This is a genomic window from Lysinibacillus sp. NPDC097868 (genome assembly GCF_044761135.1).
Lineage (GTDB): Bacteria > Bacillota > Bacilli > Bacillales_A > Planococcaceae > Lysinibacillus.
Genome location: NZ_JBIWBS010000005.1, coordinates 57,672 through 98,900, shown reverse-complemented (window position 1 = coordinate 98,900; position 41,229 = coordinate 57,672). Strand labels below are relative to the sequence as shown.

Below are 41,229 nucleotides of genomic sequence, written 5' to 3'. Positions count from 1 at the left end.
TGCAACAGGCGGCGCGTTAGCGACGGTTGCGGCTTACGCTGTGCCCACGGAAAGCGTAGTGGATTTTTACGATTTAGAATATCTTTTTGCATACTTAGAGCTACTGATAGGACAATACCTTTATGTATTTTCTCAAAGAGGTGATACGATGTACAAATTATTAGTGGTCGATGATGAAGCGATCATCATAAAAGGAATTCGCTCCTTTGTTAACTTTGAGGAGCTTTCCATTTCTGAAGTATTTGAGGCATCAAATGGAGAGACCGCACTTGAAATCTTTAAAAACCATAGTCCTGACCTCGTTTTAGCTGACATCAATATGCCGAAAATGAACGGCCTCGATTTCGCCATTACAGCAAAAACAATTAAACCAAATGTAAAAATCGCTATTATTACAGGCTATGATTATTTTGATTATGCCGTAACTGCATTAAAGGCAGGCATTGATGATTACGTCTTAAAACCCGTTTCTAAAAAAGACATTCAAGAAACGTTAAAAAATCTGATAGCAAAAATTCAAGCAACACAAAGTCAGCATGAGCTATCTCGGCTTGTGAAAGGAATTTTGAATGAAACAAACATAAATAATGACACAGGCTATAAAGCTAAAATTCAAAAAGAAATAGACCGTAACATTGCAAATGTCGATTTTTCTTTAAGCTATTTAGCAAAACAAATGGCACTCAGTAATTCCTATTTAAGTAGCTTGTTTAAGAGCCTATACGGTAAAAACTTTCAAGATTATATGCTATCCATCCGCTTAGATAGAGCGAAAATCTTTTTGCTCAGCACAGATATGAAAGTTTACGAAATTGCAGCTGCTGTAGGCTTTGACGATCCCAATTATTTCAGCGCTACATTCAAAAGGAAATTTGATATTTCTCCAAATCAATTTAGAGAAAAAATGAGAGAATAGCGGATGAAGAAATCAAATATATTGAAAACTTTACGCATGCAAATTGCCCTTCATTATTTAAAAGCGAGTGGGCTTATTTTATTATTAATGGGCGTTATTTTGTATTACAGTATTGCTTCTGTTGTGTTAAGTGAAGCAACATCTAGCACGAAAACGGCAGTTGAAAAGAGCGGTATGTATATTGACCTCTATATCGATCGTCTTAAAGCAGTATCAGGTTTACTCGCTGAAAACCCCCAGCTTGTAACGTATTTTTCAAGTGCAGCGCGAGACCCTACTATAAAGCATAATCTACTGTCTATGATTGAAACAACGATGGCAACGGATCGATTCATTCAATCGGTTGTAATTGTTAGTAAAGATGGACAAGTACTGTCCAATGAAAAGGGATTAATTATGAGTATGTCGAGCAATATGATGAAGGAACAATGGTATGTGGCAGCTGTTAATAATGGCAGCAAGCCTGTGCTGACATCTGCTCGTATGCAGCACTTTTCAATGGATAAAGATAACTGGGTAATCTCCATTAGCCGCGAAATAAAAAATGCTGAAGGTCAAAATATTGGTGTATTGCTTATCGATATCCAATATAAAGTTATCGAAGACTTTTTAGCTAACTTGGATTTAGGAAAGGATGGTTTTTCATTCATTATAAATGACAACGGGGAAGTCGTTTATCATAAGGATACCGCGTATTTCGAAAATTACTTAAAACAACAACAATTACAGCAAATTATCACCAATCAAGCGGGCTATGATAAAGAAAAAAATACGTTAACGCACACCTATAAGCTGAATAATGCCGACTGGACATTTGTTGGGGTCTCCTCACAAGACGGCCTTTTAATGATTAAAAGGCAGCTGCTCGAAATCTTTTTATTAGTAGGCATGATTCTTTTTATTATAGCTGCTGTTAGTGTTGCTTTATTTGCTGGACGAATCACGATACCATTCCAACGTTTGGAAAAAGCGATGCAAAATATCGAACATGGCTTAAAAGAAATACCAATCGATGAAAAAGGATGCTTTGAGGCACAAAGTTTAGCAAAATATTTCAATGGTATGATTGTGCAAATTGAAAAACTAATGCAGGAAATTACAGAAAAGGAAAAACACTTAAGAGCAACAGAAATTTGTGCGCTCCACAGTCAAATTAATCCTCATTTCTTATACAATACATTAGATACAATTGTTTGGATGGCGGAGTTTAATGACAGTGAGAAGGTAATCGAAATAACAAAAGCACTTGCTCAATTTTTCCGCTTATCGCTTAGTGGTGGGAATGAAATGATAACCGTAGAAAATGAATTAGATCATGTTCGTCAATATTTGTTTATTCAAAAAGAACGTTACGGCGATAAATTACATTACAAGATTGTCTGTGATCAATCGATACGAAACGTACGAATGCCAAAAATTCTTCTACAACCAATTGTTGAAAATGCTTTATATCACGGTATTCGAAGTACCCCTGGTAATGGTCATATTCATATTAGTGCGATACCTATTGGAGATGATGTGGAGCTTATAGTTCGAGACAATGGACAAGGCTTTGACGTTAAACAACTAAATAGAGAATCTACAGAGAAGCCAACAAAGCTTGGTGGCGTTGGCATTCAAAATGTAGATCAACGTATTAAATTATACTATGGCCCTAACTATGGAATCACAATCAATTCAAGCTTAGCAATTGGTACGACAGTCACAATTAAAATTCCACAAGAAATGAATTAAAGAAAAGCATTATAGATGAATCGTTTAATTCTACAACAATAATAGGCATCAAGCATGATTTGATGCCTTTTATCAGTCATCCACTCCTGCAGAAAATCTCAAAAGCAGCAGCTATCTTTATTCATTTTAAATAAAAAAGAACTAAGGCTTATACCTTAGTCCTTAACTCAATGAATTGAATAGTTGTCAAATAAAAACTAGTGCCATGCAGTCCGCTCACTTACCGGTTGCTGGTTATTTTTTTTCCCTTGTGCTTCAGGAAAGTTATTTGCTTGAGCTGAAGCTGCATCAAAATCGAAATCAGAGCCAAACTCCTCTTTATAGAGCTTTTTGCCATTTTGATTTACTTCTCGTTTTTTCGCACTATGCTTGTCCCTAATGTTTGCATCGTTACAATTTGTGTTTATATTTGACATAGCCATCCCCCATTGATTTTATTGAAAAGTAATAAAACAGATAATCTGTTCAAATACTTTTCATTTTAAAGTTTGGCCAAGCTAATGAGTTTTTATTTATAAAAAGATTGCATATAAGATGAAACGTTATTAAAACATGTTAGCTAAATAAGATTGCAAAGATTTAGGTAACATTTGAAAGAATAGTCCCTCATATTTAATATCGAGCAGACCCGCAATAATTATGATAATAACGATGAATGCTAAAAAGGGTTTCTTATTTTTAGAAATCCAATTCAAAAGGCTCCCCTCCTTAGAAAAATTACGTTTTAGTCCAAGTTAAGTATATAGTGATTTATGAAAAAAATATATTATTCCTTTTTAATAAATAATTAAGCGAAACATACCTTGTCACCCATAAACGGCTTGTGACATAAATTAAAATGATATGTATTAAAAGATGATTATTTTCGTATTTGTAGACAGAAAGTAATTGATTAAACTTTTTTCAAGAGAGGAATGGGTATGGTAAATTTTAATTTTTTTCAGGGTACCGTTACACAAATAAATGATTTTGCAGTCGGGCAAAACGGTGAAAGTGAAGGGTGTTATACGTTAATGACGGTAGAAAATGGTGCAGGGGGCATTGTTAATTTTGTTATTTCACCTTCTACTTATTTTGTAAATCACGAAGTTGTAAGCCGTGGTGATCGCATTGTTGGCTATTATGATGGGAATGCACCTGTACCTTTAATCTACCCTCCTCAATATCAAGCACTTATCATTGTTAAAGAAAACAGCTATCAAAATGTAAAAGTAGACTTTTTTAATTCTCAATTGTTGAGTAGTGATGGTCAATTACAATTAAATCTTGCACCATACACGCCTATTTTGCTTAGAAATGGGCAGCCTTTTTCAAAAAGCCCTGCAAATCGCACTCTCATTGTTGTTTATGGACCTACGACAAGAAGCATTCCTGCACAAACTACGCCTCATGAAGTCATTGTTTGGTGTTAAGCGCCCTAAAAATATTCAAAATTGTTTGAGTGCCTGGCACTAAATCCACTGTGCTGCATATGAGCACAGTGGATTTTAGCTATTTTAAACAGTTTGAAGTTTATACTTTTTCACTTCAGGAGGAATTGGGCATACATATTCCTCACCATTTCGCTGTTCAATTAATTCTAGCTTCGCTTTTTCAAGGACTTCGGGATTTTGTAGCACTTCAATAGCAGTTGCCGCCATAACTTTACCAGCATGTAGCATACCTTTATGTGCAATTGAAGTTTTTCCTGTTGAAACGACCTGCCAAGTATGAAGCGGTGTTCCAATTGGTTCACATGCTACCATGCATTGTACGGTTGGGACAACCCAGCTAACATCGCCAACATCGCTCGTACCTGGCAATATTCCGTTTGATGGAATAAATGGATCGATAACATGTGCTAAATCTTTGCCTTCTAGTTCTTTATTAGCCTTAATATCTTCTTTTTTATCAGCCTCAGATAAAGTTGCACGAATGTCCTTCGCGAATTGTTGTTCCTTTTCATCATACTGTGGAACACCTAAAGCAACAAAGTTATCATGCATTACTTTCTCTAATGTGTTATTCGGCAATATATCGGAAGCAGCGGAAGCAAAATCAATTTCCACGTGTGTACCAGTCATAAGAGCCGCTCCTCTTGCAACATCACAGATGCGTTGATAAATTTCTTCTGCTTGAGCTACGCGTGGTGCGCGAATAAAATACAATACATCTGCCTTTTCTTGTACAACATTTGGTGAAACACCACCTGTATTTGTTACAGCGTAATGAACCCTTGCTTCAGGAATAATATGTTCTCGTAAATAGTTAACACCTACATTCATTAGTTCAACTGCATCGAGTGCACTTCTACCAAGATGAGGCGTACTAGCAGCATGAGAACTTTTCCCTTTGAATCTAAAGGACACTTCGTAGCAAGCAAGAGATGACATGGACCAAACAGAATTTCGAGACCACGGATGCCAGCATACTGCAAAGTCTACATCATCAAATAGCCCCTCTCTTACCATAAAGGTTTTACCACTACCGATTTCCTCACCAGGGCATCCATAGTAACGAACAGTACCTTCAAGATTGTTTTCTTTCAAATATGCACGGATTGCGATGGCAGCAGCTAATGCTCCTGTACCAAGTAAATTATGTCCACAGCCGTGTCCGTTGCCATTCGTTACTTCTGGATTATACTGAATATCTCCACCCACTTGACTTAATCCAGTTAGTGCATCAAATTCACCTAAAACAGCAATAATCGGCTTCCCTATCCCATAACTACCAATAAAGGCAGTATCAATATTGCCTACTCCCTTCTCTACAGTAAAACCTTCTTCTTCTAAAGTGTTGCATAATAATTCTGCTGATTGGAACTCTTCAAATCCTGTTTCTGCATAACCCCAAATTTGATCACTTACAGAAATTAATTTTTGTCGTTTTTCTTCAATAACCTTTGATAATGTTTTACGATAATCCATTTCTTTCACCCCGTTAGAATAATATTTTTGCTAAAAATTTTTTAATCCAAAATCAAAGCAAATGCAATAAACTTCCCTATTAATTCGCCATCTCAGCTCAGTAAAATGGCGAATATAGAAAAGAGTGAATGCTACATACCGATTTATCTTTGCTATTAAAACGGTCCATAATTAATTGCCTGGGCAATAATTAAAAAAATCACAACAATAACAATTTGAATAGCAACATAAGGGAATACCCATTTAGCCCATTTTGAATAAGGAATGCCCATCATACCTAGAGCTGCTAACAATAAGCCACCTGTCGGAATAATTAAACTAGAAACACCGCCACCCATTACAGTAGCAAACGCAGCTGTTTGTCTTGTTACTCCCACTAGGTCTGCTAATGGTGCCATAATTGGCATTACTAATGATGCATGTCCACTTCCAGACGGCACTAAGAAATGGATAAAGAAATTGACAACTGCCATACCTACTGCTGTTACGCTTGGTGAAAGGCCATTCAGTAAATTAGAAGTAATATGTAATATCGTATCTAATAAGTTGCCTGACGTAAGTACGACAAGAATTGTATTAGCAATCCCAATAATCATCGCACCTGAAATCATTTCAGAGCATCCTTTTAAAAATGCATCCGTCATTTCATTGCCAGAAAGTCTTCCGATAAGTCCCATAATAATTGCACCTAATAAGAAAATCCCTACAATTTCACTGATGTACCAGCCAAGACTAATTACGCCATAAATCAACGCTATAAAGCAGCCTAAGAACACTAAAAGAGAAAGTGCATGTCTTTTACTTAACTTGAAATCGTCATCAAACGTAATTCTTTCATTCGGGTTAAACTTCCCGTATTCAGCTAGTTCAGGATTTTTCTCTATTTTATTTACGTGTCGTAAAATAAAGGCAACCGATAAAATGTAGAAGATAACATAAATAGCGATACGTAAGCCCATACCCGAGTACATTGGAAGCTCAGCAACTGTTTGAGCAACACCAATTGTAAAAGGATTCGTAATACCGGCAGTAAATCCAGCGCCTATCATGCCGAGAAATACTATCGCTACACCTGTGAGCGCATCAAAGCCTAAGGCAATGGTCATTGGAGCAACTATTGTAATATAGACTAACGAGTCTTCCGCCGCTCCAATAAGGGTACCGAGTAACGAGAACAGAAGTACCATCACTGGAATAATTAATTTTTTTCTTTTACCAAATTTTTGTGCAGTAAATCGAATTAAAGCATCAATGGATCCTGTAGCTTGCATAATTCCAAGAGCACCACCAATTAATAGAACAAATAATATAATTGGTGCACCTTTGACCATCCCTTGGTGAAATGCATTAAACATGTCTAGCAAACCTACAGGCGTATTTGTGATGTATTCAAATTTTGTAGGGTCAATAATCGTTCTACCATTTTCCTCATATCTAGCGTATTGACCAGCAGGTATAACATAGGTTAAGAGAGTAAGAACAACAATGATTAAAAACATTAGAACATAAGCATTCAAACCGCCCTTTTTCTTCTTCCTCTTTTCAGTACCTTCTTCTATCTTTATTGGTTTGGCAGTACTCAAACATAACACCCCTTTGTGATTTGTGTAAAAAGCAATCTGTCCTACTATGAATTAACTCAAAAAACAGTCGAGTTTTAATCATCCTCTCGGCTAAAAAATAAAATTAGAAAAATTTAGAAAATACCCAATATTGCTAACGCTTTCATAGGTTTCATTTTATAATGCATTTTAGGTCATTGATATTCTAATAGTGAATATTCAATATTACTATTTTAAATATTTAGGGTTATAATTATATTTCAAAAATTAAATCAGCAATATATAATCATTTTTATTTACTTTATAGCTTCAGAAATTAACAGGAAAGGTTGTTATGTAATTGGAAATTAGACACCTTCAGACTTTTCAAATCGTAGCAGAAGAAAAAAGACTAATTCAAGCAGCAATGCGCCTTAATTATTCACAACCTACTGTTACAAAGCATCTACAGCACTTAGAAGATGAGATTGGTTTACCTCTCTTTGAAAAAGTGGACAATAAAAGGAAACTAACTAAAGCTGGGGAAATTCTTTATGAGCATGCAAAAAATATCTTAAATGAAATGTTTACGATGCAAAGGAGAATCGAAGAATTTCAAGGAGAAAAGCAAGTTATTCGGGTTTGTGCATTAGATGAACATTGTGACCGTTTTTTTCTACCACATATAGTAAATTTCCAGAAAAGGAACCAAGATATTTTAATAGAAATTTACTCTGTAGATAGTAGCGATGAGGCTTTAAAAAAGATAATACAAAATGAGATGGACTTTGCTATTGTAAATGGTAGAACTTTAAACTCAGACATTTCCAATCAATGCATTGACTATGAAAGTTTAGTGCTCTTCGCTTCAAGTAAAGTTGCTAATGACACTTCTCAAATGGAGAGCAAATTAGAAAAATACCCTGTATTGGTTGACCTTAGAGCTCCCTTTATAAAATTCGAAATATTGAACAAAGGAATTCACTTTCCAAATACTATTCACTGCAATAGTGATGAGAGCATAAAAAATGCCGTCCTCAATCACCCCTATCTCGGAGTAATTGGGACAAGCAGAATAAGAAAGGAAATCGTGGATGGGTCGGCTACTATTTTAGAAACCTATACTTCAAACATTCCAGTCAAACTTATTGCCTTAACAAAAAACTTAAGCAATCCGATTTTACAAGACTTTTATAGTTCAATGAGTAAAATGTATCGTCCGCTAAGTAATAACTAGATCGTGAACAAAATCCTAATATTAGATGACCTTAAAGTTAGGTCATCTCTTTTAAACACATACGGAAATTAACTCTATTAAGCAATCGTTGAAAAGTATTCGAAAACAAATTGACGAAATTGGTTAGCCATAGGCGTGAAATAGCGTTTTTCTGACCACGCTAGGCCAATTGTGCGTTGACATGATGGATTAACAATTCGCAGTTTATGAGGAAACTCCTCTGATTTCGGAACCCAAGATAATTCAGAAACGAAAGCGACACCTAATCCTTGTCTAACTAAATCAGAAATAACTGAAGGCTCATCCCCCTCAAAGGCAATATTTTGAACAAACCCAGCCTCCCGGCAAAACTGATCTGTTAAGCTTCGGAAACCAAACCCTGTATTCATACTAATAAACGCTTCATCCTTCACCTCTGCAAGTTGAATACTCTCCCTATCGGCTAATCGATGATTAGGTGGCACAATTAAAAAAATTTCTTCAGTAATAAGTGGTTCCCACCTAATACCCTCGCCTTCAATAGGAACTGAGGAAATACAATAATCCAACTCCCCTTCCATCAACAATTTTTTCATAGATGTAACAGACTTTAGAAACTGTTGAAAACGAGCATCTGGATATTTCGATAAAAATGAACCTAATAAAGCAGGCAATACTCTTGGAATCGTTACTGCCAATGTAATACTCTTTTGATCTTGCTCAGTAAATTGAGCTAGCTCCCTTTGTCCCTCATTCAATTCCGCAAAAGCCCTTTCCACACGGTTTAAAAAAATTCTTCCAGCCTCATTTAAGCTAATTTTCCGATGTTCTCGATCAAACAATGCCACGCCTAAATCTTCCTCCAAGCGGGAAATCGTTTTACTAAGCGATGGCTGTGCAATTTGAAGTTGCTCTGCTGCCTTCGTCATATGTTCGAGACGGGCAACTGTTTGAAAATACTTTAACTGCAAAAGTTCCATATTGGTCCCCCTCTTGTATAGCTTTAAATCTATTATGTAATAACGATTTATGTATTATACAACATTAATATAATAGATTATTATGAAATAATCTTTTAAAAATAGGAAGGTAGGATTATTTTATGAAAGGATTTCAATTAATATTGCAAGACTTAGTAGCTATTTGGAAACATAAGCATGGGCGAACGGCCTTTATTTTTCTAATTCTTGTTCCTTTAATTTACGTTGGGTTCTTTTTAGCAGGATATTGGGATCCATACGGGCAATTGGACAAACTTCCCGTAGCTGTCGTTAATCTCGACGAGGGAGCTAATATAGATAATGAATCTTTACATGTTGGCGATGACTTTATTACCGAACTAAAGGAAGGTAAAGAATTAAACTTCCATTTCGTCTCTGCCAAGACCGCTCAAAAAGGGCTTAAGGCAGGCGACTATTATATGGTCATCACAATTCCAAAGGATTTCTCTAAAAACGTAACCACTTTAATGGAAGAAACTCCAAAAACAGCTAAACTTTCGTATGAAATTAATCCAGGGAAAAACTTTGTAGCTTCTCAAATTACTACAACAGCCGTGGAAAAAATGAAAACTAAAATTAACGCCAGCATAACGAAGTTTTATTCTGAATCTATTCTCACTAAATTCCAAGATGCTTCGACTGGTTTTGCAACAGCAGGAGCTGGGGCGGAAAAGCTTTCTAAGGGAGCGACTGATATACAGAGCGGAACCGACAAGCTAGCGGACGGCATTCAAAGTTTAGATGCAGGAGCTCAAAAGCTTAAAACAGGAAGTTCAAGCCTCTCAGCAGGGCAGGAAAGCTTATCTAATGGCGCACAAGGACTCATAAACGGTTCTGACTCCCTATATAGTGGACTACAGCAACTAACTGGAGCTGAACAAACCCTTCAATCAGGAATAGGGCAAATGAGCGAAAGTATGACAGAATGGTCCTCTAAAAATACAGAGCTAGTTCAAGGTCAACAACAAGCAGCAAAAGCAGCAAGTAATTTGAGCGGGCAATTAGCTCAATATATAAAAGATCATCCCGAAGTAAAGCAAGATTCGGAACTTCAACAATTGGTTGCTTTAGCAGAGACATTATCTGCAACTGAAACTACTTTAACAAATGGACAACAACAAGTAGGCGCAGCTGCTAAAAAAATCGCGGCAGGTCAAGCTACGCTTGAAACTAGCATGAAAACGTTTGGAACAAAGATGACTCAGGCTACTGTGGGGGCAAAACAACTTCAACAAGGTGCGACTGAATTTGCAAGTGGTTTTGCTAAATGGTCGACTGGCTTTACTACGCTTAATACTGGAATTACAGCTCTATCTAGTGGGATTAATGAGGTATCAGGCGGATTTCCAAAACTGCAGAATGGGCTATCCTCTTTAGTAGTGGGATCAAATGAATTAACAGCAAAACTAAATAGCGCGGCAGCAACAACATCTAATCTTCAATATGACGATGCAACAACATCGATGTTTGCCCAACCAATCGAATTGGTAGAATCCGATTTATCTGACGTTCCGAATTATGGTGTTGGTATTGCACCTTATTTCTTGTCACTTGCTTTATTTGTAGGAGGCATTATGGCATCTAATATTCTGCCACTAGGTCGCAGAGAGCTTCTAAAAGTGACTGGCACCGTTCACTTTATTAATAAATTAGGTTTAGTGTACGTAGTTGGTTTAATTCAATCAATTATTGTAGATATCGTTATATTGTTAGGATTTAAATTAGAAGTAGCTAGTGTACCGCTCTTTTTCCTTTCAAGTATGATCGTGTCACTTACTTTTATGACCCTTATCCTAATGCTCATAATTCTATTAGGCAATGTCGGTAAATTTATAGCTGTTACGTTATTAGTATTTCAATTAGCAACCTGTGGCGGAACGTTCCCTGGTGAGCTTGGAAACCCTATACTAGCTAAAATCGGCGGATTTTTGCCGATGGCGCATTCACTAAAAGGTTTCCAAGAAGTGATTACTCTTGGTGGCTGGTCAAACTTAGTTACTCAAGGATCACTTTTACTCATCTATCTTTTACTCGCTTTCATCATTGCTTGGATTTCAAGCCACATCCAGCATAAAGAACAACCTACTGTAGAAATCGCTAAATAAAGCGGTACCTCTTTAGTTATATAGAAAATAAAAGGAGCCTTCCTCAATAGAAAGGCTCCTTTATCTAATTGGCATACTTTATTTACTTGTGATACGGTTCTCCATATAACACCAAATCAAAATTATATCTCCCCCTACATCCAACTAACTGTCTACACAGTCTTATCCTAAAAGTTATAAACTGATTTTAAAATTTTATAAAATTAAATGAACGAATTATTTATTTGGTGCATCTAATCATTAAAGGAGGCATGGAGATGGACGAAATCGAACTTGCCAAACAAGCGATTAATGGAGATGAAGCGGCACAGCTACTGCTTTTACAAATATATAAAGAAGCTATGTATCGTGTTGCCTATAGCTATATGCAAAATGAACATGATGCAAATGATGCACTACAAGAAATGACGTATCAATGCTTAAAAAATATCCATAAAGTGCAGACGCCTCAGTATTTTAAAACATGGCTCGTACGCATTGTTATCAATACATGTTTAATGATGAAACGACAGCAAAAACGTATTGTTGTAACAGATGATATAGTGGAGCAGCCCGAGCAAATGGCGGAACTATTTGAACTCAATGATGTCATTACAAAGCTACCAATTGAGCAACAGGAGCTCATTCATTTGAAGTACTTTAAAGATTTAAAAAACAGCGAAATTGCCACGTTACAAAAAATACCTGAAGGCACGGTTAAATCAAGATTACATAAAACATTAAAGAAGCTTCGTCATTTATTAGGAGAGGGGGGCATTTCATGAGTCAGTTGGATAATGACCAACAACAAAGATATATAGAATTACTTGAATCAGTGCCTATGGAAACATTGCAGTCAAATAAACAGTTCATGGCATACAAGCAATTAAAAAAGAGAACTCGCCATAAACGACTTTTACAATTTGCGGTTACTGCTGCTATTATCATAATTGCCCTTATTAGTTCCATTAGGGTATCGCCCGCTCTTGCATATACGATGGCACAAATTCCAGTATTAAAACCACTTGTTGAAATGATTGCATTAGATAAAGGCATTAAAGATATTATTAACAACGAATATTATGAGCCTATTAATGTGAGTCAAACGATTAATGGTAAAACACTTACGATTACAAGTGTTGTGGCAGATGAATCAGGAATGATCATTTCCTATAAGCTTCAATCAGACGAAGACTTAGCGAATATCACTGGCGTCTCTACAGAGGTCAAACAGCAAGGTGAACAAATCTATGCATCTGTAGGAAGTAGTTGGTCAGCACAGCCAGAAGGAACGTTTGAAGTTGAAAATACAATTGAAGTGGCCGCAAGCCAAGGTATGGATTATTCATCGAAAAATTTTGAAATTATATTGTCTCTTCGAGAGCGTCCAGAAATAGTCTTTGACATACCATTTACATTAAAAAATGATATTAAAGCATCGAAAAAATACCCTATTAATAAACATTTAACTGTCGATGGGCAAAGCTTTACCATTCATGAGTTAATAATTTCTCCGATTAGATCAGAATTGAAAATGTCGATTGATTCATCGAATTCTAAGAAAATATTAAACTTTGATGATATTCGTATATATGATGAACATCAAGAGGAATGGGGCAAAATTCGAAATGGTTATTCTGGATTTGGTAATTATGAAGATAAACAATTTAGCATCATGCTGGAGAGCAATTATTTCCGTATCCCAAAAAGTATTACGATTGAATTTCGAGAAATCGAAGCCATTGATAAAGCTGATGAAATGGTAGTAATTGATTTTGATAAGAAGAATATTATTACTCAGACTAAGAATATTAATATCGAGCTTGAAATAAAGGATAACTTTGAAATTGAATATAAATTATTAACCTATAAAAAAAATGAATTTAAAGGCGTGTTTAATCATTTAATTGACGCAAATGGTGAAATTTATTATGCAAATAGCACGTGGATTTCAGAGAATGAAAACTATATGTTAATTGGACAGCGGTTTGATATGGAAAATGTCGAAAAGCTTCCTGTTAATCCTGTAAAACTTGAGATCGCGCGCTATGAGCAATATTTAAATGGCGTTGGACGTATCCAAGTGGAACTTAAATAAATAGTAATCCTAAAAAAAAGCCGATTCTATTATACACTAGAATCGGCTTTTCACATTATCCTCGTTCATTGCTCGTCATTTAAACGTTGATTTCATAATCCTGTAAGGCATTGCGCAGAAGTGGACTTGGTTCACCTACGCTGTATAGCTGTAAATTATGCATTGCTCTCGTACAGGCTGTGTAGAAAACTCGACGTAAACTTTCATCGCCATATATTTGCTCGGATGCATCATAGATAATGACAGCTTCAAATTCAATTCCTTTGGATAAATAAGAAGGTATGATGACAACCCCTTGCTCGTACTCGGGTGAGCCATTTTTTATAAGCTTAATACCCTCAATAGTAGACAAAGCTTCATAAGCATGCTTGCTCTCCTCGGCGGATTTACATATGATGGCGATACTGTTATAGCCATCACTTCGCAAAGCTTCGACTTTAGTCGTAATACAGTGATGCAGAGCTGTGCGATCAGCTAATTGTGTCAGTACAGGTAGCTCGCCTTCACGTTCAAAAGGAATAATCCGTTCGCCATTAGGTACTAGTCTGCGGGTAAATTCGACAATCTGTTTTGTAGAGCGATAACTACGAGTCATATTGATAACTTCTGTTTCATCCGGTCCATATAAGTTACTAAGAATATTAAAATCAATCATTTCACTCGCATGCGCGAAAATTGCCTGATTAAAATCTCCTAATACTGTCATTTTCGCAAAAGGAAACAATCGCTTTAAAAACTCAAATTGGAATGGCGAATAGTCCTGCGCCTCGTCAACGAGTATGTGCTTAATCGAGCTATTCGTTTGAAAACCTTGAATTAACTCTTTTATAAATAAAAACGGAGTTGCATCTTCGTAAAATAGTTTATCTTCGTCTAGCATTTCCAGCGTCGCATGGCAAATAGTCTCCCACTCCACTGGTGTTTCTCCCTCTATCCACTGTTTTATTTGCATAGGGTCTATAAACAACTGCTTGTAAATTTCCTTAATGTCGATAAACTGCAACGCCCGAATTCGTTTCCGCAATGTCTTCAATTTCTTGGATACAATTAATCGTGCAAGTTTAGCAGGCTCCATCTCATAATCGGCTACTGTCTCTCTTGAAAAGCCCTTTCTTTTAGCTAAATAAACACGTGCCTTATGGTATTCCTCGTTGCTAAGCAGCTCAATTTCTTCTTGTACCCATTCCTTCTTCCATTCGACTTTTTCTATTTCTTTTATTTCCTTTAGAATCCATTCCTTTAACTTTTCCAAGCGATTATGAAACTTAAGTGAAGCGTCACTACTATAAAATTGCTCAGCGATTTGTTGCGCGGTAATAATCGGCTGCCCTCTGAAGTTAATGCCCTTAAATATCATGCCGGAGTACTCCAGCGATTTTCTGTATGCTTTAATGACTTCAAAAAAACGAGTAGATGCTTTGAATCGGATGCTCGCTACTCTAGATTTATATGCTGGACTATTTGCTGCTGTTAAAACATATTCCAATTGCTCGTAAGGATTTTCAACATAAAACTCTTTACTTAATCGGTGATGTAAGTATTCCTGAAATGTAACTTGCTGCATATTTTCTTCACCAAGTTCAGGTAGCACATTGGATACATAGCTATTGAACATTGCATTAGGAGAAAATAAAATAATTTGATCCGCATTTAATCTATCCCGATATTTATAAAGCAAATAAGCTATTCGCTGTAAAGCTGCAGATGTCTTGCCACTACCAGCGGCACCATGAACTATAAGCAACCTCCCATGATCATGACGAATAATTCGGTTTTGCTCCTGTTGAATCGTCGCAACTATACTATGCATATGTTTGTTTGTACCTTGCCCCAAAACTTGCTGTAAAATCTCATCTCCGATAGTGAGACTTGTATCAAACATCGATTGAAGAACACCATCGCGAATAAGATATTGCCACTTTTTCTCCAACTCTCCTTGGATAATGCCTTCAGGTGTCGTGTACTGGGCAGGACCAGGCGAGTAATCGTAGTAAACACTTGAGATAGGAGATCGCCAGTCATAGATAAGGAAATCCTCCCCACTTTTATCCATAAGAGAAGAGATACCTATATAGACCTGTTCCTGAGCTGACGTACCTTCCTCTAAGAAATCAATCCGGCCAAAATAAGGAACCTTCTGCATACGGCGTAACGTAGACAATCTTTTAGACGCATGTTTGTGGGTGCTTTGACTAACAGACAGTGCTTGCGTTTCTTGTCTTAAGCCGATAATCGTCTCAAGATAATCGTCGAAGGTATCCATATTCACCTTTATTTCATCCCAAAAATGTTTGCGAATATTTACAACTTCGTTCTTACGCTGTAAAGTTTCTTTCTCCAACCTACTCAGTTGCTCTGAAATAGTCTCCATTACATTGTCTAATCGTTTTTGCTCCTGCTGAAACTCCGATTTCATCGCATTCACTCCTTAAAAATGTAAGTATAGGGGTTGACTTATAAAAAACAATGCTTTATAATTAAGATAGGGATAATATATCCTTTTTAATAATAAAGTGCCTATCTATATAAATTTAACACATGTTCATGTTTTTATCAATGGATTAAGCATGATTTCTATTTCTATATAAAAAAACATTTAAAATAGCGTAAAAACACTTTGAAATCGGCATCTAGGAGTGTTTTTTTATTTGCAAAAAAGCACCGATCTACAATCTAGAACGGTGCTTTTACTTATTGTATCGTTCACTGCAAGCAATCGATGTTTAGTTAGTTACTTACTTTTTTAGTTTTTGGCACAAACCAAACAACAACAAAAGCAATAATGGCTACAATAAGCATAGAGAAATAAGTCGTGTTAGCTGCGGTAGCATAACCTCCACTTGTGCTAGTTGAAACCTTTGTTAGTTGTATTGTATAAATTGTCACAATAACTGCTGTGCCGATTGCTCCTGCTAATTGACGAATCGTATTATTAACCGCTGAGCCATGTGAAGCTAATTCTTTTGGTAGTGCATTTAAGGCTGCAGTATTTAAAGGCATTGTAATAAAAGCTAACCCAATTCGTAAAATAATTGTGCGGACAAGTAAATACATATACGAAGTAGAAGCAGATAAATCAATTACTGCCCACATCGACAAAACGATTAAACTCATGCCCACTATAAATAATGGCTTTGCACCATATTTGTCATACATTTTCCCAGTTACCGGAGATAAACCTGCATTTATTAATGCCCCCGGTAACAATAAAAGACCAGCTTCAAAAGCAGTAAATCCACGACCATCTTGTAAATAAATTGGTAGTAAAATTAAATCCGCATACATTAATATAGTAATGGCTATATTAACAAGCGTTGTCATTGAAAACATTTTATATTTAAATACCGTCAAATTTAATAATGGGTCAGCTGAAGACATTTGGCGCTGACAAAATAAAAACGTCACAATAATCCCTAAAAGAAGGGATGTAATAACAAGCCAATCGGCCCATCCTCTACTTCCCGCAATACTGAACCCAAAAAGTAAAAATCCAAATCCGATTGTTGAATACCCAACACTTAATCCATCTAATTTTACTTTTGACCCCTCAACTACATTAAATAAATATTTATAGGCAAACAAAATAATTAGCAAAACAAATGGTATCAAGCCAATAAATAGCCATCTCCAAGACAAATATTCAACAAAAAAGCCTGAAACAGTTGGCGCAATTGCTGGAGCGAATATAATGGCAAATCCAACTTTCCCCATAACGGCTCCACGTTCTTCCATAGGATACAAAAAAACAATGACTGTCATCATTAATGGAATAATGATTCCTGCCCCAACTGCCTGGATCATACGTCCTGTCAGTAACATTCCGAAGTTCATTGCACTTGCTGCAACAATAGAACCTATTAATAAAAAAAGCATAGAACTGATAAATAACTGGCGAGTTGAATATCGTTTCATTAAAAAGGCAGTGATTGGGACTAGCACGCCATTCACTAACATAAAGCCTGTCGCTAACCACTGAATGGTTGTAGGGGTTACATCAAAAATAATCATTAAATCACTAAGTGCCACATTTAGTAATGTTTGATTTAATGTAGAAAAGAAGCAACCTGCAATCATTACAAAAAGCAAAAGTTTTTTCGTTCGCGCAGATATTTCATTTTGCATAATAGAACTCCTAACGCTATCATAATTTTATCGACACATTGTCTAAAAAATATCTTAACAAGAAATTTACTAAGTTGACCATGAACAATATCGTATTTACTGTCGACTACTAGACAATTTGAATCAAACTGTATATAAAATCTACTATGATAGACAGGAATGAGAAAAATGACTAAAAAAGAGGATCCACGTGCCATAAGAACACAGGAAATGCTTAAAAGTGCTGCCTTAACCCTCTTAAATGATGGACTATCCATTAATCAATTAACTGTGCTAAAGGTGACACAAAAGGCATTATTAAATCGAACAACATTTTATTTACATTATCAAGATATCGATGCCCTACTTACGGAATTAACACAGGAAATTTTACAGGAGCTAACTGAAAAAATTGAAGCGCTTATTCAAGTTCAGGGCATCGACGAAAAAAAACAATTGATACAATTACTAGATTATCTTTATACACAAAGACATCATTTACTCATTCTTTTTCAACTCGAACAATTTGAAAATCATCTATTCCAATTATTAAAAAAGTTAATCGAAATTCGCAGAAATAAAAATAATAAATCAACTAAAAAAGTCTATGTCGATTCTCAAATCAAAACAGCTTCGATAGTTGGCGTTATAATGTGGTGGTTAAAAAATGGGCTACATTTAAGTTCTGATTATATAGCAGAACAAATTCATCTTATGTATAAATCTTAATAAACATACAAAAATATCAATAAATATGAATACAATTTGGTATGTGTTAAGCATGCTACAATTAATGTATGAAGAACAGTTGGAGTGACGAAAATGAGTAAACGAGAACAACAAAAACAACAACGCCGTCAACATATTATCCAAATTGCAAAAGATTTATTTTTGGAACATGGCGTTCAAAATATACAAATGCAAGATGTCGCGGACGCTTCTGGTGTTGGGATTGCGACAATATTTCGTTATTTCCCTAAAAAAGAGTATTTAGTGATTGCAGCCTCAAATACTATTACTAATGATATGGCGACGCATATAGAGCAGATTGTTGAGCAAACAATACCTGCGTATGAAAAAATCAAACAAATTTTGGATTATTATATAAGTGGAACAAAGGACCCTAAGCTACGGCTAGCAAAGTTTTTTGAGTCCTTTGATTTACATGAAAAAATTGCTACAGAATCATCTGAGCAATATGCAGAATATTTTTTTGCACGAAACAAATTGGCAGGTATTTTATTCACATTGGCTGACCAGGGAAAACAAGACAGCTCATTAAGACATGATGTTGATTTAGATTTATTTATCATGACGATGGTGCAAAATTTTAGTTTATTTACATTTAAATCAAGCCTAACAACCCACGATCCAAACCTCTCCAAGTTGTTATCTACAGACAAGCAACTGGAGTTGATGAAGGATGTATTTTTATCTTTTATTCGACCACAATAAATGACGAACGTTTTGAATTGACATTCGAACGCGAAAGTTGTTAACTAGGAAGTAGAAAAGTGATAGTTAACTATCAAATTTTAATTTTAGGGGGCTTTCTAAATGAGTCGTTTAGCAGGTAAAGTAGCAATAATTACAGGTGCTGCACAAGGTATGGGTGCTGCACACGCAAAATTATTCGTAGAAAACGGTGCAAAAGTTATTTTAACAGATTTAAATGAGGAAAAAGGAAATGCATTCGCAGCTGAATTAGGCGAAAATGCTATTTTCGTTAAACAAAACGTTACTTCTGAAGAAGATTGGGCTACAGTTATCGCGAAAGCAGAAGAAGCTTTCGGTCCAGTAAATGTGTTAGTAAACAATGCTGGTATTACTATGGCGAAAAATATGCTAGAAGTGACATTAGAAGAATACCGACGCATTGTAGACATTAACCAAGTGTCTGTATTTTTAGGTATGAAAACTGTAGCAGGTTCAATGGCGAAAGCTGGTGGCGGTTCAATCGTCAACATTTCTTCAATGAACGGCTTAGTTGCTGGTGCTATTGGTTACACAGATACAAAATTCGCTGTTCGTGGTATGACTAAGGCGGCAGCAATCAATCTAGCACCAATGGGTATTCGCGTAAACTCTGTACACCCAGGCGTTATCGCAACACCAATGGTTGTACAAGCAGATACAAAAGCAGCAGTAGAAGAATTTTCTAAACATATTCCATTAAAACGTGTAGCTCAACCAGAAGAAGTATCTAATATGGTATTATTCCTAGCTTCTGATGATTCTAGCTACTCAACAGGTTCAGAATTCGTTATCGATGGCGGCTTAACTGCACAATAATACTTGAAAATAAGAAGTCCGATTTTCTATTAAAGAAAATTGGGCTTTTTTTTATGAGCGTGCTGTATATCTCCTATTTCCCCCTCATTTAGCATCGTTGAAATAACACCATATGTTTTTATTCCAATTAAAAGGGAATGCATTAAAGTAAGATAACTTTGAGGAGGATTCAAATGGAAAATAAAAAAACTGAACAATTAAAGAAACATATCATTGATAACCAAGGAAAACATGCCTTAACGACGAATCAAGGATTAAAAATGGCAGAGGATGAATTTTCTTTAAAAGCAGGTTTAAGGGGTCCTACCCTTATGGAGGACTTTCATTTCCGTGAGAAAATGACTCATTTCGACCATGAACGTATTCCTGAACGTATTGTTCACGCACGCGGTGTTGGCGCACATGGTATTTTTCAGCTTTATGAATCGTTAGAAGCTTATACGAAGGCAGATTTTCTTACAAATCCCACTAAAATCACACCTGTCTTTGTACGCTTTTCGACAGTACAGGGATCTAGAGGATCAAATGACACAGTGAGGGACGTGCGCGGCTTTTCCACTAAATTTTATACAGACGAAGGTAATTATGATTTAGTCGGTAACAATATGCCTGTTTTCTTTATTCAAGATGCCATTAAGTTCCCTGATTTCGTCCATGCGGTAAAACCTGAGCCACACAATGAAATACCACAAGGTGCTAGTGCTCATGATACTTTTTGGGATTTCATCGGGCAAAATCCTGAAACGGCTCATATGATTATGTGGCATATGAGTGATCGTGCCATTCCTCGTAGCTTACGAATGATGGAAGGCTTCGGAGTTCATACATTCCGACTTATTAATGCTAAAGGACAAGCCCATTTTGTGAAGTTCCACTGGAAGCCTACTCTAGGTGTACATTCATTAGTTTGGGATGAGGCTCAAAAAATTGCAGGGAAAAACCCTGATTTCCATCGACTAGATTTGTATGAAGCGATTGAAAAAGGAGACTTTCCAGAATGGGAGCTCGGTTTACAGGTAATTCCGGAAGAAGATGAGCATGCATTTGATTTTGATATATTAGATCCAACTAAATTATGGCCAGAGGAAGAAGTTCCCGTAAAAATAGTCGGCAAAATGACTCTAAATCGGAATGTAGATAATTTCTTTTCTGAAACAGAACAAGTTGCTTTCCATCCTGGGCATGTTGTACCTGGTATCGATTTCTCAAATGACCCTCTTTTACAAGGACGATTATTCTCTTATACCGATACACAACTTTCTCGATTAGGAGGGCCTAACTTCCATCAGATCCCAATTAATCAACCAGTCTGCCCTTTTCAAAACAATCAACGTGACGGTATGCACCAAATGGCAATTTTCCGAGGACAAACGAGCTATCATCGCAACGGCTTAAATGACAATCAACCAGCTCCTGTTTCTGCCGAAGAAGGAGGCTACGAGCATTATCAAGAAAAAATTGATGGCAATAAGATTAGAGGTCGTAGCGAAAGCTTCTTAGACTTTTATTCACAAGCGAAGCTCTTCTATAACAGTATGGCTCCTTTTGAGAAACAACATATTAAAAATGCCTTTAGTTTCGAACTTGGCAAATGTAAATCGAATGCCGTAAAAACAAATGCAATTGACCTTATAAATCATATAGACCATCAATTAGCTCAAGAAGTAGCCAACAATATTGGAGTGGCATTGCCTAAGACAAATCTTGAAATACAATCAGATAAAAAATCGCCCGCACTTAGCATGGCTAATACTATCTTTAAACCAGATACGAAAAATGTCGCGATTTTATTGAATGGAAAGCCTAAGGAATCCCTTCTAACAGAATGGGTTCAGACTTTGGCTAAACAACATTTAAATTATAGTATCATCGATAAAAAGGTATCTCAATTCGACGATTCCCTTAAAGTAACCGATACTTATGACACAACAGACCCAAGCCTTTTTGATGCTGTTTTAGTCATCAGTAGTGAATCTCCTATTCAAACACCTGTGCTAGAGTTTATAGAAACAACCTATAAACATAATAAGCCTTTAGCCTTTGACCTTAATGATCCTCAAGCATTAAATTCTTGCAGGATAAAACTTGAGGGACCGGGTGTATACAATTTAAAAGACTCTACAATTGAATCCTTTATTGAAGGCATAGCCCAAGGTCGATTCTGGGATCGATAAAACTAAAAACAAAAGAAGGCCTATCCAAAACTCAGTTGTTTGGATAGGCTTTATTCATTAGATGATCTCATTTACTTACATACGTTTGCCCCTTAAATACCCCCTACATTCCGTAAAATCCCTAAAAAAACTTTGACTTTCTAAAAACATTGATGTAAATTGTTAAATACACGAACGTATATTGATATATCAATACACAATGTTCGCATTTTAAAATTCTTCGTATAAAGTTGGAAATACGGTCCAAAAGTCTCTACCAAACTACCGTAAATAGTTTGACTATGAGGAATTACAAAAAACGATATATTATTCTCGTACTGAAAAAACGGTTAGTTTATTCGGTCTATTTACGTTTTTTGTTTTTCTGTATGTCAAACTCTAGTTTATTAACTAGGGTTTTTCTTTTTTCACTCTTATATACGTAATTATTTTAAAAAAGTACTTCACCAAGAGAGGAAAAGAGCATGGAAAACACAGAACAACATCAATCCATATGGCAAGCAATTAAACAGAATTACAGATTATATTTAGGGGCTCTTGTCATCGTTATTATTGCCGAACTGATTGGAGTAAAAAAATTCCAAGTAGGTTCTGCTTTAATCGTTATATACCCAATGCTTTTTGCAATTGTAATAAGTGTTTTACTTGGCCCAGATATTTTTCGATTTTTTAAAGAAAAGGCATCTACAAAGGCTTCATCTCTTGTCCTTGTAGCAATCACACCCTTTATGGCGAAAATAGGGGTACTTGCTGGCTCTAATCTCCCTAAGCTTGTCGATGTAGGCCCAGCATTAGCTTTTCAAGAGCTTGGACATGTCGGCACAATTTTTCTAGCCTTACCGATCGCATTATTGCTAGGAATTAAAAAGGAAGCAATTGGCGCAACAAGCTCTACTTGCCGCGATAAGGATTACGGATTGATTTGTCATTTATATGGCGCCAATTCACCAGAAGCAAGAGGTGCTCTATCTATTTACATCATCGGTTTTTTAATCGGTACCATATATATTGGATTTTTAGCAAGTATCGTAGCTTCGACTAATATTTTTCATCCTTTAGCATTAGCGATGGCTTGCGGAATAGGTAGTGGTGTCATGATGGCGGCCGCATCTAGCACATTGGCAACAATTTACCCAGAATACGGCGATCAAATTATTATGCTAGCAGGTGCAAGTGATACGTTAGCTGCCATTATAGGTATCTACTTTACTTTATTTATCTCTCTTCCTCTTACTAGGAAATTATATTACTTGCTTGAGCCAAGAATCAGTCCAAAACATACACGTGATCCAAAACAAATGAAAAGCATGAAGGTTGGTGATTAATATGACAATGAGCATGCGAGATTGGACAATTTCTCTTTTATTAACGTCTGTTATTACAACCCTTATGGCAAACCTAATTGGTTCTCATGTATCCATTGCAGAATCTATTCCTGGCGTACTGATTTTATCAGCTATAGCATTCGTTGGTATATTTTTAGGAAAAATCATTCCTTTAAAAATCCCAGCAATAATTTATGTTGTTCTAACAGGCTTACTTGTTGCAAGCCCGATTTCACCTATTTCTCAACCAGTCATTGAGTATACATCTAAAATTTCCTTTATGGCTCCTATAACAATCGTTGGTACCCTTGCTGGAATTGGACTTAATTTTAAATCATTTATTAGCCAAAGCTGGAAAATGGTCATTATCGCTTTATTAGTTTTTACAGGTACGTTCATTACACAAGCAGTCTTTGCTCAAATATTTTTAAACCTAACCGATGCGTTAGATTCATTTTAAAACGAAATAGAGAGGCACCCCCTCTCTATTTTTACTTAATTCATTAATGGAGGCATATTATGCAGGATATAGCGTATAACGCTGATTTAATAGTTAAAAATTGTTCTATCTTAACCCCTGATTTTAACATCATTCATGACCAATCGATTGTCATTCAAAATAATAGCATCGTAGCTATTGGAGCTACTGCATCCCTTGCTAATATTTATCAATCAAAAGACATGTTAAACGGGAAAGGCAAACTAGTACTACCAGGCTTAATTGATGCCCATACTCATACATGTCAACAACTTCTCCGTGGAAGAATTACAGATGAATATCCTATGATTTGGACGCGCATAATGGTTCCATTTGAAAGTAATTTGCAGGAACAAGATGTTTATATAAGCTCACAGTTAAGCTGTCTCGAAATGATTAAGTCTGGCACAACATCCTTTATTGATGCTGGTGGCAGACATATGCATCAAGTAGCAAATTCGGTATTAAAATCTGGAATACGAGGTGTTCTAACATGTTCGACTATGGATAGTGGCTTAGACATCCCTCCTACGATGAAATCTAGTATCGAAGAAAATATCCACAATAATCGAGCGTTGTTTAATCAATTCCACGGAGCTGGTGACGAGCGATTACATGTATGGTTTTCTCTTAGATCCATCATTACTTGCACACCAGAATTAATACAGGAAGTTTTCGCAGCAGCAAAAGAATGCTCTACTAGTGTGCAGTCTCATATGAACGAATATCCAAATGAAATTAGCTATTGCTTAGAAAAATTTAAAATGCGTCCATTTGAATATCTTGCTTCCTTAGGTGTCCTTAATGAAGATTTCTTAGGTGCCCATAGCATTTTGCTTTCTGAAAACGAAATGGAAGTTATTAAAACTTATAACAGTAAAGTTGTTCACTGTCCTATTAGTAATTCAGGTAAAGGTGTGCCAAAAACGCCTAGCTTGTTACATAGAGGAGTTGGTGTTGGCTTAGGAACAGATGGAGCAGGTCATTCGGGATTAAGCTTATTTGATCAGATGAAAGTGTTTAAATCATTAATACGTGCATTTTCTGGCGTTCCAATTTTCGATCCGGTAGTGATGCCTTCAAAAAGTATTTTAGAAATGGCAACATTAGGTGGAGCAAAGGCAATGATGCAAGAAAACCAGCTAGGAACATTGGAAGTTGGCAAAAAGGCGGACATGATCATGATTAACATTGATCAGCCCCATATTGCTCCTTCACATAATTTAATAAATACCCTAATTGAATCAGTTAACAGCAATGATGTAACAGATTCGATTGTTAATGGTAAAATATTAATGAAAAACAGAGAAGTTCTAACACTGGATGAAGAAAAAATAAAATACGAAAGTAAGCTTGCAATGAAGAAACTTGCTATTCGTGCAAACATCTAACTCTTTATTTAGAGGGTTAATAATAATTGAGGTCTAAAATATGTTAACAAACACACTGCTTTTAAGTATTGTTTTATGTTCCAATTTAGTTATTGGTATTCTATTAGGGATGTCCGGAATTGCGGGATTTCTTCTCCCGTTAATTTATGTAGGTTTTTTAGAAATACCTGTCCATGATGCACTTGCATTGAGCTTTTTAGCTTTTGCTGTTTCAGGTATACTTGGCGCTTATTCCTATTGGAAATCTAAAAACATGGATTTGAAATTAGCCCTATTTTTAAGCATTGGTAGCCTTCCTGGTGCGTTTTTAGGTGTTCAAATTAATGTGCTCATTTCGGATTTTTTGGCGAAGCTGCTTCTCTACCTATTTATTTTGCTAGCGGGATTGTCGATTATTTTGAAGAAAAACAATGAAAATGCACTTATTAATAAATCGAAAGTATTGAATCAACCATTTATTGTGGTGATTATCGGTTTTTTAACTGCAACGATTTGTGCTTTAACAGGTGCAGGTGGCCCAATTTTATTAGTACCATTACTAGTTAACCTTGGTGTCAATATTCGTGTGGCTGTAGGTGTTAGTCTTTTAAATTCAGTATTTATCGCTATACCATCTATATTTGGATACTTTGCATATGCCAATGTAGAAAGTATTTATAGTTTAGTAATTGCTAGTTTAATCGGCGTAACGATTGGAATTCTCACGGGTACTCGCATTGCGAATAAAGTACCTATGAACTTGTTAAAATTAATGATTGGTGTTATCACTATACTGTCTTCACTTTATATGCTCTTTACGTTGAAGTAAGAGCTGACTCAAACGGAAAAAGAGCCTTTAAACAGGCTCTTTTTTATGTGTTTTTTTTTAAAATGTTGAGTAAATGGATTAGGTGGCACATAATGAGGGAAAAAACCATGCTTAAAGGAGCTGAATAATATGCAGCCATTTACTAAAAATGTGATCACTGTAATACAGCGCATCCCAAGCGGTAAGGTTATGACGTATGGCCAAGTTGCAGCCTGTGCAGGTAGCCCAAGAGGGGCAAGACAAGTTGTAAGAATACTCCATACGATGAGTGAAAAATATCATCTTCCTTGGCATCGTATTGTAAATATGAAAGGGGAAATAACGATTCAGGATGCAGTGCGTCAGAAAGCACTATTAGAAGATGAGGGGATTGTTGTCACGCCCACCTTTACGCTTAACTTAAAGCACTATCAATATAAAATTGACCCTATCGATTTTGATTTCTAAAGAAAAAAATACCCCTAAATTGTTAGCTGTCGTGTCTAATAATTTAGGGTTATTTTACCTGTATATACATATAATAGAATTTAAACTCGTTCATTATCGTCAATTAGATAGAGGATGCTTTCTTATTGTTAATTCCACAATCCTGCTTTTTCTAATTTCTTTTTACCTTTAAAGGCCATTAAAATCGCACCCACATTTAACAGCAACATAATAAAGATAGTATACAATACATACGTGTAACTGCCTGTAAATTGAAAAATAAAACCATATATAGGTAAAGCAACAATACCTGCAATTGCTAATCCTGTTATAGCAAGTCCATAAATTTGACTGAACTCTTTATTACCGAATAGAGCTGTTGTTAACAGTGGCCCTAGTGTTCCAAGAGATGCAACAACGAATCCATATAGACCAGTAGCTAATTTAAATATCATTGGATTTTCAGGTACTAATAAAAGCATTCCTACTGGAACTAACCCTAAAAGCATAGCCGTGATTGCTGTATTTTTCACGCCTATTTTATCACTGAGGTAGCCGAAAAATAATGCTCCAATTACAACACCTACCGACCAAGAGCCCATAGCATTACCCGCAAACTTCACATCATAGCCCAAACCCATTGCGAACGGCGCAACATGTTGGTTAAATGCAGCTATTGATGTTTCACAGAAAAAGAAAAATACTAAAAAATAAAAGGCACTTGATTTTTTAGCTATAGTAGCAGCAACACCACTATTTGTTGCCATTTGAGCATTAACCGTTGTATCATCCTTCACTTCATCCATACCATATGGCTGTAACCCGATTTGTTGTGGAGCTTTTCTAATCGTTAATAACACAATCGGAATAACAATCGCCATTACCCCTACACCTAAGAAAATATACGTATTTCTCCAACCTGCACTAGCAATTAAGTTACCCGCTACTGGTTGAAGGAAAGCACCTATTAAACCACCAGCTCCAACCATAATACCTAAAGCCAAGCCCTTGTGCTTTTTAAACCAATTGTTAATAAGCACAGGTCCTGCTAATTGTGTTACGATTACAGATCCCATTGCCATTGGAATAGCAAACAGATACCAACCCCATACGGAGTTCATAAACCCAAACATTGCATAGGCTCCTGCCTCCAACGTAACAGCTACCACTAAAAGAATTCTAATATTATATTTTGCTATCATCTTACCTGCAACTGGTAAAGATAACATTGTGACAATTGATGCTATGCTAAAGTACAAAGTTAAACTGCCCATTCCAATACCTAAATCTTCTGTAACTGGCGTTAAAAATAAACCACCTGTCGTCGCAATGCCTCCCTTTGCAGCTCCGACCATTACAACTAAACCTAACAATACCCACCAAGCGTAGTGGATTTTTTTCTTTGACTGACTCATAATGTTGTCCCCGATTCGCATGTTGATTTTATTTTTTTATTTACTAGTTCTTTAGATACATAATTTAGTTTAATAATAAACAACCTTCGCAATAGTAACCCGTTATTTATAATGTGTCAAATATATGAACTTTGTTGTTTTACTCCGAAAATAAACACAATATTTGTTGAACTTATGTATGCACCATGCTACAAGCCTATTTACACTGGCTCCCGTGTATCTTATGAGCCCTCAAAATACAAGTGTTTTTATTCTTATATTTTTAAATATTACCTTTCAAAAAAACACCTAAAGCGTTGTCTTTGCCCAACGTTTTAGGTGTTTCTATTTTTTACATTACTTACAGGAGCTAAAGTTTGTTGCAGAAAAGTGTGCCAGTCACTCAAACAATTTATCGCACACTTTAAAACACCTAAAACATTGTCATATCAACGTTCTAGGTGCTCCTTTTTAACTCATTATATTCGTCTTCCTACTAGTCTTCTAACATTTCAATCATTTTTGTATAGCCCATCTCTTTCGCATAATCGAGCGCTGTCTTACCCGAATTGTCACGAAGCTCTTTATTGGCATTGTATGCTAATAATTCTTGTGCAATTTGCTGATACACCACTGAACCGTCCGTTAATGCTACCGCTTCAATTAATGCCGTATAGCCAAAATTATTTTGATGATTGATATTTACTTTACCATCTTCTAATAGTACCTTCACATTGTTTAAATGCCCTTTTTCAGCTGCAGGTATTAAGGTATTGCCACCATAGCGATTAACAATTTTTTGATTTGGTTCCGCATGCTCAATCATATACTTTAAAATTTCTGTTTTTCCTTGTGCCCCTGCATATAAATAGGCGCTATCCTGTATATGATCTTGTTGATTAATATCAGCACCCGCATCAATTAATCGCTTCGCAACCTCAATATAATTTTCATGTGTAGCAATTAATAAAGGCGTTTCCCCTTTATCATTTGTTTCATTAATTGGATATGATGAATTCTGTAAAATTTCTAGCACCTTTTCTACATCATTGTGTTCAACTGCTTGAATAAGATCACCTAATTGTGGCTTCATATGCTTTTCCTCCCCCTTGTCATTACACCCTGTGAGTATGAATAATGCGCTTACTACAATGCTAATAAAATATTTCATGTAAAACCTTCCTTTCACAAGGAGATTTTCAGCTATTAAAGCGATATCCACTGCCCCAAATTGTCTCGATTGGCAGCTCAGATAGTTTTCCCTTTTTTAATTTATCTCGAATGCGACCTACATGAACAACAACTGTAAAAACATCGCCATCTAAGTCATCCATATACCATAATTGACGGAAAAGCTGCTCCTTTGTCCAAACACGATTTGGATGCTCCATAAAAAACACGAGCAGATCAAATTCCTTCGTTGTAAAAATAACTTCCTGGCCTAAAACAAATACTTTGCGTGCGGCTTTATCAACAATAATATTTTTTATCTCTAAATAATTCTGTGTTTGTTCAGTACGTGTCAGCTGCTTGTAACGTTTACTATGCGCTTGTACACGAGCGACGAACTCACTGGGACTAAATGGCTTTGTTATATAATCATCCGCACCTAAGCCAAGTCCTCTTATCTTATCAATATCTTCTTTTTTTGCAGAAACAATTATAAGCGGAATATTTTTCTTTTCACGAATGCGTCGACAAATTTCAAAACCGTTCATTGAAGGGAGCATTAAATCAACGACAATTAAATCAAAAGGCTCATTTAATGCTCGTCTCAATCCTTCAGAACCGTCCGTTATGATTTCTGCCTCTATATCATGAATTTCTAAATAATCTCTTTGTAATTCTGCAATGCTAATATCATCTTCAATGATTAATATTCGTGATGGCATCAGTCATTGACACTTCCTTTAAGCCTTTTCCAAGATTATGGTCACCGTTGTACCAAAATGTAGTTTACTTTGAATTTTTACTTGTCCATTATGCTTTTCAACAATTTGCTTCACAATTGCAAGCCCCAAGCCGCTACCACCTGTCGTCGACGTACGCGCTTCCTCACCACGATAAAAATGATCGAATACATATGGGAGTTGGAGCTCCGAAATTCCTTGTCCGTTATCCTTTACAACAATTTCAACAAACTGCTCAACTACTACTACTTCTAATATCATACATAAAGGTTCATTTGGCTTTTTAAACTTCATACTATTTTCAATTAAATTAGAGATTGCCCGATTCATCTGCATACGATCAATATGAACATAGACATCCTCCACTACATTCAATACCAACTGTACATCTCGATTGTATAATTGAAACTCCTCCAGTATATGTGTAAGGAACTTGCCGATCTGTATACGCTCAAAATGAAGCTGAACGGCCTCTGCATCAAACTTAGAGTAAAGAAAAAGTTCTTCAATTAATCTGTTCAATGCAAGTGATTTAGAGTGGATGGTCTTCAAATACTTTTCCCGCTTTTCAGGCGTTTCGGCAACTCCCTCCTGTAAACCTTCCACATATCCAATAATCGTTGTAATTGGTGTTTTTAAATCATGAGAAATACTTGCGATTAGGTCTTTACGGTTTTTTTCAAGGTTTCGTTGCTCCTGAATAGAATCTAACAGTGCTGATCGCATACTCTCAAAATTAGCTGTCAGCTCTTGTACTTCCCGTGCTGTATTAGCAGGTAATGTCGGTGCCTCTATCATTAAATCGCCCTCTCGTATTTCAGACATAGTCTGTCCTAAATTTTCTAGAGGTTTAATAATTGTCTTGTGTAAAAGTTGATTTAAAAAGAGCATTGCGGCGAACGATACTAGAAGGATAATGAAAATAATAATAATTCCCCATTTAGTAAGGAAATCTAAAAAGCTGTTTTCTTTTTTCAGCACTAAGACGCTACCCTTAGACTTGTCGCTATAATAAAAGTCAAACTTAATATAACGGTACAGTCCCCCTGCATTATCTATTGTGCCCTTCGTTTCAATATTATTCGTATTGAAAGTTGGAAAATGCACGACAAGTGACCGTTCTACTAACCCATGCGAATAATAAACAATTTCCTCTTCATGACGGATGACAACTCCGAGTGACCTTTTCTCAATCTGTTGAAAACTTTTTTGCATATCTTGCACTAAAAGCCTGTCTGGATCCTCCTTGGCAATATTACGTAACTCTACATAAGCAAGCTCCTCTTCCGGGCTCAAGGAGCGTTGCTTTGTAAAAGTTTGATACAATGTTTTAGGTGTCGGAACAGACCCTGTTGTCACATAAAAAACAATGCATAGAATTGAGAGAATAGAGACACTCGCAATCACAATACCCCCGATATAAGAAGTTAAAAATCTATTCTTGATTGTCATATCGATCTCCTTTCCTCAATTTATAAAGGAGAATCCTTACTTTTTCAAGTGATGGACTATATGGTAATTTTAAAAACTAAATGTTGGTTTCAAATCTCCCTTATACGGCTCATGCTCTACGTAGATTGTGATATCATTACCATCTGCATCCTTACCTACACGCTTATAAGTAAACTTGTCATCATTTAATTCCGTAAGTTCCAATGCTGCACCATATTTATTATCACCTATTGATACATGTGCGCGAATTTTATTGTCATGAATGACATTAAAGTAACCGTAATCACCGCGACTTTCTCCTGTTTCTCTATTAAAGAATTCATATTTATTTGTGTCCGCTTCAAACTTTGCGACACTTAAAAAATTCCCATTAAACTCTGTGACATCATTACCTGTTTCATCAAGTACCTTTGTTCCACGCCATAATGTTTTACCAAGGATGTCATCTCCATCTACATTAGTATTAATATCTCCTGTAGTAGTAGTTAACGTTTTGTCTTCGTTAGTGAAGGCTAAATCTTTTTCATATGGTATATGCTCCACAAACACTTCAATGTCATTACCGTTCATATCTTTCCCCATACGTTTGTAAGTAAAGACTTCTTCATCTAATGCAATTATTTCAACAACTGCTTGATATTTCATCGTATCGGAAATTAAAATACGCTTCATACCGTCATTCGTCATAAAGAATGTACCCTCATCGCCACGAGTTTTCCCTGTTTTCGCGTCAAAAAATTCATATCGACCTATTTCAGAATCGTATTTTGCTAAACCGATAAATCCAGCATTCTCCTCAGTTAAATCATTATTATCTTTGTCGTAAACACGCGTACCTTGCCAATTTGTACTGCTTAAAATATTCGCCATTGTTTGGCCCTTTGTCAGTTGCTGCTCAGCTTGATTGGCTTCCGCCTGTTCATTTTGCACGACTGAATTGTCCGTCTCATTTTTCCCAGTATCACTACATGCCGTTAATATTGTGACCGAACTAAAAATAGCGAGTGTTGCGAATTTTAATTTGTTGTTCATATAATATTCTCTCCCTTTTCATTTGCTTATACTCAATTATGAAGTCCAGTTCTAAACTACATATATCGCAAATATAAACAAAATATAAATTCGAGAAAAAAATCTTATCCGTTGTAAGGTGCTTATAAAAAAGTAAAACTCGCCACAGATATTGGCGAGTTTGTTTGTAACTTATTAAATTTTTTTATAATGAAGCATCGCAAGTTGACCTAACTTTTCAACTTTGCTTAAACTATATTTTTGGGTAATATCATCTCCGTTATAAAGCGAGATTCCCTTACCTAAAATAATTGGGGCAATGGCTAGTTGGAATTCATCAATTAAATTTTCTTTAAAAAATTCACGTGCTAAATTCCCCCCACCAATTAGCCATATATCTTTACCAGGCTGTTGCTTTAAATTGTTAATGAAAGCTTCAACATCTTCATTAATAAATGAAGCATATTCATCTGAACCGCTGACAGATTTAGAAAACACATAGTTTTTATAATCACTATAAGGATAGTCCATGTCAAATCCTCGAATGGTATCATATGTTCCCTTACCCATCACAACCGTATCAATTTTATTTAGAAGGGAATTGTAACCCGAATCGCCTTCTACTTCCGTAGACTCCAACCACTCTAATGTACCATTATCATTTGCAATAAAACCATCAATAGAAGTACCTATATACAAAATAACATTACGTCTTTTTTCCATATAAATCCCCATTCCTGTTTCAGAAGATAACATTAAGTATATCAGTAACTGTTATCTAAAATTAATATGTTCTTACCAATAGTGGTGTATAGTTTGCAATAAATTGTTCGATTTCGATAAATGAGTTAGAAAATAACATTGCCTTTTTATCTGCTTCAGTTAAAAAACCGTTTGTTACCATATCATCATAAAATTCTTTTAATTTATCATAGTAGCCACCTACATTGAATAAAATACATGGATTTTGGTGTTGACCAATTCTTGCCCATGAAATTACCTCAGAAATTTCTTCTAAAGTTCCAGGTCCCCCAGGCAGCGCAATATAGCAGTTCCCTAATTCAATCATCTTATTTTTTCGTTCAGACATGGAATTCACAACTTCTAAACGAGTTAAATTAGGATGACTAAGCTCTCGATCAACTAAAAAGGTCGGAATAATGCCGATTACTTTACCGTTATGTAATAAAACTTCATCTGCAATGACACCCATTAGACCAGCTTTTCCTCCGCCATATACTAAAGTATGATCATTTTCGGCAATCCATTTACCAAGTGATTTTGCTGCCTCTTCGTATAAATTATTGTTACCTAGACTTGCACCGCAATAAACTGAAATATTCAAATTCGATTCCTCCTTTATGCTATCATTATAGAAGTATAAGGAGTGATTTTCATTGAATATTTTTGAATATCAAAAGTGGATAACTGAATTTTACAAAAATCGAGGCTGGTACGACTTAAACCCCTTTATTCGTGTCAATTTTTTAACGGAAGAGGTTGGTGAAGTTTCAAAAGCCATTCGAACAATTGAAATTGGGCGTGATCGTCCAGATGAAAAAGCTCTACCAAAAGCACAACAAATTGAGAATTTAAAAGAAGAACTAGGCGATGTTCTTGATAATTTATTTATTTTAGCTGATAAGTACGAAATTGATCTAACTGAAATTATGATAAGCCATAAAGATAAACTAACAAAACGATATCAATAGAAGCCCTTAATTAAAAGTTTTAAACATAATAAAACCACCTAAATCGTTGTCATATCAACGTCTTAGGTGGTTTTCTTCATAATCCACAGTTATTCCGTAACTAGTTACACGGCACCTAAATATAAATCTAACGGTGCCTTAATGGCCTTCATCTAGCTCAAAAAGTTTTATAAGCCTCTGGCATATGCGCTTTTACACATTACTCAAAATCAGCTATTTCCCATTCCACTCTATTAAAAAAGTCTTTTATATTAAAATCTAAATTATGAAGTATATTCCAAAAATTCTATTTATGTTATATACTATACGCTAGAATAATAAAGGGAGTTTACAAATTTGGCAAATACTATTAATTTTGTATTGCGAGTTGTTTTCTTTTGCCATCAAAGACCGGACCGTTCATTCCATTATAAGGGGAAGAAATTCCCTCTATGTGCGAGATGTACTGGTATGGCAGTAGGTTATCTTTTATCCATAATTTTAGTCATACTTTTAGGCATATTTAAGCTATGGATTATTGCCTTATTAATTTTACCAATGGCCGTAGACGGTACAGGTCAATTATTTGGTAAATGGACAAGTAATAATAATAGACGGTTCCTTACCGGATTAACCGGTGGGCTCGGTATTATTTATATTTTCTACACTATTGGTTACCAATTTTTTTTATTTGGTCAATATGTTGGAAGAAACCTATAACAGACTATTGGAGGTTCTATTATGTATTGTAAAAACTGTGGCGAGCATATTTCGGAACATGCAGAAATTTGTATCCACTGTGGTGTTCGTGTAAAAAATGCAGGTAGTGAAGACAAACCAAACTGGGGCGTTAACATCATTACCCTTTGCTGTGTGCCACTTGTTGGATTAATTATGTTCTTCGTTTGGAAAAACGAAAAACCAGTTGCGGCTAAATCAGCTTTAATGTTCTTCTTTATTAACATAGGTATTATCGTATTATTCTATATTGCAATGTTCATTATTGGATTATCCAGTTACTAAAACGAAGGATTACATATGTATTATGTATTGAATTGAATATATTTCCGATTTAGCAGAAATTCGCCCTAAATGTGGCGTACGTCTTTACGTCACAAATCTTCTGTCACATGTGGTTCTAGGATAAATAGTAATCAAGCAATAAAGGTTGGCTTTTACTAATTGCTAAGAGATAACAGCGCAGTGAACAAGGTGATAAAAGGGAATTTTTTTAGTATGTAGGGGGTTTTAATATGTATTGTCCTAATTGTGGTTCTACCATTAACGAGAATGCCGAAATTTGTATCCAGTGTGGTGTCAACGTATTAAAGTTTAACAATCAAGTAACTGTAGCAAAAAATGATAAACCAAATATTTGGGTTAATGTACTTAGCTTATGCTGTTTCCCTCTGCTTGGCATTATTATCTATTTTGTATGGAAAGACACTCAACCTAAAGCAGCAAAGTCTGCTTTAATATTTGCTTTGTTTGGTTTAGCTATTTCAATTATTTTCGCAATTATTTCATTTGTAATAGGGTTTGCTACAGAAATGATGGATGATAGTTATTATTACTGATCAATATGACTACAGGTTGGTTTCCACTCACTCCATCATAAACAATAAAGAAGGGTAGACATTTAGAAAAGTCTCCCTTCTTTTTATCGTATTGCTATAAATAAAAGCAACAAGCTTAAAAAATGTATGTATGAGCCTATCGTTTTTTTTATTTCAATAATTTTGCTTATTAAGATCAATTAAGACTTTATAATATGTCCATCTTTATCAGTAAATTTACCAACGATAATCATAATTAAATCAACTATTGTTTAAATCCCGAATCCACCTAATGTGAAAAATATTTTATAAATAAAAGAGAGAACGACATTAAAGCAAAAGTAGTATATAGATTTGTATAGCGTTACCAAAGAATAAGTCCCCCTTCGAAACATATATTTTTTAAGAAGTGAATTTATAGGGGGTTTTATCATGGTTATCACACCGGGTATTGAGGATCTACCATACGTACTTCAAAAAAATGGGGTAAAGTTTTTTACTTTAGTTGCTGAGGAAATAACGTGGGAATTGGTAGATGGTATCTTTATCAAAGCATGGGGATATAACGGCTCTACACCAGGACCAACAATTCGAGTTTTTCCTGGAGATAAAGTATGTATTAGGGTCATTAATCAATTACCTGTCCATACAAGCGTGCATTGGCATGGATTAATCGTACCCAATGCTATGGATGGTGTCCCCCCAATTGAACCCTCCCCATTTATAGAACCTGGATATTATTTTGATTATCATTTTACAATAGTTAATCCCCCTGGCACGTATATGTATCATTCCCATGTAGATGTTTCTATACAAGACAATGCGGGGTTATTAGGTGGCTTTATTGTTGAAGATCCATTAATGGAGAACCTTCCAAACCACAAAGATTATCTCTGTTTACTTCAAGAATGGGCAATCAATGCTTTACCATGGGGCGATCTAACAAAAGGTACGTATGATTTAACTTTTATTAAACCTGATTTTAATTTTTTTACAATCAACGGACGGTGCTACCCGCTAACTGAACCTTTACTAGTCAAATATGGAGATACGGTTAAAGTACGCTTTGGTAATATTCAAATGAACCACCACCCCATTCATTTACATGGACATCAGTTTAAAGTAGTTGGTGCTGATGGTTTCCCAATTGTCCCTCATACACAAATTTATAAAAACACTATCCTCGTCGCATCTGGTGAAACTTGGGATATTAGCTTCCAAGCCAATAACCCAGGTATTTGGCCAATGCATTGCCACATGCCTCATCACGTTACAAACAACGGTGTAGTTGGCTTAGGTGGTATGTTTACTACAGTTAAATATGAAGAAATGAATAATTGATTGCACATTATGTTTTCCACTATATAAGCTAGCTGGCGTTATTTTCAAATAAACGCCAGCTATTTTTATTTTCCACTGATGTATCTACAACTGCTGTCTTGATAAGATGAATTGAAAAAATTAATGACTTATAGAATGTCATTTCACACTCAAAAGTCCTGTTATTTCATTAAATTACCAGGAAGATAGATTCAATATTACATTAATAAACTAATACTAATTATCAATATTTTAATATTGAGATATTCGAATTACTCCCCTTGTGATAAATTGGAAATACCACACTAAACTGAAAAGTGTGACAATTAAAGCTGAAGGGGGAAATGTGATTTGAAAAAGTTTAAGTTTACGAAGTTCCTAAGTAGTATTCTTGCTTTCGTTATGGTGCTTTCTCTATTGGTTCCATTATCGATTGCTCGTGCTGAAGAGTCGAAACCATTTAAGCAAGATAGCCAAAGTGAAAGTATTATTCAATTAAAGGCGGCTATCGCTGAACAGCAAAGCTTGTCTAAAGATGGTCCAACTCTTCACGAAAGCTTACAAAATGTAGCAGGCAATCAAGATGTTGCGGTCATCGTTCATTTATCTGAAATGCCTGTAGCACTAGAGCAAGGCATGAGCCAAGTCAAAGGCCAGAAATTCTCTAATGCCCGAGCAAATGAAGTTCGTTCAAATGTAAAAGCACAACAAACAAAAGTTAAAAAAGAGTTAGCTACTAAAAAAGTACAGATGACTCAAGGATTCACTTTTGATACTGTTTTAAACGGTTTTGCGGCAACTGTGAAAGCAAATGATCTTCCGAAACTACTTACAGTAGAAGGAATTACATTAATCGAACCTGATGCGATTGTTTATGCATCAGAAGATAATCCGATGAAATCATCGGAACTTCTGAAGGAAGATCAATTAGAAGCTCAAATGAATACAAGTAATTCTTTCCTTGGCATTGAACAGCTTTGGCAGGAAGGTTTTGAAGGACAAGGAATAAAAGTAGCAGTATTAGATACTGGTATTGATGCAGATCACCCTGAGTTTGCTGGCGTTTACAAAGGCGGAAAAAACTTTATTCCAAATTCAGCAACTTACACGAAACCTCGTGCAGATGACGATGCATCGGAAACATTGCCTTCGGAGCGTCCAGCCGGGACACCTGAATTTAATGAAAAGGGAAGCTCGTTCTATACTTCACACGGTACACATGTTGCAGGAACAATTGCGGCAATCGGCGCTAACGAATTCGGTATTCAAGGAATTGCTCCCAAAGTAGACCTTTATGCTTACCGTGTTCTTGGGGCCTACGGAAGTGGCGCTACATCTGGTATTGTTAAAGCAATTGAAACTGCTGTAATAGAAAAAATGGACATTATTAACCTTTCACTTGGCGGTGGAGCTAACTCTGAGACGGATGCTGGTTCATTTGCTATTAATAATGCAATGATGGCTGGAACAATCGGCGTAATAGCAACAGGAAATTCTGGGCCAAATCGTGGAACAATGGGCACGCCCGCAACCGCTCGTTTAGGAATTGCTGTTGGTAACACATCATATCCTGAAACAATGTATAACGGGAAAGTGAATGTTGCAGTTGGCGACTACAACTTAACTAAACAGCTTCCATTAATGGGCACGACTTTTGGGAAAAATTTATCAACCCAGCTTCAAGGAGAGTTTGACCTAGTCGCTGTTCCTGGAAACGGGGAAGTAAAAGATTTTGAAGGAATTGATGTAGTGGGTAAAGTGGCATTAATTGCTCGTGGCGGTATCGCATTCGTTGATAAAATTGCGAATGCAAAGGCAAATGGAGCAGTCGCAACAATTATTCATAACTTTGCTGGTGGAACGAATGCACCGAATATTTCAGGCACATTCCTTGGTGATTCATTTGAGTTTCTGCCGACATTTGATATGTCTCAAACAGATGGCGATGCAATTCGCGCTGCATTGGCAGGCGGAACTGGAAAAGTAAGCTTTAGTCAATTTGCTTCCACAAAGACACTGGGGGATGATGTAAACACTTCAAGTTCACGTGGACCATCTACACCAAACTTTGATATTAAACCAGATGTAAGTGCACCGGGAACAAACATTATGTCATCGATTCCAATGTATAAAAAAGATTTCCCTGATGCTGATTATTCAGAGGCATATGCTCGTAAAACAGGCACTTCTATGGCAACACCGCATATTGCAGGAATTGTTGCATTAGTTAAACAAGCAAATCCTGATTGGGACGCGTTCGATATAAAAGTGGCAATTTCTAATACAGCAAAGGTTATAGATACAACAAAATACGATGTGTTTTCTCAAGGTGCAGGGCGTGTAAATGCTTATGCAGCAGCTCATCCTGAAATCCTTGCCTATGCACTTGATAGCGCAATTATAGATGGATCTGGTGCAGTTGCAGAAAACTTGAAGGGTACAGTTACTTTCGGTCCACAATCTCTTAAAGATCGGGATATTTCTGTAACGAAACAAGTTTTAGTAAAAGATATTAAAGGCAACGGCGGCAACTACAATGTATCTGTTGATGTAACAAAAACATTTGGTGATGCAACTGTTACAGTAGATCAGCCGACATTTAATCTAGTTGGTGAGCAAGTTTTAAATATTACATTAACTGCTTCACAAGCTACGGCACCAAATGGCTCTGAAATACTAGGGTATATTTATATCAGTGATGGAGAAACAGAAATTTCTTTGCCATTCGCAGCCGACTTTAGCGGAGCAGCAGTAACTGAAATAAAAGATTATAAGATTACAGAATCAGACCTATCCTTTAACGGAGATGGCGTGAAAGACTCAGCTGTACTTTCATTCACATTAACTGGAGATGTAACAACTAACTATATTGAGCTTTGGGACATTATGAATCCTGAGGGTGGAGAATACGGAGACGGCTACATTGGTTATCTACATGCAGGTACTGCACTAGGAAAAGGCTCTTATACGCTGAATGTTGGCGGTCAGTACAAACCATGGGGATCAGCACCTGCCACAACGATTCCTGATGGTCTGTATACAATTGACTTCACTGGTCTCGCAGCATCAGGAGTAGTTTCCGATTATGTTGGACCAATTATCGTAAAAACGACTAAACCCGAAATTACTGGTTCAGTAGCTGACGGTGTCGCTACAGGACAGGTAACAGATAAGTATATCGACTATAATGAAGAGTTATATTTATACGGTTTAAATTACAATTTAAATGATAAATTACAAGCTTCCTATATTTCGACGGTAAATGGCGAAGTACAAGCGCCAGTTGCTTTTGAATTAAATCAAGATGGTAGCTTCACATTCCCAGTAACAGCAGAAACGAATGCTGTAACAGTAATAATTAATGACGCTGCAGGTAATGTTGGTGAAGCAATGATATATGAAAAAGAACTTGTAGAACCAGTAGTAACGCTTTCTGTAAATCCAACTGAGTTAAACCTAACAGCTGGAGAAACTGCACAACTTACGGTAACAGAAACGTCAACACCAGCAGAAGGTGATGCAACAGAGGAAGACGTAACTTCAAAAGCTACTTATGTTGTTGGAGATGAAACTGTTGCAACAATCGGCAATGGATTAGTAACTGCAGTAGGTGTAGGCACGACTACAATTACTATTTCATATGGTGATAATGAAGTTACTATAAATGTTACAGTTAAAGCACCTGTTATAGAAGAACCAATAGTAACACTAGAAATCGACCAAGCTCAGGTTGAAACAAGAATAGGTAAAGAAGTTACAGTTAAGATTACTGAAGTAACTACTTTTGATGGTAAAACAACAGAAAAAGATGTTACAAGGCTTTCAACCTACGAAGTAGCGAATGATAAAATAGCTACTGTAAAAGCAGGGGTTGTAAAAGGAAAAGGTCAAGGTAATACGACGATTACGGTAACGTATGGTGAGCACACACTAACATTTGATGTGTTGGTTGTAAAGCCAGGCAATGGCAACGGCAACGGCAATGGTAATGGTAATGGCAACGGTAATGGCAACGGTAACGGTAATGGCAACGGTAACGGTAATGGCAACGGTAACGGTAATGGCAACGGTAACGGTAATGGCAACGGTAACGGCAACGGTAACGGCAACGGCAACGGCAATGGCAACGGTAACGGCAACGGTAACGGCAACGGCAATAATAATGAAGTTACCGAGGTCCAGTTATAATTAATTGCAATTCAATCAAAAAGAGAAATTGCACAACGCAATTTCTCTTTTTATTATTTATTATAAAATAATGCCTTAGTAAGTTTTTATTATATCGTCAAAATATATAAATAATAGTTACTCTTACCATACATAGAAAAATACATAATTTTATATCTTTTCGGTTATTTTAATATTAAATTTCTTAGAATATAGTCAAGTTTAATATTAGCA

Annotated in this window: 35 protein-coding genes, 1 pseudogene and 1 riboswitch; of the genes and pseudogenes, 22 read left to right on the top strand and 14 right to left on the bottom strand. The window is 36.0% G+C overall.

Annotated features, from left to right (window positions below):
* Together ACIQXJ_RS20880 and ACIQXJ_RS20875 are read left to right on the top strand one after the other, a co-directional pair.
* The coding region (locus ACIQXJ_RS20880; protein WP_403057258.1) for a response regulator transcription factor at window positions 1-916 on the top strand (916 nt) is incomplete at its 5' end.
* Window positions 917-919: 3 nt separating this feature from the next.
* Window positions 920-2,650, top strand: coding sequence for a cache domain-containing sensor histidine kinase (locus ACIQXJ_RS20875; protein ID WP_403057255.1), 1,731 nt, complete (start codon window positions 920-922; stop codon window positions 2,648-2,650).
* Window positions 2,651-2,847: 197 nt separating this feature from the next.
* On the opposite strand, the gene ACIQXJ_RS20870 is transcribed toward ACIQXJ_RS20875, so the two are convergent.
* Both ACIQXJ_RS20870 and ACIQXJ_RS20865 read right to left on the bottom strand, forming a co-directional pair.
* Window positions 2,848-3,066 (bottom strand): hypothetical protein, encoded by a 219-nt coding sequence (locus ACIQXJ_RS20870; protein WP_403057252.1) that lies wholly within the window; start codon window positions 3,064-3,066, stop codon window positions 2,848-2,850.
* A 129-nt stretch (window positions 3,067-3,195) separates the two neighbouring features.
* A complete protein-coding gene (locus ACIQXJ_RS20865) occupies window positions 3,196-3,345 on the bottom strand; it encodes a hypothetical protein (RefSeq protein WP_173479196.1) in 150 nt (49 codons plus the stop codon).
* Between the two features lie 225 nt (window positions 3,346-3,570).
* Here ACIQXJ_RS20865 and ACIQXJ_RS20860 point away from each other — a divergent pair, with 225 nt between their 5' ends.
* Window positions 3,571-4,062: a hypothetical protein gene (locus tag ACIQXJ_RS20860; protein WP_403057249.1), complete on the top strand. Its 492-nt coding sequence runs from the start codon at window positions 3,571-3,573 to the stop codon at window positions 4,060-4,062.
* 84 nt (window positions 4,063-4,146) lie between these two features.
* Here the strand turns inward: ACIQXJ_RS20860 and ACIQXJ_RS20855 are convergent, their stop codons facing one another.
* Together ACIQXJ_RS20855 and ACIQXJ_RS20850 are read right to left on the bottom strand one after the other, a co-directional pair.
* The gene (locus ACIQXJ_RS20855) at window positions 4,147-5,559 is read right to left on the bottom strand and encodes a M20 family metallopeptidase (RefSeq protein WP_403057246.1); all 1,413 of its coding nucleotides are present in this window, start codon (window positions 5,557-5,559) and stop codon (window positions 4,147-4,149) included.
* A gap of 155 nt (window positions 5,560-5,714) precedes the next feature.
* Window positions 5,715-7,142 (bottom strand): YfcC family protein, encoded by a 1,428-nt coding sequence (locus ACIQXJ_RS20850; protein WP_401012377.1) that lies wholly within the window; start codon window positions 7,140-7,142, stop codon window positions 5,715-5,717.
* Window positions 7,143-7,461: 319 nt separating this feature from the next.
* Here ACIQXJ_RS20850 and ACIQXJ_RS20845 point away from each other — a divergent pair, with 319 nt between their 5' ends.
* Window positions 7,462-8,337: a LysR family transcriptional regulator gene (locus ACIQXJ_RS20845; RefSeq protein ID WP_403057243.1), complete on the top strand. Its 876-nt coding sequence runs from the start codon at window positions 7,462-7,464 to the stop codon at window positions 8,335-8,337.
* 77 nt (window positions 8,338-8,414) lie between these two features.
* Here the strand turns inward: ACIQXJ_RS20845 and ACIQXJ_RS20840 are convergent, their stop codons facing one another.
* Complete coding sequence (locus tag ACIQXJ_RS20840) at window positions 8,415-9,296, bottom strand: LysR family transcriptional regulator (RefSeq protein ID WP_403057240.1); 882 nt, start codon at window positions 9,294-9,296, stop codon at window positions 8,415-8,417.
* Window positions 9,297-9,418: 122 nt separating this feature from the next.
* Here ACIQXJ_RS20840 and ACIQXJ_RS20835 point away from each other — a divergent pair, with 122 nt between their 5' ends.
* From ACIQXJ_RS20835 to ACIQXJ_RS20825, 3 genes are all read left to right on the top strand, one after another.
* Window positions 9,419-11,422 (top strand): YhgE/Pip family protein, encoded by a 2,004-nt coding sequence (locus tag ACIQXJ_RS20835; protein WP_403057237.1) that lies wholly within the window; start codon window positions 9,419-9,421, stop codon window positions 11,420-11,422.
* A gap of 257 nt (window positions 11,423-11,679) precedes the next feature.
* Window positions 11,680-12,186: a sigma-70 family RNA polymerase sigma factor gene (locus tag ACIQXJ_RS20830; RefSeq protein ID WP_403057234.1), complete on the top strand. Its 507-nt coding sequence runs from the start codon at window positions 11,680-11,682 to the stop codon at window positions 12,184-12,186.
* Window positions 12,183-13,499: a DUF4179 domain-containing protein gene (locus tag ACIQXJ_RS20825; protein ID WP_403057231.1), complete on the top strand. Its 1,317-nt coding sequence runs from the start codon at window positions 12,183-12,185 to the stop codon at window positions 13,497-13,499. The genes ACIQXJ_RS20830 and ACIQXJ_RS20825 overlap by 4 nt, the downstream gene beginning before the upstream one ends.
* A gap of 79 nt (window positions 13,500-13,578) precedes the next feature.
* Here ACIQXJ_RS20825 and helD read toward each other — a convergent pair whose 3' ends face one another.
* Both helD and ACIQXJ_RS20815 read right to left on the bottom strand, forming a co-directional pair.
* Window positions 13,579-15,915 (bottom strand): RNA polymerase recycling motor HelD, encoded by a 2,337-nt coding sequence (gene helD / locus ACIQXJ_RS20820; RefSeq protein WP_403057228.1) that lies wholly within the window; start codon window positions 15,913-15,915, stop codon window positions 13,579-13,581.
* Window positions 15,916-16,226: 311 nt separating this feature from the next.
* Window positions 16,227-17,621, bottom strand: coding sequence for a DHA2 family efflux MFS transporter permease subunit (locus ACIQXJ_RS20815; RefSeq protein ID WP_403057225.1), 1,395 nt, complete (start codon window positions 17,619-17,621; stop codon window positions 16,227-16,229).
* Window positions 17,622-17,789: 168 nt separating this feature from the next.
* Here ACIQXJ_RS20815 and ACIQXJ_RS20810 point away from each other — a divergent pair, with 168 nt between their 5' ends.
* The 9 genes from ACIQXJ_RS20810 to ACIQXJ_RS20770 all read left to right on the top strand — a co-directional run bounded on the left by ACIQXJ_RS20810 (window position 17,790) and on the right by ACIQXJ_RS20770 (window position 26,515).
* Window positions 17,790-18,329 (top strand): TetR/AcrR family transcriptional regulator, encoded by a 540-nt coding sequence (locus ACIQXJ_RS20810; protein ID WP_403057222.1) that lies wholly within the window; start codon window positions 17,790-17,792, stop codon window positions 18,327-18,329.
* A gap of 93 nt (window positions 18,330-18,422) precedes the next feature.
* Window positions 18,423-19,055 (top strand): TetR/AcrR family transcriptional regulator, encoded by a 633-nt coding sequence (locus ACIQXJ_RS20805; protein WP_403057219.1) that lies wholly within the window; start codon window positions 18,423-18,425, stop codon window positions 19,053-19,055.
* 102 nt (window positions 19,056-19,157) lie between these two features.
* Entirely contained in the window at window positions 19,158-19,892 is a 735-nt protein-coding gene (locus ACIQXJ_RS20800; RefSeq protein WP_403057216.1) for a glucose 1-dehydrogenase, read from the top strand.
* A gap of 173 nt (window positions 19,893-20,065) precedes the next feature.
* Window positions 20,066-22,066 carry a catalase gene (locus ACIQXJ_RS20795; protein ID WP_403057213.1) on the top strand — a complete coding sequence of 667 codons (2,001 nt, stop codon included), beginning with the start codon at window positions 20,066-20,068 and terminating at the stop codon, window positions 22,064-22,066.
* Window positions 22,067-22,266: 200 nt separating this feature from the next.
* Window positions 22,267-22,368, top strand: a riboswitch (purine riboswitch).
* A 162-nt stretch (window positions 22,369-22,530) separates the two neighbouring features.
* Complete coding sequence (locus tag ACIQXJ_RS20790; RefSeq protein WP_403057209.1) at window positions 22,531-23,391, top strand: DUF3100 domain-containing protein; 861 nt, start codon at window positions 22,531-22,533, stop codon at window positions 23,389-23,391.
* A 1-nt stretch (window position 23,392) separates the two neighbouring features.
* Complete coding sequence (locus ACIQXJ_RS20785) at window positions 23,393-23,851, top strand: hypothetical protein (protein WP_403057206.1); 459 nt, start codon at window positions 23,393-23,395, stop codon at window positions 23,849-23,851.
* 59 nt (window positions 23,852-23,910) lie between these two features.
* Window positions 23,911-25,260, top strand: a complete 1,350-nt coding sequence (locus tag ACIQXJ_RS20780; protein ID WP_403057203.1) for an amidohydrolase family protein — start codon at window positions 23,911-23,913, stop codon at window positions 25,258-25,260.
* 40 nt (window positions 25,261-25,300) lie between these two features.
* Window positions 25,301-26,068, top strand: a complete 768-nt coding sequence (locus tag ACIQXJ_RS20775; RefSeq protein ID WP_401012349.1) for a sulfite exporter TauE/SafE family protein — start codon at window positions 25,301-25,303, stop codon at window positions 26,066-26,068.
* Between the two features lie 129 nt (window positions 26,069-26,197).
* Window positions 26,198-26,515: an MGMT family protein gene (locus ACIQXJ_RS20770; protein ID WP_403057196.1), complete on the top strand. Its 318-nt coding sequence runs from the start codon at window positions 26,198-26,200 to the stop codon at window positions 26,513-26,515.
* A gap of 128 nt (window positions 26,516-26,643) precedes the next feature.
* Here ACIQXJ_RS20770 and ACIQXJ_RS20765 read toward each other — a convergent pair whose 3' ends face one another.
* The 7 genes and pseudogenes from ACIQXJ_RS20765 to ACIQXJ_RS20735 form a co-directional block, all read right to left on the bottom strand.
* Complete coding sequence (locus ACIQXJ_RS20765) at window positions 26,644-27,909, bottom strand: MFS transporter (protein ID WP_401012346.1); 1,266 nt, start codon at window positions 27,907-27,909, stop codon at window positions 26,644-26,646.
* A gap of 475 nt (window positions 27,910-28,384) precedes the next feature.
* Window positions 28,385-28,981 (bottom strand): ankyrin repeat domain-containing protein, encoded by a 597-nt coding sequence (locus ACIQXJ_RS20760; protein ID WP_403057193.1) that lies wholly within the window; start codon window positions 28,979-28,981, stop codon window positions 28,385-28,387.
* Between the two features lie 106 nt (window positions 28,982-29,087).
* Window positions 29,088-29,780, bottom strand: coding sequence for a response regulator transcription factor (locus ACIQXJ_RS20755; RefSeq protein ID WP_403057190.1), 693 nt, complete (start codon window positions 29,778-29,780; stop codon window positions 29,088-29,090).
* Between the two features lie 18 nt (window positions 29,781-29,798).
* Window positions 29,799-31,250: a sensor histidine kinase gene (locus ACIQXJ_RS20750; protein ID WP_403057187.1), complete on the bottom strand. Its 1,452-nt coding sequence runs from the start codon at window positions 31,248-31,250 to the stop codon at window positions 29,799-29,801.
* A gap of 69 nt (window positions 31,251-31,319) precedes the next feature.
* Window positions 31,320-32,147, bottom strand: a pseudogene (locus ACIQXJ_RS20745) (DUF4822 domain-containing protein); the annotation flags it as partial.
* Window positions 32,148-32,456: 309 nt separating this feature from the next.
* Window positions 32,457-32,984, bottom strand: a complete 528-nt coding sequence (locus tag ACIQXJ_RS20740; RefSeq protein WP_403057184.1) for a dihydrofolate reductase family protein — start codon at window positions 32,982-32,984, stop codon at window positions 32,457-32,459.
* A gap of 61 nt (window positions 32,985-33,045) precedes the next feature.
* Entirely contained in the window at window positions 33,046-33,606 is a 561-nt protein-coding gene (locus ACIQXJ_RS20735) for an LOG family protein (protein WP_403057181.1), read from the bottom strand.
* Between the two features lie 52 nt (window positions 33,607-33,658).
* Here ACIQXJ_RS20735 and ACIQXJ_RS20730 point away from each other — a divergent pair, with 52 nt between their 5' ends.
* The 6 genes from ACIQXJ_RS20730 (at window position 33,659) to ACIQXJ_RS20705 (ending at window position 41,016) form a co-directional block, all read left to right on the top strand.
* Window positions 33,659-33,973: a MazG nucleotide pyrophosphohydrolase domain-containing protein gene (locus tag ACIQXJ_RS20730; protein WP_401012335.1), complete on the top strand. Its 315-nt coding sequence runs from the start codon at window positions 33,659-33,661 to the stop codon at window positions 33,971-33,973.
* Between the two features lie 336 nt (window positions 33,974-34,309).
* Entirely contained in the window at window positions 34,310-34,672 is a 363-nt protein-coding gene (locus ACIQXJ_RS20725) for a DUF2085 domain-containing protein (protein WP_403057178.1), read from the top strand.
* Window positions 34,673-34,693: 21 nt separating this feature from the next.
* Window positions 34,694-34,975, top strand: coding sequence for a zinc ribbon domain-containing protein (locus ACIQXJ_RS20720; RefSeq protein ID WP_401012332.1), 282 nt, complete (start codon window positions 34,694-34,696; stop codon window positions 34,973-34,975).
* Between the two features lie 230 nt (window positions 34,976-35,205).
* Window positions 35,206-35,529 (top strand): zinc-ribbon domain-containing protein, encoded by a 324-nt coding sequence (locus ACIQXJ_RS20715; protein ID WP_403057175.1) that lies wholly within the window; start codon window positions 35,206-35,208, stop codon window positions 35,527-35,529.
* Window positions 35,530-35,940: 411 nt separating this feature from the next.
* A complete protein-coding gene (locus ACIQXJ_RS20710; RefSeq protein WP_403057172.1) occupies window positions 35,941-36,849 on the top strand; it encodes a multicopper oxidase family protein in 909 nt (302 codons plus the stop codon).
* A gap of 330 nt (window positions 36,850-37,179) precedes the next feature.
* Window positions 37,180-41,016, top strand: coding sequence for a S8 family serine peptidase (locus ACIQXJ_RS20705; RefSeq protein ID WP_403057169.1), 3,837 nt, complete (start codon window positions 37,180-37,182; stop codon window positions 41,014-41,016).
* Window positions 41,017-41,229 lie beyond the last annotated feature (213 nt).

Excerpts from the sequence above, each read along its gene's own strand:
- ACIQXJ_RS20875 (WP_403057255.1), top strand. The coding sequence starts at position 920 with ATGAAGAAATCAAATATATTGAAAACTTTACGCATGCAAATTGCCCTT.
- ACIQXJ_RS20870 (WP_403057252.1), bottom strand. The coding sequence starts at position 3,066 with ATGTCAAATATAAACACAAATTGTAACGATGCAAACATTAGGGACAAG.
- ACIQXJ_RS20860 (WP_403057249.1), top strand. The coding sequence starts at position 3,571 with ATGGTAAATTTTAATTTTTTTCAGGGTACCGTTACACAAATAAATGAT.
- ACIQXJ_RS20855 (WP_403057246.1), bottom strand. The coding sequence starts at position 5,559 with ATGGATTATCGTAAAACATTATCAAAGGTTATTGAAGAAAAACGACAA.
- ACIQXJ_RS20840 (WP_403057240.1), bottom strand. The coding sequence starts at position 9,296 with ATGGAACTTTTGCAGTTAAAGTATTTTCAAACAGTTGCCCGTCTCGAA.
- ACIQXJ_RS20835 (WP_403057237.1), top strand. The coding sequence starts at position 9,419 with ATGAAAGGATTTCAATTAATATTGCAAGACTTAGTAGCTATTTGGAAA.
- ACIQXJ_RS20830 (WP_403057234.1), top strand. The coding sequence starts at position 11,680 with ATGGACGAAATCGAACTTGCCAAACAAGCGATTAATGGAGATGAAGCG.
- ACIQXJ_RS20825 (WP_403057231.1), top strand. The coding sequence starts at position 12,183 with ATGAGTCAGTTGGATAATGACCAACAACAAAGATATATAGAATTACTT.
- helD (WP_403057228.1), bottom strand. The coding sequence starts at position 15,915 with ATGAAATCGGAGTTTCAGCAGGAGCAAAAACGATTAGACAATGTAATG.
- ACIQXJ_RS20815 (WP_403057225.1), bottom strand. The coding sequence starts at position 17,621 with ATGCAAAATGAAATATCTGCGCGAACGAAAAAACTTTTGCTTTTTGTA.
- ACIQXJ_RS20810 (WP_403057222.1), top strand. The coding sequence starts at position 17,790 with ATGACTAAAAAAGAGGATCCACGTGCCATAAGAACACAGGAAATGCTT.
- ACIQXJ_RS20805 (WP_403057219.1), top strand. The coding sequence starts at position 18,423 with ATGAGTAAACGAGAACAACAAAAACAACAACGCCGTCAACATATTATC.
- ACIQXJ_RS20800 (WP_403057216.1), top strand. The coding sequence starts at position 19,158 with ATGAGTCGTTTAGCAGGTAAAGTAGCAATAATTACAGGTGCTGCACAA.
- ACIQXJ_RS20795 (WP_403057213.1), top strand. The coding sequence starts at position 20,066 with ATGGAAAATAAAAAAACTGAACAATTAAAGAAACATATCATTGATAAC.
- ACIQXJ_RS20790 (WP_403057209.1), top strand. The coding sequence starts at position 22,531 with ATGGAAAACACAGAACAACATCAATCCATATGGCAAGCAATTAAACAG.
- ACIQXJ_RS20785 (WP_403057206.1), top strand. The coding sequence starts at position 23,393 with ATGACAATGAGCATGCGAGATTGGACAATTTCTCTTTTATTAACGTCT.
- ACIQXJ_RS20780 (WP_403057203.1), top strand. The coding sequence starts at position 23,911 with ATGCAGGATATAGCGTATAACGCTGATTTAATAGTTAAAAATTGTTCT.
- ACIQXJ_RS20775 (WP_401012349.1), top strand. The coding sequence starts at position 25,301 with ATGTTAACAAACACACTGCTTTTAAGTATTGTTTTATGTTCCAATTTA.
- ACIQXJ_RS20770 (WP_403057196.1), top strand. The coding sequence starts at position 26,198 with ATGCAGCCATTTACTAAAAATGTGATCACTGTAATACAGCGCATCCCA.
- ACIQXJ_RS20765 (WP_401012346.1), bottom strand. The coding sequence starts at position 27,909 with ATGAGTCAGTCAAAGAAAAAAATCCACTACGCTTGGTGGGTATTGTTA.
- ACIQXJ_RS20760 (WP_403057193.1), bottom strand. The coding sequence starts at position 28,981 with ATGAAGCCACAATTAGGTGATCTTATTCAAGCAGTTGAACACAATGAT.
- ACIQXJ_RS20755 (WP_403057190.1), bottom strand. The coding sequence starts at position 29,780 with ATGCCATCACGAATATTAATCATTGAAGATGATATTAGCATTGCAGAA.
- ACIQXJ_RS20750 (WP_403057187.1), bottom strand. The coding sequence starts at position 31,250 with ATGACAATCAAGAATAGATTTTTAACTTCTTATATCGGGGGTATTGTG.
- ACIQXJ_RS20740 (WP_403057184.1), bottom strand. The coding sequence starts at position 32,984 with ATGGAAAAAAGACGTAATGTTATTTTGTATATAGGTACTTCTATTGAT.
- ACIQXJ_RS20720 (WP_401012332.1), top strand. The coding sequence starts at position 34,694 with ATGTATTGTAAAAACTGTGGCGAGCATATTTCGGAACATGCAGAAATT.
- ACIQXJ_RS20715 (WP_403057175.1), top strand. The coding sequence starts at position 35,206 with ATGTATTGTCCTAATTGTGGTTCTACCATTAACGAGAATGCCGAAATT.
- ACIQXJ_RS20710 (WP_403057172.1), top strand. The coding sequence starts at position 35,941 with ATGGTTATCACACCGGGTATTGAGGATCTACCATACGTACTTCAAAAA.